This is a genomic window from Bacillus sp. MYb209, assembly GCF_002975175.1.
In the GTDB taxonomy this organism is placed as follows: Bacteria; Bacillota; Bacilli; order Bacillales; family Bacillaceae_G; genus Bacillus_A.
This window is the reverse complement of the sequence record NZ_PCNZ01000027.1, coordinates 1-56,434: the sequence shown is the minus strand read 5'-3', so window position 1 is coordinate 56,434 and position 56,434 is coordinate 1. Positions and strand designations below refer to the sequence as shown.

Sequence of the window (56,434 nt, the reverse complement as noted above, 5' to 3'; positions counted from 1 at the left end):
TAGTCGTACCCACTTGCGGCTATTCACAACACATCCCCCATTATTCTTATATTTCTAATTAAATTGTATCAATGACAATTTCAAAAAGCTAGCCATGTTAATGTATAAATTCTTTAAAGAGATTTATATTAAAAAAAGAGAACTTTGCTGAAAGGAGCTCCAACTTATGAAACGGATGCTGCTCGTTTTGATTTCTTCTTTTCTATTTATAGCACTAGTGGCATGTGCACAAGAAAAAGAAGCAAAATCCGAACTGGATTATGATCAAACAAAAAAAATGATTGTTGATATTTTAAAAACCGATCAAGGAAAAAAAGCGATTCAAGATGTATTAACTGATGAAAAAATGAAACAAGCACTCATACTAGATGAAACAGTAGTAAAGAAAACAATTGAAGATGCAATGGTATCTGAAAAAGGGCAACAATTCTGGGAAAAGCTCTTTAAAGACCCTGAATTCTCATCGAAATTTGCTAAAAGTATGGGAAAAGAACAAACAAACTTAATGAAAACTTTACTAAAAGATCCTGAATACCAATCAGGTGTTATAGAGATTATGAAAAATCCTGAAGTAGAGAAAATTATGTTACAAACAATGAAGAGTAAAGAATATCGTCAATATTTACAGCAAGTACTAACCGAAACTGCCGAAAGTCCACTCTTCCAAGCTAAGATGATTGACATCATTAGTAAAGGTGTACAAAAAGCCGAAAAAGGTGGGTCTGATAAGAAAGGCGCAGGTAGTGAAGGTGGTTCTCAAGATGGGAACAAAGAACAACAATAAAAATTATAGTAATGAGCGGACAATGTATATATTGTCCACTCATTACTACTTTATTTTTGTGTAACAGCTGTTTTATCAATAACTGTCTCAGCTATCGTACGATAAATAAGACCCGTTGTATGTGTATCTTCATATACCGACGGCGCAAAGTCCTCTTTATTCCAATCAGGTTGTTGAAGTGGAATTCGGCCAAGTATATCCGTTTGAAGTTCCGTAGCTAATTTATCTCCTCCACCTCTTCCAAACACATACTCTTTTTCACCAGTTGCTTTACTTTCAAAATACGCCATATTTTCAACAACGCCAAGAATACTATGCTCCGTACGTAAAGCCATGGCTCCAGCGCGCGCTGCTACAAATGCCGCTGTTGGATGCGGCGTTGTTACAATAATCTCTTTACAAGCCGGCAACATCGAATGTACATCTAGAGCAACATCACCCGTACCTGGTGGTAGATCCAATACTAAGTAATCTAAATCACCCCATTCTACTTCTGTGAAAAAGTGATTTAACATTTTCCCAAGCATCGGTCCTCTCCAAATAACAGGTGCGTTATCTTCTACAAAGAATCCCATTGAGATTACTTTCACGCCTAGACGCTCCACCGGTATTATCTTATCGCCTCTTACGATTGGACGTTTTTCTATACCCATCATATCCGGTACACTAAAACCGTAAATATCCGCATCAATGATACCAACCTTTTTTCCTAAACGAGCTAAAGCAATTGCAAGGTTAACAGAAACAGTCGATTTCCCTACTCCACCTTTTCCACTTGCCACTGCTAAAAATGTTGTATTTGAGTTCGGTGATAATAAGGATTCACTTTTCTCTTCCTCTTGCGGTGCTGCAAACTGAGCTAATTCCTCTTCTGTAAATTCTGCAAAACGAAGTCCAACTGTTGCTGCTCCAAGTTCTTTTACTAACTTTACAATTCCAGACTGCAACTGCATTTGTTCCGCTGTACCCGTCTTTACAATTGCAATTTTAACACTTACATGTTCCTTCTCAGGCTTGACTGTTACCTCTTTAATTGCATTTGTTTCTTTTAACGTTTTATGTATAAACGGATCTACAATCCCTTCCAATGCTTCCACTACCTGCTCTTTTGTTACCATAATTAGCCCAGCCCCCTGTATGAAAAATAACGTAATGTTAATTAAATTTTTCTCTCTTTATTTTTGAAATAAATGCGTTTACATTTCCAGTATAACATATTTTCGGAAAACTTCGTTAACGAGAGAAACTCGAAAAAATCCTCCTTATTCTGGAGGATTTCCTTTTTCCGTAAAATAACGTAATATACCACGATATATTGCAGCCGCTACTTTTTGTTGGTATTTCTCCGAATTTAACATATATCTTTCATTCACATTTGATAAAAAGCCTGCCTCAATTAAAGCACCTGGTGTTTTGGCATACTTCAATAAATACACGTGAGGAATTGTTTTAGCAGAACGATTCGTATTTTCTAAGCTTGTTCTCAATTCAGCTTGTATAAATTTCGCAGCCCGTTCATTTTCAATCGAAGAACGATAGTAGAACGTTTGTGCCCCCTTGGATCCGCTACTAGTTAGGGCATTTAAATGAATACTCGCAAAAAAGTCTACATCAGGCTTATTAATGATCTCAACACGCCTTTTTAAATCCTCTGCTTTACGTCTACTATATGACTTTGTATCTTTATTAGCTAAATCATAATCTCCTTCACGCGTTAAAATAACTAAAGCACCTTGTTCTTGTAAATAATCTTGTACCTTTTTTGTAATCTCAAGCGTAATATCTTTTTCTACAATATCCTTTCCACCAACAGCCCCTCCGTCTGGCCCACCATGCCCAGCATCTAGTACAATCACTTTCCCTGATAAGGGTAAATTCCAAGCTCGCCACGATTTTGTAATTTGAAATTCTTGTTTAACTAAAAAAAACAAAACAACCGCAGCGAGCGCAAAAGAGATAATTCGAATTCTCTTCATACCTTTCCTCCTCCAGCTAGTCCCTCTAATTACTTATATGGGACAAGAGGAAAGTTTATGCTTGTCTTAGTGTAGCTTTAATCGATATCTTCTTTCGCCTTTTTCATACCCTTCCTGCCACCACAAGCCGATAAACTGCTGGCAAGATTCAAAAAGCAATTCCTCGTCTTGCAACTTAATTTCACGTATAGTCATACTCGTTAAAAATTGAAATAACGTTTCAGTTAATTGTTGTTCTTCTTCTAAAGCCCTATATTTCACATCAAAGAATGATTCACCATGATAACCAAATTTACTGTATCTCGCTCCTAATAAATAAGATTCTATCCCTAATTCAATACAATAATCTTCATACTGACGATGAAGTTCTTGCATCTGAAAGGCATCACGAATATTTGAACGCAATGTTTTTAATGATAATTCTCGCAGCATCTTCCGCTCATATTTTAACTGCTTTTCTTTTTGTTTTTCTTGTAAGCTGACAATGACATTCATAGTACTTATAAACCTCCCTAATACGTATTAGTCTAAACTTCTAAAGAAGAAGCATACGCAGGACCGTAGCACTAAAATATTCCAAGCTACAAAAATTACAAAAGAAGAATTAAACATAAAAAAACCCCAACCAAAATGGTTGGGGTTTGAAGTTCGCAAAAATTAACGTTTTGAGAACTGAGGTGCACGACGTGCGCCTTTAAGACCGTATTTTTTACGCTCTTTCATACGTGCGTCACGAGTTAATAGACCTGCACGTTTTAATGTTAGACGGTATTCTGGATCAGCTTTTAATAAAGCGCGAGAAATACCGTGACGAATAGCACCAGCTTGACCAGTGTATCCACCACCATTTACGTTTACAAGTACATTGTAGTTACCTAAAGTTTCTGTTGCAACTAGAGGTTGTTTCACTACTTCACGTAATGCAGCAAATGGGATATAGTTTTCAAAATCACGACCGTTAATGATAACGCGTCCTTCGCCTGGAACTAGGCGTACGCGCGCTACTGAACTCTTACGACGTCCAGTGCCATAGTATTGAACCTGTGCCAAAGTAAGCCCTCCTTTAATTAATTATCCGCGAAGTTCGTAAACTTCTGGTTTTTGTGCTTGGTGTGGATGCTCTGCTCCAGCATACACGTTTAATTTCTTAGACACTTGACGTCCTAAACGTCCTTTTGGAAGCATGCCTTTAATTGCAAGCTCTAACATTTGTACAGGGTAGTTTGTACGCATTTCTAGAGCTGTTCTTTGCTTAAGCCCACCTGGGTGGTTAGTGTGACGGTAGTAAATTTTATCGTTTAATTTATTACCTGTTAAATGAATTTTCTCAGCGTTAATAATAATTACATGATCACCCGTGTCAACGTGTGGTGTAAATGTAGGTTTGTTTTTACCACGTAAAATGGATGCTACTTCAGTAGACAGGCGACCTAAAGTTTGACCTTCAGCATCAACCACATACCATTTACGCTCAACTTCGTTAGCTTTTGCCATAAAAGTCGTACGCATGTGTTTCCCTCCTCGTTATCTTTTCCATAGAAAAAATCTATTGTTTATCTTAAACACGATTTCCTTCCGGGGCTAATCGTGGTTTTAGAAACAATACCATATGTTATGATATACTTTTGAGTTTCTAATGTCAAGCAAATGTTACACCAGGATTAGTTGTTATAGTTTACCTGCCATAAGTAAAGTCCATGACCTGGAGCCATCTTTCCAGCAAACTGGCGATTTTGTTTCGCTAAAATCTCTGGAATGCTATCAGGATCAAGCTTTCCTTGGCCTACGCTAAGTAACGTGCCAACAATAATTCTGACCATATTATATAAAAATCCATTACCTACAAAGCGAAAAATTAATTCATCGTCTTGCTCAATTAATTCGATTTCATAAATTGTTCGCACTTTGTCTTTTTTGTCAGTTTTTGCCGAACAAAAAGAAGTAAAGTCATGCGTTCCAATAAAATAAGGAATCGCTTTTCTTATAGAGTTTATTTCGAGCGGATATGGATATTGATATACGTAATTTCTACGGAATACATCCGCAGTCTTTGATAATAATACACGATAGCGATATTCTTTTTTCTCGACACCGTAACGTGCATGAAATTCTTCTGTTTTCTTCTCTACCTGCCTGATAACAATATCATCCGGCAACATTGTATTTAAAGCATTACTCCATTGCCACTCTTCAAGAGACAAAGGTGTATCAAAGTGTATCACTTGTCCTTTGGCGTGAACGGTAGAATCCGTTCTGCCTGATGCCTGCACACGAACAAGTTCTCCTTTATGCAACTTCTGCAATGCTTTCTCTATTTCTTGTTGAACAGTACGATGCTGTGGTTGAATTTGGTAACCACAAAAATGAATGCCATCATATGCAACTGTACATTTTATTCTTTCCATTTCTCTACTCTCCATTACGACCGCACCCATGCCAAAATACAAGCTAAACAAAGTAAGCTTACAATTGTTACTGTATCACTTATTTTCCAGCGTAGTTGCCTAAATTTAGTACGTCCTTCGCCACTTTTATATCCACGAGCTTCCATCGCAATCGCTAAGTCCTCTGCACGCTTAAAAGCACTGATAAATAGTGGAACGAGTAGTGAGATAATAGCTTTCATCCTATCTTTTATCGGTCCCCCAGCAAAATCAATACCACGTGACGCCTGCGCTTTCATGATTTTACTCGTTTCATCCATTAATGTGGGGATAAATCGAAGAGAAATTGACATCATTAATGCGATTTCATGAACAGGAACTTTCATACGCTTCAACGGCTTTAATAACGTCTCTAAACCATCTGTAATCTCAATTGGTGTCGTTGTTAACGTTAATAATGTCGTCATTAAAATAATAACGAAAAATCGTATAGAAATGTAGATTCCTTGCTCTAATCCTTTTTCATGTATCGAAAACCAACCAAGCTGGAATAGTACTTCCCCTTCTTTATTTGTAAAAATATGCAGGAAAAATGTAAAAAGAAAAATCCATAAAATTGGTTTTAAGCCCGAAAGTACATAACGAATCGGCACTTTTGCAAAAAATAAAGCAATGAGTGCATATAAAAATAAAAATCCATATGAAATCGCATTATTTGCTAAGAAAACAACAAATACATATAAAAAGACAATCAACAGCTTCGTACGAGGATCAAGTTGATGAATGAGTGACTGACCTGGAATATATCTCCCAATAATCAACTGCTGCATGATTCATGACCACCTTTTCGTAACACCTGTACAACTTCATGAGTAAGATCCTCTAAAGATAAGGTAGCCTTCGAAATTGAAATACCAAACTTCTCTTCAATTGCACGTTTATACTTTAAAGACATTGGAAGATCCACACCGATTTGTTCTAATTCATCAGCATGTGAAAATACTTCCTCTGCTCTTCCTTGCAAAAAGACCGTTCCTTTATGCATGACCACTATTTGATCTGCATACTTAGCGGCATCCTCCATATTATGGGTAACAAGAATGACTGTAAGCCCCTGTTCCTTATGCAAATTGTAAAACATCTCCATGAGCTCGTGCTGTCCTTTCGGATCAAGCCCTGCTGTAGGTTCATCTAATACAAGCACTTCGGGTTCCATCGCAAGTACGCCTGCTATTGCAACACGCCTCATTTGCCCACCGCTTAATTCAAACGGAGAACGTGCTAATAACTCTATGTCCAATCCAACAAGCTGGATTGCATCTTTCGCCTTTTGTTTTGCCTCTTCTTCAGATACACCAAAATTAGTAGGTCCAAAACAAATGTCCTTTTCAACTGTTTCTTCAAATAGTTGATGTTCTGGAAACTGAAAGACAACCCCTACTTTTTTTCGTAGCGGCTTAAGTTTCTTCTCTTTTTTCCCTGCTGAAATTAAATATTCACCAATTTGAACCGTACCATTTGTCGGCTGCAATAAACCATTTAAATGTTGAATCATCGTCGACTTACCTGAACCAGTATGACCGATAATGGCATAATAGCCCCCACTTGGAAACGACACGTCTACATCATAAAGTGCGCGTCTTTCAAATGGAGTTTTATATTGATAACGATGTTCTACTTTTTGGAATGTAATCTCCAAAGTTCGTTCACCAAGCTTTCCATTGTAAGATGCGTATTTTGCAAGTGAATTTCATTTCTTTTTAATAATTCTGCTATTTTCAACGAAAAAGGTACATCTAATCCAATCTCTTGGAGCATATGAGAGGATTTGAAAATTTGCTCTGGAGTACCTTCCTCTAATATTTCTCCCTTGTTCAAAATAATAATACGGTCTGACTGTGCCGCTTCTTCTAAATCGTGCGTAATCGATAACACCGTAATACCCTTTTGATTAACAAGTTGTCTGACCGTTTCTACTACTTCACGTCTCCCCTGAGGGTCTAACATTGAAGTTGCTTCATCTAGTATTAAAATAGATGGCTGAAGTGCTAAAACACCTGCTATTGCGACTCGCTGCTTTTGTCCACCAGATAACGAATGGGGTTCTTCATTTAAAAAATCTTCCATACGGACAAGTTGCAGAGCTTGTTCTAGTCTTTCTATCATCTGCTCCCTTGGCATTCCGATGTTCTCTAGGCCGAATACAACGTCATCTTGTACTGTCGTTCCAACAAATTGATTATCTGGATTTTGAAATACCATCCCAATTTGCTTTCGAACATCCCATACTGTTTCCCCTGATAAAATCATTGTATCATTTAAAGTAATTGTCCCTGATTCCGGTAAAAATAAGCCATTCAATAATTTTGCAAGTGTAGACTTCCCTGAACCATTTTGTCCAATAACAGATACCCATTCTCCTTCATATAAGGAAAACGAAACATCTTTTAATGCATAAGAGGCTGCCCCAGGATATTGAAATGATATATTTTCTGTCCGAAGTTTCTCTTTTTTCAATACAAGGCACCCTTTCTTTCGCCAAGTTAGCCTATTTTTTTATACTTAAAAAAAAAGGGCCATGACCAGTTACTTGAAAAGAACTGTCCTGCCCTTTTAATCATCATTATACTAACTCGATAATTACCATTGGTGCTGCGTCTCCGCGACGTGGACCAATTTTTGCAATACGAGTGTATCCGCCTTGGCGCTCAGCATAGCGTGGAGCTACATCAGCGAATAATTTTTGAAGTGCATCTTGACCAGTCTCAGCGTTAGCAACTTCATTACGGATGAAAGCTGCTGCTTGACGACGAGCATGAAGATCTCCGCGTTTACCTAAAGTGATCATTTTTTCCACTACAGAACGAAGTTCTTTTGCACGAGTTTCTGTCGTTTGGATGCGCTCGTTGATAATTAAATCAGTAGCTAAATCACGTAACATAGCTTTACGTTGCGCACTTGTACGGCCTAATTTTCTGTATGCCATTCGTAGTTCCCTCCTTTGTTGATGGGTTTAAATCCTCAGTCGTCTTTACGTAAACCTAAACCTAATTCCTCAAGTTTATGTTTAACTTCTTCTAAGGATTTACGTCCTAAGTTACGAACTTTCATCATATCTTCTTCTGTTTTGTTCGCAAGCTCTTGTACAGTATTAATTCCTGCACGTTTTAGGCAATTATAAGAACGAACAGAAAGATCCAGTTCTTCAATAGTCATCTCTAGAACTTTTTCTTTTTGATCTTCTTCCTTCTCGACCATAATCTCAGCATTTTGTGCTTCGTCAGTTAAACCAACAAAGATATTTAAATGCTCAGTTAAGATTTTGGCACCTAAAGAGATAGCTTCTTTTGGCCCGATGCTTCCATCCGTCCATACATCAAGCGTAAGCTTATCATAATTAGCCACTTGTCCGACACGTGTCTTTTCCACTTGGTAAGTCACACGTGATACTGGAGTATAAATAGAATCAATAGGAATTACTCCTATTGGTTGATCTTCGCTTTTATTTGCATCAGCTGGCGTATACCCACGGCCACGCTTTGCAGTTAAACGCATGCGGAAATGCGCATTTTTTGCTAACGTCGCAATGTGTAAATCTGGATTTAAGATTTCAACATCACTATCGTGAGTAATATCAGCAGCTGTGACAATACCTTCGCCCTGTACATCGATTTCCAACGTCTTCTCTTCTTCAGAGTAGATTTTAAGAGCTAACTTTTTCAAGTTTAAGATCATCGTCGTAACGTCTTCTACTACGCCCTCAACTGTTGAAAATTCGTGTAAAACGCCATCGATTTGGATAGCAGTTACAGCGGCACCAGGGAGTGAGGATAAAAGAATACGACGTAAGGAGTTACCCAAAGTAGTACCATATCCACGCTCAAGCGGTTCAATCACGAATTTGCCATACTTAGCATCTTCGTTAAGTTCAACCGTTTCGATTTTCGGTTTTTCGATTTCAATCATTAACTAAACCCTCCTTCAAAACGTCGAAACCCCGGTTAAACAAAGGAAGAACCTCTGTTTAACCGAAAGTCCCCCTTAGGCAGTTCCCGATTGTGCACAACAAGCGATGTTTCTGTACGAAATTTCTCGATAATGCATCATATCCATTATAGACAAAAGGGAAAATTCTATACAGAAAAATTACACACGACGACGTTTTGGTGGACGACATCCATTATGAGGAACTGGAGTAACATCTCTAATTGCTGTTACTTCTAGACCTGCCGCTTGAAGAGCACGAATTGCAGCTTCACGACCAGCACCAGGACCTTTAACAGTAACCTCTAAAGTTTTTAAACCATGCTCCATTGCAACTTTAGAAGCAGCTTCAGCAGCCATTTGCGCAGCGAATGGAGTAGATTTACGAGATCCACGGAAACCAAGTGCACCAGCACTAGACCAAGAAAGTGCGTTACCGTGAGTATCTGTAAGTGTTACGATTGTGTTGTTGAAAGTAGAACGAATATGAGCTATACCAGCTTCAATATTCTTTTTCACACGTTTTTTACGAGTGTTTGTTTTACGTGCCATTGTTAGTTCAACCTCCTTTACTTATTATTTCTTTTTATTTGCTACTGTACGACGTGGACCTTTACGTGTACGAGCATTGTTTTTAGAGTTTTGACCACGAACTGGTAAACCACGACGGTGACGAAGACCACGGTAAGAACCGATCTCCATTAGACGTTTAATGTTAAGAGATACTTCACGACGAAGATCTCCCTCAACTTTAATACGATCGATGATATCACGGATACGTCCTAATTCATCTTCCGATAAATCACGAACTCGTGTTTCCGAAGAAATACCAGCTTCTGTAAGAATTTTTTCAGCAGTTGTGCGACCAATGCCGAATACGTAAGTTAAAGAAATAACAACGCGCTTGTCACGAGGAATATCTACACCTGCGATACGTGCCATTCTGAATGCACCTCCTTCTGATTAACCTTGTTTTTGTTTATGTTTAGGGTTTTCACAAATAACCATTACTTTTCCACGTCTACGAATAACTTTACATTTTTCGCAGATTGGTTTAACTGACGGTCTTACTTTCATGTCTCGAACCTCCTTAAAGATTACGGAGTGCTATATTATTTAAAACGGTACGTAATACGACCACGATTTAAATCGTACGGAGATAATTCTACCGTAACTTTGTCTCCTGGTAAAATACGAATGAAGTTCATACGGATTTTACCAGAAACGTGAGCCAATACGACATGCCCATTCTCTAATTCTACTTTGAACATAGCATTTGGCAACGTTTCAAGAACGGTACCTTCGACTTCAATTACATCATCTTTAGCCATTCAATAGTTCTCCCTTCTTCAAATCAGTAACATTTTACACTGCTCTGAAATCCCGGAGAGCCAGCTACTTATAAAGTGGTAAGGATTTCGTATCCTGCTTCTGTAAGAGCAATCGTGTGCTCAAAATGGGCACACCATTTACCATCTACCGTTACCACTGTCCAGTCATCAGATAGTGTTTTTACATATCGTCTTCCTTGATTCACCATCGGCTCAACACAGATGACCATTCCCGGCTTTAATCTAGGGCCTCTATTTGGTGGACCATAGTGCGGAATTTGAGGGTCCTCATGTAAGTCTTGCCCGATTCCGTGACCAACATACTCCCTAACGATCGAGAACCCATTCTCTTCAGCATGTGTTTGAACCGCATGCGAGATATTTGATAATCTTTCGCCTGGTTTTACTTGTTCTAGACCAAGATACAACGATTTTTCTGTGACATCAAGTAGCTTTTGAACAGATTCAGAAATGTTTCCAACTGGATACGTCCATGCAGAATCTCCATGGTACCCATTGTATTTCGCACCAATATCGATACTGATGATATCGCCCTCTTCGAGCTTACGCTTCCCTGGAATCCCGTGTACAAGCTCTTCATTTACAGAAGCACATATGCTCCCCGGAAATCCGTTGTATCCTTTAAAAGATGGCGTAGCACCATATTTTTGAATCGTCTTTTCCGCTATTTGATCGAGCTCTTTCGTTGTAATTCCTGGAGTAATATGTTGTTTCAACTCTTGATGAGTTAAAGCAACGATCCTGCCAGCTTCTCGCATGATTTCTATCTCGCGAGGAGTTTTGCAGATGATCATTACGCTAAGCCTCCGATGAGAACATCGATATCAGCAAATACTTTATTGATATCTTGCTCACCATTAATGCTTTGTAAGTAACCTAGCTCCTCGTAGAAATCAAGCAAAGGTTTTGTTTGCTTAATATTTACATCTAAACGATTTGCTACAGTTTCTTCATTGTCATCAGAGCGTTGATATAATTCGCCACCACATTTATCGCACACATCAGCTTTTGCTGGCGGATTGAATTCTAAGTGGTAAGTCGCACCGCATTCTTTACAAATGCGACGGCCTGTAAGGCGTGTTAATAACAACCCTGAATCCACATTAATGTTTAAAACATAGTCGATTTTTTTGCCAAGATCTTTCATAATCTCTTCAAGAGCTGATGCTTGTGCAACAGTTCGCGGGAAACCATCTAATAAGAAGCCTTTAATACAGTCTTCTTGACTTAAACGTTCACGAACAATTCCAATTGTAACTTCATCTGGAACAAGCGCACCTTTATCAATAAAAGATTTTGCTTGTAAACCAAGTTCAGTTTCAGCCTTCATAGCTGCACGGAACATATCTCCTGTTGAGATGTGAGGGATGTTATACTTGGCAACAATCTGTTCGGCTTGTGTACCTTTACCAGCACCAGGAAGCCCCATTAAAATCAAGTTCATCCTTGTTCCCCCTCAGTACATGAGCATGTAGGGAAGACACTTCTTCCCACTTACTCACTGCTTGATAAACCCTTTGTAATGGCGTTTTACCAATTGGCTTTCTAGCTGCTTCATTGTTTCTAAAGCAACGCCGACAACGATTAACATACTCGTTCCACCAATCTGTGCAGATGGAGGAAGATTTCCCAATTTCGTAAAGATAACTGGTAAGATTGCAATCGCTGCTAGGAAAATTGATCCTACAAAGGTCAAACGATACAAGATTTTTGTTAGATATTGTTCTGTATTCTTACCCGGACGAATACCTGGAACATATCCACCTTGCTTGTTTAGATTCTCTGACATTTGCTCTGGATTAACCTGAACAAATGCATAGAAATATGTGAAGGCTACAATGAGCGCAACATATATGATCATTCCCACTGGGTGAGAATAGTTAAAGTTTGCAATAATCCACTGCGACACATCATGTTTCGGGAAGAACTGTGCAATAGTTGGAGGCGTAATTAAGAATGAAACAGCAAAAATGACTGGAATAACACCCGCACTATTTACCTTAAGTGGTAAATGAGTGTTTTGTGCTCCAGCATGATTCCCATTCCCTCCTGTTACACGCTTCGCGTATTGAATTGGGATCTTTCTAACAGCCTGTTGAATGAAAATAACACCAACAATAACTGCTAGCACAGCTAGTAAGATCAATGCAACTTTAACGATACTCATGAACAATTGATCTCCGATATTTTGAAACTGTTGTTGATACACTTGAGATATAACACTTGGGATCGCTGCGGCAATACCACCAAAGATAAGAATGGAAATACCATTGCCTACACCTTTAGCTGTAATCTGTTCACCTAACCACATTAAAAATGCAGTACCAGCAGTCAGTACCGTAGCAATGTATAAATAAGTGCTCCAACCTGGATTCAAAATTAATTGCCCACCTACCATACCGTTAAAACCGATTGACATACCAAACCCCTGAATAAACGCAAGAACAATTGTAAAGTAACGCGTGAATTGCGTTAGTTTACGACGGCCCATTTCGCCTTGCTTCGACCATTCCGAAAATTTAGGAACAACATCCATCTGCAATAATTGCACGATGATGGATGCTGTAATATACGGCATGATTCCCATCGCAAAGATGGAGAAGTTTTTCAAGGCGCCACCGCCAAATGTATTTAGGATACCTAAGGCATTTAATTGATCTTGTGCTTTCAGTACGTCTCCATTTGTAAATGGCACTGGGATAAAAGTGCCAATCCTGAATACGACTAACATCGCTAAAGTGAATAATATTTTACGTCTTATCTCAGCAACGCGCATAAAGTTGGAGATTGTACGAAACATTAGATCACCTCAACTGATCCGCCAGCTGCTTCAATTGCTTCTTTAGCACTTGAAGAGAACTTGTGCGCTTTAACAGTTAATTTTTTCTCTACTGCTCCGCTTGCAAGAATTTTAACACCGTCGTTTAATTTGCTGATAACGCCAGTTTCCAGCAATAATTCAGGTGTTACTTCTGTACCATCTTCAAAACGATTTAACGTTGATAAGTTTACAATAGTAAACTCTTTACGGTTAATGTTTGTGAAGCCGCGTTTTGGTAAACGACGGAATAGTGGAGTTTGACCACCTTCGAAGCCAAGACGAACACCGCCGCCAGAACGTGCGTTTTGTCCTTTATGACCTCTACCAGCAGTTTTACCGTTACCAGAACCGATACCACGACCGACACGGTTACGTACTTTACGAGAACCTTCTGCAGGTTTTAATTCATGAAGTTTCATTCCCAGGCACCTCCTTATATTAATGAGTTATCCTTAAGCTTCTTTTACAGTTATAAGGTGAGAAACTTTGTTGATCATACCAAGAATAGCAGGAGTTTCTTCCTTAACTACAGTTGAATTCAACTTTTTAAGACCTAAAGCTTCTACCGTCGCACGTTGATCTTGTGGACGACCAATTACACTACGAGTGAGGGTAATTTCTAACTTTTTCGCCATTTGTTTTCCCTCCTTAACCTAGTAGCTCTTCTACAGATTTACCGCGTAATTTTGCAACATCTTCAGCGCGCTTAAGTTCGCTTAATCCGTTCACAGTAGCGCGAATCATGTTGATTGGTGTGTTAGAACCAAGAGATTTTGAAAGAATATCTTGTACACCAGCTAATTCTAGTACCGCACGAACAGGTCCACCAGCAATAACACCAGTACCCTCAGCAGCAGGTTTTAAGAATACTTCACCAGCTCCAAAATGACCGTTGATTGTGTGTGGAATTGTTGTACCAACTAATGGTACTGCGATTAGGTTTTTCTTAGCGTCTTCGATAGCTTTACGAATTGCGTCTGGTACCTCTTGTGCTTTACCAGTACCGAATCCAACATGACCGTTTTTATCGCCAACTACAACTAGTGCAGCAAAGCGGAAACGACGACCACCCTTAACAACTTTCGCGACACGATTTATCGTAACTACACGTTCTTCAAGTTCTAATTTACTTGGGTCAATGCGTTGCATCAATTTTCCCTCCTTTGACCATTAAAATTGTAATCCAGCCTCACGAGCAGCTTCAGCTAGAGCTTTAACACGGCCATGGTATAAGTAACCACCGCGATCAAATACTACTTCTTTAACGCCTTTCTCTACAGCACGCTTAGCAACTGATTCTCCAACTTTCGTAGCAGCTTCAGTATTACTAGTACCGTTAAGAGCAAGGTCTTTATCAAGAGTAGATGCACTTACTAATGTTACACCATTTACATCATCAATAACTTGAGCGTAAATATGTTGGTTAGAACGGTACACGTTTAAACGTGGACGTTCTGCAGTACCAGTAAGTTTAGCACGTACACGTGCATGTCTTTTCTTACGAGTCGCATTTTTAGCAGCTTTAGTGATCATTCTTGTCACTCCTTTCTTTCACCTAACGGGTTTACTTAGCAGTTTTACCTTCTTTACGACGAACAACTTCGCCTTCGTAACGAATACCTTTACCTTTATATGGTTCAGGAGCACGTACAGCACGGATGTTAGCAGCAAATTCGCCAACACGTTGCTTGTCGATACCTTTAATTACGATTTTAGTTGGTACAGGTACTTCAACTTCAAGTCCTGCTTCTGGAGTCATTTCTACTGGATGAGAATAACCTACGCTTAAAACAAGTTTATCACCTTGTTTTTGAGCACGGTAACCAACACCGACTAATTCAAGTCCGCGTACGAAACCTGTAGTTACACCTTCAACCATGTTTCCGATTAAAGCACGAGTTGTACCGTGTAATGCACGGTGTTCCTTCTGTTCAGATGGACGCTCAACTGTTAGTGTATTTTCTTCAATTTTGATAGACATATCAGTTTTGAAAGTACGAGTTAATTCACCTTTAGGGCCTTTTACTGTTACAGTATTGTCTTCTGCAACTGTAATAGTAACACCTGCAGGGATTTCAAGAATCTTTTTACCAATACGAGACATGTGGTCACACCTCCGTTCGTTTTAAATATATATTACCAAACGTATGCTACTACTTCTCCACCAGTTTGTAATTGACGAGCGTCTTTGTCTGTCATTACTCCCTTAGATGTAGAAACAAGAGCGATACCTAATCCGTTAAGTACACGTGGTACTTCATCAGCTTTTGCGTAAACGCGTAAGCCAGGTTTACTGATACGTTTCAATCCAGTGATTACACGTTCATTGTTTGCACCATATTTCAGGAAAATACGAAGGATACCTTGTTTGTTATCCCCGATGTATTCTACATCACGAATGAAGCCTTCACGTTTTAAAAGTTCAGCGATCTCTTTTTTGATTTTAGAAGCAGGAACCTCTAATTTCTCATGACGTACCATGTTCGCATTACGGATGCGAGTAAGCATGTCTGCAATTGGATCTGTCATCACCATGTGTTTTACCTCCTTCCCATTTGTGGGTTTTACCAACTAGCTTTTTTAACACCAGGAATTTGACCTTTATATGCAAGTTCACGGAAACAAATACGGCAAAGCTTAAATTTGCGGTATACAGAATGCGGACGACCGCAGCGTTCGCAACGTGTATACTCTTGTACTTTAAACTTAGGAGTACGTTTTTGTTTCGCGATCATAGATTTTTTAGCCACGTTTTCGCCTCCTCTACTTAGCGTTGGCTTCCATTATTTTTGGAATGGCATACCGAATTGTGTTAAAAGTTCGCGAGCTTCTTCATCAGTTTTCGCTGTAGTAACGATTACGATGTCCATACCGCGGACTTTACTTACTTTATCATAATCAATCTCAGGGAAAATTAGTTGCTCTTTAACACCTAATGTGTAGTTTCCACGACCATCGAATGATTTCTTAGAAACACCACGGAAATCACGTACACGTGGTAAAGAAACTGATACTAATTTGTCGAAGAACTCATACATTTGTTGTCCGCGTAAAGTGACTTTCGCACCGATTGGCATACCTTCACGAAGACGGAAACCAGCGATTGATTTTTTAGCGCGAGTTACAACAGGTTTTTGACCTGCGATTTGCGTTAATTCTTCTACTGCATTGTCTAAAGCTTTTGAGTTAGATACCGCGTCACCAACACCAGTGTTGATTACGATCTTTTCGATTTTCGGTACTTCCATCACAGATTTATAGTTAAACTTGCTCATTAGAGCAGGAGTAATTTCCTTTTGGAACTTCTCTTTAAGGCGATTCAATGAAGTGACCTCCTTTCTTAAGAAAATTATTTATCTAATAATTCACCAGATTTTTTTGCAATACGCACTTTTTTACCATCTTCTACTTTGAAGCCTACGCGAGTAGGTTCGCCTGTTTTCGGATCTAATACCATAACATTAGAAACGTGAATAGGTGCTTCTTTCGTAATAATTCCACCTTGTGGATTTAATTGAGATGGCTTAGAGTGTTTTTTAACGATGTTAACACCCTCAACGATAACACGGTTTTGCTTTGGGAAAGCCACAAGGATAACACCTTGTTTTCCTTTGTCTTTACCAGTGATTACCTGAACTTTATCACCTTTTTTTACATGCATCTTAATTCTGCACCTCCTTAGCAAGGCAATACCTTAAATTATAGAACTTCTGGAGCTAAAGAAACGATCTTCATGAAGTTGCTATCACGTAATTCACGAGCTACTGGTCCGAAGATACGAGTACCACGTGGGCTCTTATCGTCTTTGATGATAACCGCTGCGTTTTCATCAAATTTAATGTAAGAACCGTCCGGACGACGAGCTCCGCTCTTCGTACGTACCACTACTGCCTTAACAACGTCACCTTTTTTAACAACGCCACCTGGTGTTGCTTGTTTTACCGTAGCAACGATAATATCACCAATATTAGCATATTTACGACCAGAGCCGCCTAATACTTTAATTGTTAAAAGTTCACGTGCACCAGAGTTGTCAGCAACTTTCAAACGAGATTCTTGTTGGATCATGTTATGAAACCTCCCTTCGGACTAAAAATTCCGATTCGTCTATTTAGATAACAACCGCTTCTTCAACGATTTCAACTAAACGGAAACGCTTAGTAGCAGAAAGCGGGCGAGTTTCCATGATTTTAACGATATCGCCAAGTTTTGCTTGGTTTTGCTCATCATGGGCTTTGTACTTTTTAGAATACTTAACACGTTTTCCGTACAAGGAATGAGTTTTGTAAGTTTCAACTAAAACTGTAATCGTTTTGTCCATTTTATCAGACACAACACGACCAGTATAAACTTTGCGTTGGTTACGTTCGCTCACTATGCAAACCTCCCCTCAATTTATCGATTAATTCCGATCTCTCTTTCACAAACTACAGTTTTCATACGAGCAATCGCTTTACGCACTTCACGGATGCGAGTTGGATTCTCTAATTGTCCTGTAGCAAGTTGGAAGCGAAGATTGAACAATTCTTCCTTTAAAGCTTTAACTTTTGTTTCGATTTCGGCAGTGGTTAATTCACGAATATCATTAGTTTTCATTAGATTCACCACCATTTTCTTCACGTTTTACGAATTTACATTTCACAGGTAACTTGTGAGCTGCAAGACGTAATGCTTCGCGTGCTACCTCTTCAGATACACCCGCAATTTCAAACATAATTTTCCCAGGTTTTACTACTGCTACCCAGCCTTCTGGTGCCCCTTTACCGGAACCCATACGTACTTCTAGAGGTTTTGCAGTGTAAGGTTTAGAAGGGAAAATTTTAATCCATACTTTACCGCCACGTTTCATGTAACGAGTCATTGCACGACGAGCAGCTTCGATTTGACGGTTTGTAATCCATGAAGCAGCTTGTGCTTGTAAACCGAATTCACCAAAAGCAATTTCAGTTCCACCTTTTGCACGACCACGCATTTTACCACGATGCTCTCTACGATATTTTACGCGTTTTGGCATTAACATATTATTTTCCTCCTTCCTCAGAAGCTTTCTTTTTTGTAGGAAGGACTTCTCCACGGTAGATCCATACTTTTACGCCTAATTTACCGTATGTTGTATCAGCTTCAACTGCTGCATAGTCAATATCAGCGCGAAGTGTATGAAGTGGAACAGTTCCTTCACTGTAAGATTCTGCACGAGCGATATCAGCTCCGCCAAGACGACCAGAAACCTGTGTTTTAATACCTTTTGCTCCTGCACGCATAGCACGTTGAATAACTTGCTTTTGTGCACGACGGAATGATACACGGTTTTCTAATTGACGAGCGATGTTTTCGCCTACTAATTTAGCGTTAAGATCAGCTCTCTTAACTTCTAAAATGTTGATGTGTACACGCTTGCCTGTTAATTGGTTAAGAGCTTTACGAAGTGCTTCAACTTCAGTACCACCTTTACCAATAACCATACCAGGTTTCGCAGTGTGAATTGTAACATTTACACGATTTGCTGCACGTTCGATTTCTACTTTAGCAACAGCAGAATCTTTTAAGCGTACAGTAATGTACTCACGGATTTTGATGTCTTCATGTAATAACGTAGCATAATCTTTCTCAGCGAACCAACGAGATTCCCAGTCGCGGATAATACCGACACGAAGACCAATTGGATTAACCTTCTGACCCATCGATTATCCCTCCTTCTTTTCTGATACCACAACTGTGATGTGGCTTGTGCGTTTGTTAATTTGGCTTGCACGACCCATTGCACGTGGACGGAAACGTTTCAACGTTGGACCTTCGTCAACGAAGACTTTTTCAACAACTAGGTTGTTAATATCCATCTCATAATTGTGCTCTGCATTTGCGATTGCAGATTTTAAAACTTTTTCTACAACTGGAGAAGCAGTTTTTGGTGTGTGGTTAAGGATAGCAATCGCTTCACCCACTTGCTTACCTCGGATTAAGTCTACTACTAAACGAACCTTACGAGGAGCAATACGAACTGTTCTCACTACTGCTTTAGCTTGCATTGAAGTGCCTCCTCTCATTATCTTCTAGTTTTCTTATCGTCAGCAAGGTGACCTTTATACGTACGAGTTGGTGCGAATTCACCTAACTTATGGCCAACCATATCCTCAGTGATGTACACAGGTACGTGTTTACGACCATCATATACAGCAATTGTATGTCCGATGAACTGAGGGAAGATAGTTGAACGGCGAGACCAAGTTTTAACAACTTGTTTTTGCTCAGATGCAACTAATTTTTCCATTTTGTTCATTAAGTGATCATCGACAAATGGTCCTTTTTTTAAGCTACGAGCCATTTTGGTGCCTCCCTTCGTGATTGGCGTACGGTTCTTGAAATGAACCGTACTACAATCCCATTATTTTTTACGACGACGAACGATAAATTTATCAGACGCTTTGTTTTTCTTACGAGTCTTGAATCCGAGAGTTGGTTTACCCCATGGAGACATTGGAGACTTACGTCCGATTGGAGAGCGTCCTTCACCACCACCGTGTGGGTGATCAACCGGGTTCATTACAGAACCACGAACTGTTGGGCGCTTACCTAACCAGCGAGAGCGACCTGCTTTACCGATTTTGATAAGTTCGTGTTGTTCGTTACCAACTTGACCGATTGAAGCGCGACAAGCAGATAATACAAGACGTACTTCACCAGAAGTTAAACGTACAAGTACGTATTTTCCTTCTTTACCAAGTACTTGAGCAGATGTACCAGCAGAACGAACTAATTGTCCTCCACGACCAGGCTTAAGCTCGATGTTATGAACAACAGTACCTACTGGAATGTTGATTAATGGTAATGCGTTACCGATTTTAATGTCAGCTTCAGGGCCAGACATAACTTCCATACCTACTTCTAAAGTTTTAGGAGCAAGAATGTAACGTTTTTCACCGTCAACGTAGTTAATTAATGCGATATTCGCAGAGCGGTTTGGATCATATTCGATCGTAGCAACGCGTCCTGGAATTCCATCTTTGTTACGCTTAAAGTCGATGATACGGTATTGACGCTTATGTCCGCCACCTTGATGACGTACAGTAATTTTACCTTGGTTATTACGACCAGCCTTTTTGCTTAAAGGAGCAAGTAAAGACTTTTCCGGTCTGTCAGTCGTGATTTCAGCGAAATCATTCGTAGTCATGTTACGACGACCGTTAGTAGTTGGATTATACTTTTTAATTCCCATCTCAATTTCCCTCCTTCTTTAGTAAGAATTAAACGCCTTGGAAGATTTCGATTTCTTTGCTGTCAGCAGTTAGCTTAACGATTGCTTTACGACGACGGCTAGTAAAACCAGCGTGACGACCAACGCGTTTTGCTTTCGGCTTGTAGTTCATGATATTTACTTTGTCTACATTAACACCAAAGATCGCTTCTATAGCGTCTTTAACCTCTGTTTTATTAGATTTAACGTCCACGTCGAACGTGTATTTTTTTTCAGCCATCATTTCCATAGAACGTTCAGTGATAACTGGGCGCTTAATGATATCACGAGGATCTCTCATTATGCAAGCACCTCCTCTACTTTTTCCACTGCCGCTTTTGTCATGATTAGCTTATCATGATGAAGCACATCTAGCACGTTTACGCCATCAGCAGTGATTACTGTTACTCCAGGGATATTGCGAGCAGATAACTCTACAGATTCGTTTGCATCAGCAGTTACGATAAGAGCTTTCTTCTCAACAGTTAATCCTTTAAGTACTGCTACCATGTCTTTTGTTTTTGGTGCATTTAACACTAGGTCCTCAAGAACTACAATGTTGTTCTCAACTACTTTAGTAGCTAATGCAGATTTGATTGCTAAACGACGAACTTTCTTAGGAAGTTTGTACGCATAGCTTCTTGGTGTAGGTCCGAATACCGTACCACCACCACGCCATTGAGGAGAGCGGATAGAACCTTGACGAGCACGTCCAGTTCCTTTTTGACGCCATGGTTTACGACCACCACCGCGAACTTCAGAGCGAGTTTTTACTTTGTGTGTACCTTGACGTAAAGATGCACGTTGCATCATTACAGCTTCGAAAAGTACAGCTTCATTTGGTTCGATACCGAAAATAGCTTCAGCTAATTCGATTTCACCAACCTGTGAACCAGTTTGGTTATATACAGTAACTTTTGGCATTGGAATTCCTCCTTCCTATTGTGAATTATTTGCTAACCTTCACAGCGCCTTGAACAACTACAAGAGATTTCTTAGCACCTGGAACGTTACCTTTTACTAGTAATAAGTTGCGCTCAGTGTCAACTTGAACGATTTCTAAGTTTTGGATAGTAACTTGGTCTCCACCCATACGTCCAGCAAGTTTTTTGCCTTTGAATACACGGTTCGGAGCAACTGGCCCCATTGAACCTGGACGACGGTGATAGCGAGAACCATGAGACATAGGTCCGCGAGATTGTCCGTGGCGTTTAATAACACCTTGGAAACCTTTACCTTTAGAAATTCCTGTTACGTCAACGATTTCACCTGCAGCGAAAACTTCAACTTTTACCTCTTGACCAACCTCTAATCCGTCCACGTCTGCATCGCGGATTTCGCGAATGAAGCGCTTAGGAGTTGTAGATGCTTTAGCAGTGTGGCCTTGTTCAGGTTTGTTAGTTAACTTTTCACGTTTATCTTCAAATCCTAACTGAATTGCGTTGTAGCCATCAGTTTCAGTTGTTTTCTTTTGAAGAACAACGTTTGGATTAGCAGCGATTACCGTTACTGGGATTAACTCACCATTCTCAGCAAATACTTGAGTCATACCGATCTTTCTTCCTAAGATTCCTTTGGTCATGAGTTACACCTCCTACATTTTTAAGTTATATAAATTATAGTTTGATTTCGATATCTACACCAGATGGTAAATCTAAACGCATTAATGAATCTACTGTTTGCGGAGTAGGACTCACGATGTCGATTAGACGTTTGTGCGTGCGCATTTCGAATTGTTCACGAGAATCTTTGTACTTATGAACAGCACGAAGAATTGTGTAAATAGTCTTCTCAGTTGGTAATGGGATTGGACCAGAAACTGTTGCCCCAGAACGCTTAGCTGTTTCTACAATTTTCTCAGCTGATTGATCAAGAATACGGTGATCATAAGCTTTTAAACGGATACGAATTTTTTCTTTTGCCATTATTTTCCCTCCTTCGTTCGCCTATTTCTAAAATAGACCTTCTCCATGGAAATTTCCCCACACCATGCCATGGCAAAGCGGCCGGGTGTGTCAGCAACCTTCCACTTCATCGCAGTCAAAGACCAACATTGTCTATTATACAATGTTATTCGTCTAGATGCAAGCATCTTTTTGTTTGCATCTGCTTTTCTCTACTTTTGCTATTATACATGGCACTTTAAAGAATATCAAGTTTTCATCTACTCTTATTTAACTTACAGTTTTTGGGTGTTATTTTCGTTTTATATACTATAGAAGAAACTCATTCAAAAATAGAAAATGCATCTCTTTCTTCTATATAAATAAGCAATAAAAAAACTCAAGGGAGAATCCCTTGAGTTTTTAATAATCTAATTAAAGACTACTCAGCAACGATTGTAGCAACTACACCGTAACCTACTGTACGTCCACCTTCACGAATAGAGAATTTAGTTCCCTCTTCGATAGCGATTGGAGCGATAAGTTCGATAGTCATTTCGATGTTGTCACCAGGCATTACCATTTCAGTACCTTCTGGTAATTGGATGATACCAGTTACGTCAGTTGTACGGAAGTAGAACTGAGGACGGTAGTTAGCGAAGAATGGAGTATGACGTCCACCTTCTTCTTTAGATAATACGAAAACTTCAGCTTTGAATTTAGCGTGTGCTTTTACAGAGCCAGTTTTAGCAAGAACTTGTCCACGTTGGATATCTTCACGAGCAACCCCACGAAGTAGAGCACCGATGTTGTCTCCAGCTTGTGCTTGGTCAAGAAGCTTACGGAACATTTCTACACCAGTTACAGTTGTCGTAGCATTCTCTTCAGCAAGACCGATGATTTCTACTACGTCACCAACTTTAACGATACCGCGCTCAACACGACCAGTTGCAACTGTACCACGACCTGTGATAGAGAATACATCCTCGATAGGCATTAAGAATGGTTTGTCAGTTTCACGTTCTGGAGTTGGGATGTAAGCATCAACTTCAGTCATTAATTCGATGATTTTTTCTTCCCACTCAGCTTCTCCTTGAAGAGCTTTAAGAGCAGAACCTTTAATTACAGGAATATCGTCGCCTGGGAATCCGTATTCAGATAATAGGTCACGAACTTCCATTTCTACTAATTCTAATAATTCTTCGTCATCTACCATGTCGCATTTGTTTAAGAATACAACGATGTAAGGAACACCTACTTGACGAGAAAGAAGGATGTGCTCACGTGTTTGAGGCATTGGACCATCAGCAGCAGATACTACTAAGATACCGCCGTCCATTTGAGCAGCACCAGTGATCATGTTTTTAACATAGTCAGCATGACCTGGGCAGTCAACGTGTGCATAGTGACGAGTTTCAGTTTCGTACTCAACGTGTGCAGTTGAGATTGTGATTCCGCGCTCTCTTTCTTCTGGAGCAGCGTCGATTTGATCGTATCCGCGTGCTTCAGCACCACCAGCTTTTGCAAGAACTGTAGTGATCGCAGCAGTTAATGTAGTTTTACCATGGTCAACGTGGCCGATTGTACCGATGTTAACATGGGGTTTAGAACGTTCGAATTTAGCTTTAGCCATTCTAAATTCCTCCTTAGTTTATATAGGTTATTTTATATTTAGACTAGAAAGTGAAACTTAAGTCTCACTTTCTAAGCTTACATAAGTAGTTATACTTGAACAATCGATAAAAATCAATTATTCACCTTTATTTTTTTTAATAATTTCTTCAGAAACAGACTTCGGTACTTCTTCATAATGATCAAATGTCATTGAGAATGTTCCGCGTCCTTGAGTGTTAGAACGTAATGCCGTTGCATAACCGAACATTTCAGAAAGTGGAACCATAGCGCGAACAACTTGTGCGTTACCGCGAGCTTCCATACCTTCTACACGTCCACGACGAGATGTTACGTCGCCCATAATGTCACCCATGTACTCTTCAGGAATTACAACTTCAACTTTCATCATTGGCTCAAGAATTACTGGGCTACATTTAGAAACCGCAGCTTTAAGCGCCATAGATGCAGCGATTTTGAACGCCATCTCAGATGAATCGACATCATGGTAAGAGCCGTCAACTAACGCAGCTTTGATGTCGACTAGTGGATAACCAGCTAGTACACCATTTTTAAGTGAGTCTTCAAGACCCGCTCCAACAGCTGGGATGTATTCACGTGGAACTACACCACCGACGATTTTGTTTTGGAATTCAAAACCTTTACCTTCTTCATTAGGTTCAAACTCAATCCAAACGTGACCGAATTGTCCACGACCACCAGATTGACGAGCGAACTTACCTTCAACTTTCGCAGCAGCGCGGAAAGTCTCACGGTATGCTACCTGAGGAGCACCAACGTTTGCTTCCACTTTGAATTCACGGCGCATACGGTCAACGATGATATCAAGGTGAAGTTCACCCATACCAGCGATGATTGTTTGGCCAGTTTCTTGGTCAGTGTGAGCACGGAATGTTGGATCTTCTTCAGAAAGCTTAGATAATGCTGTACCCATTTTATCTTGGTCAGCTTTAGATTTTGGTTCGATAGCTACAGAGATAACTGGCTCTGGGAATTCCATAGACTCAAGGATAACAAGACTCTTCTCGTCACAAAGAGTATCACCAGTAGTAGTATCTTTTAAACCTACAGCAGCAGCGATATCACCAGCGTAAACTGTTGAAATCTCTTCACGGCTGTTAGCGTGCATTTGTAGGATACGACCTACACGCTCACGCTTACCTTTAGTTGAGTTTTTCACGTATGATCCAGAGTTTAACACACCAGAATATACACGGAAGAACGTTAACTTACCAACATAAGGGTCAGTCATGATTTTGAATGCTAGAGCTGCGAATGGTTCTTCATCGCTAGACTTACGCTCAATAGCTTCATCTGTATCCGGAAGAGTACCTTTAATAGCAGGTACATCTAATGGAGATGGTAGGTAGTCAATAACTGCGTCTAACAGAATTTGAACACCTTTATTTTTGAATGCAGAACCACAGATTACTGGGAAGAATTCAACAGAAGTTGTAGCCTTACGGATACCAGCTTTAAGCTCTTCTACAGTGATTTCTTCACCTTCTAGGTACTTCATCATCATTTCTTCATCAAGCTCAGCTACCGCTTCAATAAGTTTTCCGCGGTATTCTTCAGCTAATTCTTTATGCTCTTCAGGAATTTCAACACGCTCGATGTCTGTTCCTAAATCGTTACTGTACATGTAAGCACACTCTTCAACAAGGTCAATGATACCATTGAACTCGTCTTCAGCACCGATTGGTAACTGAATTGGATGTGCGTTTGCTTGTAAACGATCGTGGATTGTCCCTACAGAGTATAAGAAATCTGCACCGATCTTATCCATTTTGTTAACGAATACGATACGAGGAACGCCATAAGTAGTAGCCTGACGCCAAACAGTTTCTGTTTGTGGTTCTACACCAGATTGTGCATCAAGTACTGCTACTGCGCCATCAAGTACGCGTAAAGAACGTTCTACTTCTACTGTGAAATCTACGTGTCCTGGAGTGTCAATGATGTTTACACGGTGACCCTTCCATTGTGCTGTAGTTGCAGCAGAAGTAATTGTGATACCACGTTCTTGCTCTTGCTCCATCCAGTCCATCTGAGATGCACCTTCATGAGTTTCACCGATTTTATGAATACGTCCTGTGTAATACAGAATACGCTCAGTTGCTGTTGTTTTACCAGCATCGATGTGAGCCATGATACCAATATTACGAGTGTTTTCTAAAGAGAACTCTCTTGTCATTTGGTGTCTTGCTCCTTCCATATATGGATTGGATTATTTTATTTTAAGTAGCAAAAAAGCCACTTTATATTGTTACATATGCCAGTGTCCAGTACCCTCATTATGTAAAACGAGCGCCCAACGAAAGGGAGAGGCATTCTCCCTCTCCACACTTCCATAAGCGACAAATAAAGCGGTTTATGCTTACATTTATTTTACGTTGAATCCTACCAACGGTAATGAGCAAATGCTTTGTTAGCTTCTGCCATTTTATGAGTGTCTTCACGTTTCTTAACAGATGCACCAGCGTTGTTAGCTGCATCTAAGATTTCGTAAGCTAGACGCTCTTCCATAGTTTTTTCACCACGAAGACGAGCATAGTTTACTAACCAGCGAAGACCTAAAGTTGTACGGCGTTCTGGACGAACCTCAACTGGAACTTGGTAGTTAGCACCACCAACACGACGAGCGCGTACTTCAAGAACAGGCATGATGTTCTTAAGAGCTTGCTCGAATACTTCCATTGGTTCTTTATCTGAACGTTCACGAACGATATCGAAAGCGTTATAAAGAATTGTTTGAGATTTACCTTTTTTACCGTCAACCATCATTTTGTTGATTAGGCGTGTTACAAGCTTAGAATTGTACATTGGATCTGGTAACACGTCACGTTTCGCAACAGGTCCTTTACGAGGCATATTGAGTTCCTCCTTTCATTATAAGTTTATTATTTTTTAGCAGGTTTTGGTCGCTTAGTACCATATTTAGAACGTCCTTGCATACGTTTGTCAACACCAGCTGTATCAAGCGCACCACGAACGATGTGGTAACGTACCCCTGGTAAATCCTTTACTCGACCACCGCGAATTAATACTACGCTATGCTCTTGTAGGTTATGACCGATACCTGGGATGTAAGCTGTAACTTCAATACCATTTGTTAAACGTACACGAGCGTATTTACGTAACGCTGAGTTAGGTTTCTTCGGAGTCATTGTACCAACACGAGTACATACACCACGTTTTTGAGGTGCAGAGATATCAGTTGATTTTTTCTTTAAAGAATTAAAACCTTTGTTTAACGCAGGTGATTTAGACTTCCATACTTTATCAGTACGACCATTTCTCACTAATTGGTTAATAGTAGGCATTTGATTATCCTCCCTTCGCATGTTTGTATGACCACATATCCAGGTGGTTCATTATTAGTTGAAAACAAAGTTTTTGCAAGGAAGAGCAAATGCTCTCTCCTCACAAAAACAGTTTTAACTTATTATTCCTATTGCTGAAGCTCCCACTTGAATCCCCGAAACTTTTCCAAGTTTACGAACTGATTCAACTTTGGTTATGGGTATGTTATGTTGCAAGGCAGTACGAATGATAACATGGGTTAACCGCACATCAGCATCTTCTGCAATAACAACTTCTTTAACTATACCATTTTTGATTGCTTCCAATGTTCGTTTATGACCAACGACTACATTTTCAGCATTTGACACTTTTTGATAAGACATATAAATATCCTCCAAAGCATCGTTAAGGAGCAACCTTGATTATAGTAACATTTTGACTCATACAATGTCAACTAGGATTAGCTGTTTTTATACAAAATTTACGACGGAAAATTTTACTGTTCCACATAAACTTCATCGTTTTCTACATTCATGTTATCTTGTGTTGTTTTTACAAGATCCACTTTGCGATAACGATTCATACCTGTTCCAGCAGGAACAAGCTTACCGATAATAACATTTTCTTTCAATCCTAGAAGTTCATCGCGTTTACCCTTAATTGCTGCATCTGTTAGAACACGAGTTGTTTCTTGGAACGATGCTGCAGATAAGAACGAATCAGTTTCAAGTGAAGCTTTAGTAATACCAAGTAGAACCGGTCTAGCTGTTGCTGGTTGTTTACCTTTCAGTAACACCTTCGCGTTCGCATCAGTAAACTGATGGATATCTAGTAATGTTCCTGGTAATACATCTGTTTCACCCGCGTCACTTACACGAACTTTACGTAGCATTTGACGTACCATTACTTCTACGTGTTTGTCACCAATTTCTACCCCTTGCATACGGTATACTTTTTGAACTTCACGTAATAAGTATTCTTGAACGGCTGTAATGTCCGTTACTTTTAGTAATTCTTTCGGATCAATAGAACCTTCTGTTAACTCTTTACCGTGGCTAATTGGCTGTCCTAGAGTTACTTTCAGACGAGCACCGTAAGGAATAGCATACGTACGAGCTTCAACTTCACCCTGTACAACTACTTCTTGGCGATCTTTAACATCGTTGATCGCTGCGATAACACCGTCGATTTCACTGATAACTGCCTGACCTTTCGGATTACGAGCTTCGAAGATCTCTTGGATACGAGGTAAACCTTGTGTGATATCATCTCCGGCAACCCCGCCCGTATGGAACGTACGCATCGTTAACTGTGTACCTGGCTCACCGATAGATTGAGCTGCGATAATACCTACCGCCTCTCCTACTTCTACGTCTGTGCCAGTTGCTAAGTTACGACCGTAACACTTCTTACATACACCGTGGCGAGTATTACACGTAAACGCTGAACGAATGTTTACAGTTTCAACACCCGACTTTTCAACGATATGAGCAATATCTTCAGTAATTAATTGATTTTCAACAACTAATACTTCACCTGTTTCAGGATGTTTTACAGTTTTTCTTGCAAAACGTCCAACAAGACGATCATATAGTGACTCAATAACCTCATTACCCTCTTTAATCGCACCAATTAGTAAACCACGATCTGTTCCACAATCATCTTGACGAACAATTACATCTTGTGCAACGTCTACAAGACGACGTGTTAAGTAACCAGAATCGGCAGTTTTAAGTGCTGTATCGGCAAGACCTTTACGCGCACCATGCGTAGAGATGAAGTACTCAAGTACTGTTAAACCTTCACGGAAACTTGATTTGATCGGAAGCTCAATGATACGACCAGATGGATTGGCCATCAGACCACGCATACCAGCAAGCTGAGTAAAGTTCGATGCGTTACCACGGGCACCGGAATCACTCATCATGAAGATTGGGTTGCGTTTATTCAAGGATTTCATCAGTTTTCCTTGGATAACATCTTTTGCATTACTCCAAATAGAGATAACGCGATCGTAACGTTCTTCTTCCGTGATTAAACCACGACGGAATTGTTTAATTACATTATCTACTTTTGCTTGTGCTTCATGGAGAATTTCATCTTTTTCACCTAATACAAGAATGTCTGATACCCCAACTGTAATACCAGCTTTTGTAGAGTATTTAAATCCTAAGTTTTTCATACGGTCAAGCATGCGAGATGTTTCTGTAATTTGGAAACGTTTGAATACTTCCGCAATAATGTTACCAAGGATTTTCTTGCTAAATGGTGCCACTTCTTCGCGACTAGCAATAATTTCTTTAATGTTCGCACCTTTTTCAACGAAATATTCCGCTGGTGTTTCTTTTTCAAGGTTTGAGTTTGTTGGTTCATTAATATAAGGGAACGACTCTGGTAAGATTTCGTTAAATATTAATTTACCAACTGTTGTTAATAGAAGCTTACTCTTTTGCTCTTCAGTAAACGTTACATTATTTACCGAACTCGCTGCAACTGCAACACGCGTGTGCAGATGTACATATCCATTTTGGTATGCAAGTATTGCTTCGTTTGCATCTTTGAAGACCATACCTTCACCGATTGCACCCTCGCGCTCAAGTGTTAAGTAATAGTTACCTAATACCATATCCTGAGATGGAGTAACAACTGGTTTTCCGTCTTTTGGATTCAAGATGTTTTGTGCCGCCAACATAAGAATACGAGCTTCTGCTTGTGCTTCTGATGATAACGGAACGTGAACCGCCATTTGGTCACCGTCAAAGTCCGCGTTGTATGCTGTACATACAAGTGGGTGAAGACGGATTGCACGACCTTCTACTAATGTAGGTTCAAACGCCTGGATACCAAGACGGTGAAGTGTTGGTGCGCGGTTTAGAAGTACTGGATGCTCTTTGATCACAGATTCTAAAACGTCCCAAACTTCAGGGTGTACACGCTCGATTTTACGTTTAGCACTCTTAATGTTGTGTGCTAATCCTTTTCCAACTAACTCTTTCATAACGAAAGGTTTAAACAATTCAAGCGCCATTTCTTTCGGCAATCCACATTGATACATCTTTAAGTTCGGTCCTACAACGATTACAGAACGGCCAGAGTAGTCAACACGTTTACCTAATAAGTTTTGACGGAAACGTCCTTGTTTACCTTTAAGCATGTGAGATAGTGATTTTAATGGACGGTTACCTGGTCCAGTAACTGGACGGCCACGGCGACCATTATCGATTAATGCGTCTACAGCTTCTTGTAACATACGTTTTTCGTTTTGAACGATGATGCTTGGTGCACCTAAGTCCAATAGACGTTTTAAACGGTTGTTACGGTTAATTACACGACGATATAAGTCGTTTAAGTCAGAAGTAGCAAAACGTCCACCATCTAACTGTACCATCGGGCGTAGTTCTGGTGGGATAACTGGAAGAACTTCTAAGATCATCCAAGATGGGTGATTTCCAGAGTTACGGAATGCTTCTAATACTTCTAGACGTTTAATAGCACGAGTACGGCGTTGTCCTTGCGCTGTTTTTAATTCTTCTTTTAAGAAGTCTACTTCTTTATCTAAATCGATGTCTTGCAGTAGCTTTTTAATCGCTTCTGCACCCATAGCAGCTTGGAATGTGCTGCCATATCGATCACGATATGCACGGTATTCTTTTTCAGAAAGTAATTGCTTCTTATCAAGTGGTGTATCTCCACTTTCTGTTACAACATAAGAAGCGAAATAAATTACTTCTTCAAGCGCGCGAGGGGACATGTCTAAGACAAGTCCCATGCGGCTCGGGATACCTTTGAAATACCAAATATGAGATACAGGAGCAGCTAATTCGATATGACCCATACGTTCACGACGAACTTTTGCACGCGTTACTTCAACGCCACATCGATCACAAACTACACCTTTATAACGTACACGTTTATATTTTCCGCAATGACATTCCCAGTCCTTTTGTGGTCCGAAAATACGCTCACAGAACAAGCCATCTTTTTCAGGCTTTAACGTACGATAGTTAATTGTTTCTGGTTTCTTAACTTCACCGTATGACCAAGAACGAATCTTGTCAGGTGAAGCAAGTCCAATCTTCATATATTCAAAGTTATTTACATCTATCAAGGGGCCTACCTCCCTTTTAGTCTACAGGTTATCCCAATTATTCCTTAGTTGTCTCAACTTCAACATTCAATTTATCTGCTGATTGATGATCATCGTCATCTTCCGTATCACGCATTTCAATTTCTGTATCGTTGATAGACATCATTTTAACGTCCATACCTAAACTTTGCAGTTCTTTAATCAATACTTTGAATGATTCAGGAACGCCTGGTTCTGGAACATTTTCACCTTTAACAATTGCTTCATACGTCTTAACACGTCCAATAACATCATCAGACTTCACTGTTAAGATTTCTTGAAGAGTATAAGCAGCACCATAAGCCTCAAGTGCCCAAACCTCCATCTCACCGAAACGCTGTCCACCGAACTGAGCTTTACCTCCAAGAGGTTGCTGCGTTACAAGTGAGTATGGTCCAGTAGAACGAGCATGAAGTTTATCGTCAACCATGTGCGCAAGTTTGATCATATACATGACACCAACAGATACGCGGTTATCGAATGGCTCACCAGTACGTCCGTCATACAGGATTGTTTTCGCGTCATTTGCCATACCAGCTTCTTCAATCGTGCCCCAAACATCTTCCTCACGAGCACCATCGAATACTGGTGTTGCAATGTGAATACCAAGGTATCTTGCTGCCATACCAAGATGAAGCTCTAATACCTGACCGATATTCATACGAGATGGTACCCCTAATGGGTTTAACATGATATCGATTGGCGTACCATCTGGTAAGTAAGGCATATCTTCTTCTGGTAAAATACGAGAGATAACACCTTTGTTACCATGACGTCCGGCCATCTTGTCACCTTCAGAAATTTTACGTTTTTGAACGATATATGCACGTACAAGTTGATTCACGCCTGGTGGCAATTCATCGCCATCTTCACGGTTGAATACTTTTACGTCTAAGATAATACCGCCACCACCGTGTGGTACACGTAGTGATGTATCACGTACTTCACGTGCTTTCTCTCCAAAGATAGCGTGTAATAGACGTTCTTCAGCTGTTAATTCTGTTACACCTTTAGGTGTTACTTTACCAACAAGTAAATCTCCATCTTTTACTTCTGCACCAACGCGAATGATACCGCGCTCGTCAAGGTTGCGTAATGCATCTTCCCCAACGTTTGGAATGTCACGTGTAATTTCTTCTGGTCCAAGCTTCGTATCACGAGCTTCTGACTCATATTCTTCAATATGAATAGAAGTGTACACATCATCTTTTACAAGGCGCTCACTCATAATGATCGCATCCTCGTAGTTATAACCGTCCCAAGTCATGAAGCCAACAAGCACGTTACGTCCAAGTGCTAGTTCACCTAATTCCATAGAAGGACCATCCGCAAGGATTTCACCTTTTACAACTTCATTTCCAACACTTACGATTGGACGTTGGTTGTAGCAAGTTCCTTGGTTAGAACGAATGAATTTTTGCATTTTGTAGCGATCTAAGTCGCCTTTTACTGTTTGACCGTCAACTTCTACATAGCGACGTACCCAAACTTCACGTGCTTCTACGCGTTCAACAACACCAGGGTGTTTACAGATTACTGCAGCACCTGAGTCTTTTGCTGATACGTACTCCATACCTGTACCTACAATCGGTGATTCCGGATTCATTAACGGAACCGCCTGACGTTGCATGTTCGCTCCCATAAGTGCGCGGTTAGAGTCATCGTTTTCTAAGAACGGAATACAAGCTGTCGCTGCCGACACTACTTGTTTTGGAGATACATCCATGTAGTCGATGCGTTCTTTATTTGTGACAATGTTTTCACCACGGAAACGAGCTACGATATCTTCATCAAGGAATTCCCCTTCTTCAGATAATTTCATATTCGCTTGGGCTACAACATAGTTATCTTCTTCATCTGCTGTTAAATAATCAACATGCCCTGTTACAAGACCAGTTTCTGGGTCAACACGACGGTATGGCGTTTCAATGAAACCAAACTCATTTACTTTCGCAAACGAAGATAATGAGTTGATCAAACCGATGTTTGGTCCCTCTGGTGTTTCGATTGGACACATACGACCATAGTGAGAGTAGTGAACGTCACGTACTTCAAAGCCTGCGCGCTCACGCGTTAAACCACCGGGTCCTAACGCAGATAGTCTTCGTTTGTGAGTTAACTCTGCTAATGGGTTTGTTTGATCCATGAACTGAGATAACTGAGAACTTCCGAAGAACTCTTTAATAGATGCAATAACCGGGCGAATGTTAATTAACGCTTGTGGTGTAATTGCATTTGTATCTTGAATCGACATTCTCTCACGAACAACACGTTCCATACGAGAAAGACCGATACGAAATTGGTTTTGTAGTAACTCTCCTACAGAACGCAGACGACGATTTCCTAAGTGGTCAATATCATCTGTATCCCCTACTTTATATAGCAAGTTAAAGAAGTAGCTAATAGAAGCAAGAATATCACCTGGTGTGATGTGTTTTATATCACGAGTAATATTTGCATTCCCAATTACGTTTATAGATCGTTCGCCTTCTGATTCTGGAGCATAAATCTTAATAGATTGCAGCTCAACATCGCCTGCTACCACTCCACCCATTGGTTTCGCTGTTTTGAATCCAATGTTTTTCTCTAAGTAAGGTAGAATGCGATCCAGTGTACGACGATCTAAGACTGTTCCTTCTGCCGCTAAAATTTCACCAGTTTCTGGATCCACCAGTGTTTCAGCTAAACGTTGGTTAAACAATCTGTTTTTAATGTGTAGCTTTTTGTTGATCTTATAGCGACCTACATTTGCTAAATCGTAGCGCTTCGGATCAAAGAAACGAGACACAAGTAAGCTCTTTGCATTTTCTACTGTTGGTGGTTCACCAGGGCGTAGACGCTCATAAATTTCAAGCAATGCTTTCTCTGTGCTATCTGTGTTGTCTTTTTCTAACGTATTGCTTAAGTATTCGTTATCACCTAAAAGCTCGGTGATTTCTTGATCAGAGCCAAACCCTAATGCGCGTAACAAAACAGTTACAGGAAGTTTACGCGTACGGTCAATACGCACATATACAACATCCTTAGCATCTGTTTCATACTCTAACCAAGCTCCGCGGTTTGGAATTACAGTAGCAGTAAAACCACGTTTTCCGTTTTTATCCACTTTGCCACTATAGTATACGCTTGGAGAGCGAACTAACTGGGAAACGATAACACGTTCTGCACCGTTAATTACGAATGTTCCAGTCTCTGTCATGAGTGGGAAATCTCCCATGAACACATCTTGTTCTTTTACTTCACCAGTTTCCTTGTTGATTAGACGCACTTTTACACGAAGTGGTGCTGCATACGTCACATCACGCTCTTTGCATTCTTCTACAGAGTATTTAGGTTCACCTAAGCTGTAGTCGATAAATTCAAGCGATAGATTTCCCGTAAAGTCTTCGATCGGAGAAATGTCTTGGAACATTTCTCGCAAACCCTCATCAAGAAACCACTGATAAGAAGAGGTTTGAATTTCGATAAGATTTGGTAACTCTAATACTTCACTAATACGGGCATAACTTCTTCGTTGGCGGTGGCGTCCGTATTGAACTAGTTGACCTGTCAACTGCTTCACCCCTCAAATCATGAGTATTATAAACACACAAAAAAATTTGTGCAAAATCACAAATAAATACAACTACTGCTATTAGCGTAGTTTTTTCTCTTAAAGATAGATACGTTGAGTCTTTCTACCTGCTCAAAAAAGAAAAATGGCTTCTATAAGAAAACCATCATTCTGTTTCATAATCTGCTGATTTTACTATCTTTTCCAAGAGAAGCAAAAATATACATCTTTCTCAACGCAGAAAATCATATATTGGCATTGTATAATGTTAACATAGCCAAAAATAACCGTCAACGCTTTTTTGATTTTATGATATAATATCCTTTTTTCTTTTCTACAACTTCAACTTCAGAAAATACTTCTTCTAGTTTTTTCAGCGCAGATGGCGCACCTTGTTTCTTTTGAATAACAATCCACAGTTCTCCACCTGAAACTAAATACTCCATAGCCTTTTCTAAAATCTCATGCACGATATCTTTACCAGCACGAATTGGAGGATTAGATAGAATAGCAGCATACTTGCCATCTACATTTTCATAGACACTACTTTGCAAAATACGTATATTTTCAATTCTGTTATTAGCGGCATTTTCTTTTGCAAGTCCCAAGGCCCTTTCATTCACATCCACCATGTGAATTTCACGATCTTGAAACTCTTTCGCTAACGACAAACCGATTGGACCGTACCCACATCCTACGTCTAACACATTACCTTTAACATCTGGCATTTGAAACGCTTCAATTAAAAGACGAGAACCAAAGTCCACTTCGTTTTTCGAGAACACCCCATGGTCAGATAAAAAAGTAAATTGAGATTCACGAAGTGTAAATTCCCATCGTTTACGATCACTTTTACTAGAAGGGTCGTTAGAAAAATAATGGTCTGCCATATGGCCACCTCTTTTCTTTACAGTTAAAAAAAAAGCTCGCATGAGAGCGAGCTTTTTTTAAAGCACCAAAAGTTAATTACTTAACTTCTACAGCAGCGCCAACTTCTTCAAGTTTAGCTTTCATTTCTTCAGCTTCCTCTTTAGTAACGCCTTCTTTGATTGCTTTTGGAGTGTTGTCAACTAATTCTTTAGCTTCTTTTAAGCCAAGACCAGTGATTTCACGTACAGCTTTGATAACTTTGATTTTTTGAGCGCCAGCACTTGCAAGTACTACGTCAAATTCAGTTTGCTCAGCAGCAGCTTCACCAGCGCCACCAGCTACAGCTACAGGAGCAGCAGCAGTTACGCCGAATTCTTCCTCGATAGCTTTTACTAAGTCGTTAAGTTCTAATACAGTCATAGATTTAACTGCTTCAATGATTTGTTCTTTAGTCATTGTAAATATCCTCCCTTAAATAGGTTTGTATTGTTTTATAGATAACAAGTAATTATCTTTTAAAAAATTAAGCGCCTTGCTCTTCCTTTTGATCTGCAACTGCTTTAGTAGCAAGTGCAAGGTTACGGATTGGAGCTTGAAGAACGCTAAGAAGCATAGAAAGTAAGCCTTCACGTGATGGAAGAGTAGCGATAGCTTTAACCTCATCAAGTGTTACAAGTTTACCTTCGATTACGCCCGCTTTAATTTCTAAAGCTTCATGATTTTTAGCGAAGTCGTTTAATACTTTCGCAGGAGCAACTACATCCTCATTACTGAACGCGATTGCGTTTGGTCCTGTTAAGAATTCGTTTAACTCAGCCATTTCAGCAGATTCTGCAGCACGACGAGTTAAAGAGTTTTTGTAAACTTTGAACTCAACGCCAGCTTCACGTAAGTTTTTACGTAATTCTGTTGCTTCAGAAACTGTTAAACCACGGTAGTCAACAACGATTGTAGATTTACTCGCACGAAGTTTTTCAGCGATTTCAGTTACAACTTGTTGTTTAGTTTCGATTACTTTGCTCATGTTATTACACCTCCTGTAGATTATATAGAAGATGTACCGAAAGTGCACTAAAAACCTCCATGCCCAACTTGTAGACATGGAGGCATATAGTCACAGAAAAAAGATTCCGCTTCGTATATTAACACCTAGGTAGGGAATTAAGTCGAATCGACTCCTACTGTCTACGGTACACTATTTAAATTCACAACATAAATGATTATATTAAAACTTCTTTATGAAGTCAACTTCCAATTTTTACGCAAGTGTAGAAACGTCTACGCGTACGCCAGGTCCCATTGTAGAAGCAACAGTTGCGTTCTTCATGTAAGTACCTTTTGCAGCAGCTGGCTTAGCTTTTTGTAGCGTGTCAGCAATTGTCTTGAAGTTTTCTACTAATTTAGCATCTTCGAAAGATACTTTACCAATTGGAACGTGGATGTTACCAGCTTTATCAACGCGGTATTCAACTTTACCAGCTTTGATTTCGTTAACAGCTTTAGTTACATCGAAAGTAACTGTTCCAGTTTTAGGGTTTGGCATTAAACCTTTAGGTCCTAATACACGACCAAGTTTACCAACTTCACCCATCATGTCAGGAGTTGCTACTACTACATCGAAACCGAACCAACCTTGTTGGATTTTACCGATGTAATCAGCATCGCCTACGAAGTCAGCGCCAGCAGCTTCAGCTTCTTTTGCTTTTTCGCCTTTAGCGAATACTAATACACGTTGTACTTTACCAGTACCGTGTGGAAGAACAACTGCACCACGAATTTGTTGGTCAGCTTTCTTAGGGTCAACACCTAAACGGAATGCAGCTTCTACAGTTGCATCAAATTTAGCTGTGTTTGTTTTCTTTACTAATTCTACTGCTTCTGTTGCAGAGTAAGCAGATGCACGATCAACAAGCTTTGCAGCTTCTACGTACTTTTTACCTCTTTTAGCCATTTTTGTTTCCTCCTTGAATGTGGTTTTAGCGGAATAACCTCCCACGTTTACGCCTTCATTTCGGGAACCCCCGAGGATGTGCGCCCATCCATTTATTTAAAAACGATAATCATTTACGATAATAAAGGTTGCGAATTGGAATTCCAGACCCGCAACCTTTTTAAAAAAAACAAATCGAATTAGTCTTCGATAACGATGCCCATACTGCGCGCAGTACCTTCAACCATACGCATTGCAGCTTCTACACTAGCAGCGTTTAGGTCAGGCATTTTAGTTTCAGCGATTTCGCGTACTTTATCACGCTTAACAGTTGCCACTTTATTACGGTTTGGTTCACCAGAACCAGACTCAATACCAGCTACTTTCTTAAGAAGAACAGCAGCAGGAGGAGTTTTAGTAATGAAAGTGAATGAACGGTCCTCAAATACCGTAATTTCAACAGGGATGATAAGACCAGCTTGATCAGCTGTACGAGCGTTAAACTCTTTACAGAAGCCCATGATGTTAACACCTGCTTGTCCTAATGCTGGACCAACCGGCGGAGCTGGATTAGCTTTACCTGCAGGAATCTGAAGTTTTACCATTTTAATTACCTTTTTAGCCACGAGACACACCTCCTTAAGTCCGTGATGTGGTCAATTGGGCAGTGATTTGCCCTCCCACTTCATATTTTATCATAATGATAAAATCTTTTTCAAAAAACGTCTCCGTTACCGAAGACGTACTGACTTAAAAGATATTATCACTTTTTACAATTCATTTCAAGTTTCATTTTATAATTTTTCAATTTGATGGAAATCAAGTTCAACCGGAGTCTCGCGACCAAACATGTCTACAAGCACGCTAACTTTTTTCTTTTCCACATCAATTTCTTCAATCGCACCTGTATAATCCGCGAATGGCCCTTCATTTACACGCACTGTTTCATGAAGTTCAAATTCGAAATCAACCACTTCATTGTCCATTCCCATATGCTTCATGATGGTAACAACTTCCTCTTCTAATAGAGGCGATGGTTTAGATCCTGAACCAGAAGAACCGACAAAACCTGTTACACCTGGCGTATTACGAACAACATACCAAGAGTCGTCAGTCATGATTAGTTCTACTAATACGTAACCTGGGAACACTTTTCTTTTCGTTATTTTTTCTTTACCATTTTTCATTTCTACTTCTACTTCTTCCGGGACAACAACACGGAAAATTTTATCTTGCATACCCATTGATTCTACACGTTTCTCTAGGTTTGCCTTTACTTTATTTTCATATCCAGAATAAGTATGGACAACATACCAACTTTTTTCCATTCATTTAGGACGAGCGTCCTTCCCTCCCTGACGTACATTTTTTTGCGCAAATGAAAAAACCCGTTCACCGGGCTTTTACACAGTTCTTATAAATAACATTATATCATGGATAAGTGCTTCTTATTCAAGAATTAACCAAGAATTAACCGAATTAAAGAAGAAATGCCCATATCAACTACTGCGAAGAAAATCGCAAAGAACACAACTGTCGCGATAACAGTCGTTGTTGAGCGGAGTAATTCATCTTTTTTAGGCCAACTTACTTTTTTCATTTCGCGACCTACATCGCCGAAAAAGTTCGTTAAACGCATCTACGGGACCTCCAGTGTATTATTTATTTTGTTTCTTTGTGAACTGTATGCTTATTGCATGTTTTACAAAACTTCTTTATCTCAAGTCGCTCTACTGAGCTCGTATCTTTCATCGTAGAGTAGTTTCGATTTTTACACTCTTCACATGAGAGTACAACTTTTTTCCTCATTAGTTACACCAACCTTGTAACATTATGTCCCTAAAAATGTATCATACAACAAAAGATAATGTCAATGTCATGACTTTCACTCTCTTCGCAAAAAGAAAACAGGTGAATTATTTTACACCTGCGGCACTTGCTATGAATTTAAAGTTGTACTCTCTCTCATCTCCATATATCTTTCTAATTTCCTTTTCACACGCTGCAATGCGTTATCAATGGATTTCACATGCCTGTTTAACTGTTCTGAAATTTCTTGATAGGAACGACCATCTAAGTATAAAGAGAGTACTTTTCTTTCTAAATCGCTTAATAATTCAGATATTTTTGATTCTATGTCTGTATATTCTTCCTTACTTATAATCATCTCTTCTGGATCAGTTACTTTCGCTTCCGAAATAACATCTAATAGTGTTCGATCAGATTCCTCATCGTAAATTGGCTTGTCTAAAGACACATACGAATTTAACGGAATATGCTTTTGCCTTGTTGCTGTTTTAATAGCGGTAATAATTTGTCGAGTGATACACAGCTCAGCAAATGCTTTGAACGAAGACAGCTTGTCCCCTTTATAATCACGAATGGCTTTAAACAATCCAATCATACCTTCTTGAACAATATCTTCTCGATCGGCACCCACTAAGAAATAAGATCTTGATTTCGCGCGAACAAAGTTCTTATATTTGTGAATTAAATATTCTAGAGCGTCAGTATTACCTTTTCGAACTAACTCAACGATTGCCTCATCCTCTAAATCACGAAATGTAACGTCGCCTATACTTACGAAGCCTGCTTCCACCTTGATCCCTCCGACCGCTATATATTTAGCAATATTATACAGTAAAAAGATAAAGAGCGTCAATGCTTCAACGCTCTCCTCTCCTTAATTTTTCTAATTTTTCTGTAATATCTTCGCTAAATATCTTTCGCATGGCGGGTTGCTTTTCTTTCGTATCTTTTGTACACCTTCTTACTTGTTGTTCCATCGCTTGCACTTCTAACTCTAATTCACGTGCAGATTTTCGAAGTGCACCTTGCGCAAATATAATCCATTGCTCCGTATAATCCGAAGTTGCAACGTATATTTGTGTATTTATATTTCTAAGCTCAATCGCAAGTTGTTCTATCTTTTCATCTGCAGTTTGATTCTTTCTCGTGAATATTACTTCCACCCGCGATTGTTTCATCTTTTTTTCAATACCATAGACTGTATAGGCATCAAAGACAATCATTACCTTTGTGCCTGTATAGCCTTGATAATCCGCCATCTTATCAATAAGCGCGTCTCTTGATGATTGTAAATCTACATCCCGCAGTTTCTTCAAGTCTCCCCAAGCTCCGATAATGTTGTAACCGTCAACGATTAAAATATCGTCCATTTTTTATTTACCAATTTCGTGACGTTTACGATATACCTCATACATTAACAAACTTGCGGCTACTGAAGCATTTAAGGATGTAACTTTACCGACCATCGGTAAAGTAATTAGGAAATCACACTTTTCACCAATAATACGACTCATACCTTTTCCTTCACTACCAATTACTAGACCGATTGGCATATTACCATCTAAATTACGGTAATCTGTTTTCCCTTTGGCATCTGTACCAGCAATCCAAAGTCCACGTTCTTTTAATTCATCAATTGTACGCGATAAATTTGTTACACGTGCAACAGGAATATATTCAATTGCCCCAGTCGACGCTTTCGCAACTGACGCTGTAAGTCCCACCGCTCTTCTTTTTGGAATAATAACCCCATGAGCCCCTGTTGCATCCGCAGTACGCATAATAGAACCTAAGTTATGCGGGTCTTCAATTTCATCTAAAATTAAGAAGAACGGGTCTTCATTACGTTTTTCTGCTAATTTAAACAAATCCTCTAACTCAGCATATTGATATGCAGCTACTTGAGCAATTACACCTTGATGATTTCCCTCAACCAATTGATCTAATTTCTTCTTTGGTGCGTGTTGCAAAATAACCTTATTCTCTTTTGCTAATGCTAGTACAATCTGCACTTGTCCTTTGGCAGCACCTTCCGCTACCAAAATTTTATTAATATCTCGCCCCGCTCTTAAAGCTTCAATTACAGGGTTACGTCCGATAATATATTCACTACTCATGATGATGTGCTCCCTTCCTTTTCTTCCAAAACGTCAATCGCCTTATATACAATCTCGTCCAATCTTTCACGATTATTCAACAAGTGATGATAACCGATTAGCGCTTCAAAGGCTGTACTGTGTCGATATGTTTGTACATCTGTATTTTTCGGAACAGTACCCGAATTCGCATTACGCCCTCTTCTTAATACCGCCTCTTCTTCTTCTGTCAAAAATGCCGTCTCTAATAAATGATAAACAACTTTCGCCTGTGCTTTTGCCGAAACAAAGCTCGTCCCTAAGCGATGTAATTGATTAGGGCGAACTTTCCCTTTTTGAAGGAGGTGATAGCGGATATATTGTTCATATACCGCATCACCCATATACGCTAACGCTAAGCTGTTCAATTGCTTTGCATCAATCATTCTTATCCTCTTTTCCATCTTGTACCTTGAGCGGTATCTTCTAAAATAATATTACGTCCTTTTAAATCATCGCGAATTTGATCAGATAATGCGAAGTCACGATTTTGACGAGCTTCAATACGCTTTTGGATTAGTACTTCAATTTCTTCATCAAGCAACTCTTCTTGTGCTAATTCTAATCCTAAAATACTAAATAATGTTTCAAGTTGTTTTACATACGCTTCAATTACAACTTTAGAAGTATGTTCTTCTAACAAATATTGATTTGCGTGATTTGCTACGTTATATAATTCAGTAATCGCATTGGCCGTATTGAAATCATCATCCATCGCTTCTTCGAATGCAACCTGGAACTTTTCCATTTCAGCTAACCATTTTTCATTATGGTCCGTTAAATCCGTACTACTTTCCATACGATGCTTTAAGTTACCGTAAGCTGTTTTAATTCTTTCTAGTCCATTATTAGTACTTTGCAATAAATCTTCGCTAAAGTTAATTGGGTGACGGTAATGTACCGATAGCATAAAGAACCTGATTAACTGTGGATCATATTGTTTAATGATATCATGAACTAAAATGAAGTTTCCAAGCGACTTAGACATCTTCTCGTTATTAATATTAATATATCCATTATGCATCCAATAACGTGCAAATGTTTTTCCTGTCAACGCCTCAGACTGCGCAATTTCATTTTCATGATGAGGAAATGCTAAATCTTGACCACCAGCATGAATATCAATTGTATCCCCTAAATATTTACGCGCCATTGCTGAGCATTCAATATGCCACCCTGGGCGTCCTTTCCCCCAAGGGCTTTCCCAGAAGATTTCCCCTTCTTTCGCAGCTTTCCATAAAGCAAAGTCAAGAGGGTCTTGTTTCTTTTCTCCTACTTCAATACGTGCACCGTGACGTAATTCTGCAATCGGTTGATGTGATAATTTACCGTAACCTTCGAATTCTTTCGTTTTAAAGTACACATCACCTTCTGATTCATATGCATACCCTTTATTCACAAGTTCTTGAATAAATTCAATAATGATATCCATATTTTCCGTTACACGTGGATGAACCGTTGCATGTTTGCAACCTAGTGCCGTTACATCTTCAAAGTAAGCTTCAACAAAACGATCTGCAATTATTGGTACATCTTCACCTAATTCGTTTGCCGCCTTAATTAATTTATCATCCACGTCAGTAAAGTTAGATACATACTGCACATCGTATCCTTTATATTCTAAGTAACGGCGTACTGTATCAAATACCATAGGTGGTCTTGCATTCCCAATGTGAATGTAGTTATACACTGTAGGTCCGCACACATACATCTTTACCTTATTTTCTTCTAATGGCATAAACTCTTCTTTTTGACGCGTTAACGTATTATAAATGTGAATAGTCATTTTTATCTTTCCTTTCTACCTTTACTTCGAGTTGCTTTCTCAATTTATCAAGTTCTGCTTCCATAACCTTTAATTTATCAAAAATCGGATCCGGAAGATCAGAATGATTTAATTCTTGACCAATCTTTACTCCATTTTGAATAACGACTCGGCCAGGTATACCTACAACTGTAGAATGCGCAGGAACTTCCTTTAACACGACAGATCCTGCTCCAATTTTAGAATTCTCTCCAATAGTAATAGAACCTAGTACTTTAGCACCTGTTGCAATTAATACATTATCCTGAATTGTAGGGTGCCTCTTTCCTTTTTCTTTACCTGTACCACCTAATGTGACACCTTGATAAATTGTTACGTTTTCGCCAATTTCACACGTTTCTCCAATTACAACCCCCATTCCATGATCAATGAAAAAACGACGACCAATAGTTGCTCCTGGATGAATCTCAATGCCAGTAAAAAAACGACTCACTTGTGAAACAAAGCGTGCAAGAAAGAAAAAATTCCTTTTATAAAAAGCATGTGCAATTCGATGGGCCCAAACTGCATGTAATCCAGAGTAAGTTAAAATGACTTCGAAATAACTTCGTGCCGCTGGATCCTGTTCAAAAACGACTTCAATATCTTCCCGAAGCCTCTTAAACATCGATATTCCCTCCCTTTATGGGCTGCCTTTTTCGAGTGAACTAACCCCCACTTCCCCCTAAATCTTTATACAAGGGGATAAAACTTATACTCACACCCATTTACATGGTATAAAAAAAAGACGTCTCTGTCATATAGACAGAGACGCCTTTTAAGCGCGGTTCCACTCTGTTTAGGCTAAAGAAGCCTCAAACTCATCCATGATAACGGTTTACACCGCTTCTGTTTACTTTGCGCCCTAAGACGTTCCGCGAAATACTTCGCTGTTCAACAGAAGACTCGAAGGGGCATTTCAAAAATCCGCTTATAAACCACTTCCAGCCTAAGGGTGGTTCTCTCTGTAAAAAGCCTGATTTTCTACTTCTCCTTCTCGTCGCTTTTCCTTATTAGATTTTAGGTATACTTATTATATTGCTAAACCTAGAAAATGTTAACCAATTACTTTTTGAATACGATTTAAAACTTTTTCTTTTCCAAGAAGAGCAATAGCGTTAGGAAGCTCTGGACCATGTGTTTGTCCAGTAGTAGCAACACGGATTGGCATAAATAGGTTTTTACCTTTATGTCCTGTTTCCTTTTGAACTGCTTTAATAGCCGCCTTAACTGCCGCTGGCTCCATTACTTCTAAAGCTTCTAATTGATCGGCAAATGTACGAAGTACTTCAGGTACTTGTTCACCTTTCAATACTTCTTGTCCCTCTTCTTCATGATCAACATGATCTTTAAAGAACATTTCAGAAAGCTCTACAATTTCAGCTCCAAAGCTCATTTGGTCATGATATAAAGCAATTACATCACGAACCCACGCTTGTTCTTGTTCGCTTAAGTTTTCACCTACGCGACCCGCTTTCACTAAATGCGGTAAGCTTAGTTCAACAACCGTATCTAAATCTTGTTTTTTCATATATTGGTTGTTCATCCATTTTAGTTTTTGAGAATCAAATAATGCAGGTGATTTTGATAAACGAGCTGCATCAAACATTTTGATAAACTCATCTTGAGAGAAGATTTCTTCTTCACCTACTGGTGACCAACCTAGTAATGCAATAAAGTTAAAGATTGCTTCTGGAAGATATCCAAGCTCTTTATATTGCTCAATAAATTGAATAATAGATTCGTCACGCTTACTTAGCTTTTTACGGCTTTCGTTTACAATTAAAGTCATATGACCGAATTGCGGGATATCCCAACCGAAAGCTTCATAAATCATCATTTGTTTTGGCGTGTTTGAAATATGATCATCACCACGAAGCACGTGTGTAATCTCCATCAAGTGATCATCTACCGCTACCGCAAAGTTATAAGTTGGAATTCCGTCTTTTTTCACGATAACGAAATCACCAAAATCATTTGAATGGAATGCAACTTCATCTTTTACGATATCTTTAAACGTGTAGTCGCTATCAGCCGGCACGCGGAAGCGAATACTTGGAATACGGCCTTCAGCCTCAAATCCTTTAATTTGCTCCTCAGTTAAATCACGGTGGTTTCCTGCATAACGCGGTGTTTCACCACGAGCGATTTGACCTTCACGCTCTGCCTCTAGCTCTTCTTCTGTCATATAACATTTGTAAGCTAAATCACGCTCTAATAAATCTTCATATAATTTTTTATAAATATCTAAACGCTCTGTTTGACGATATGGTCCAAATTCACCACCAACATCAACACCTTCATCCCAGTCCATACCGAGCCATTTCAAGTATTTTAATTGGCTTTCTTCTCCACCAGCAACATTACGTTTCACATCAGTATCTTCAATACGAATAATAAACTTACCATCTTGATGACGAGCAAATAAATAATTAAATAATGCCGTACGCGCATTTCCGATATGTAAGTGTCCTGTTGGACTTGGCGCATAGCGCACTCTCACTTGCTTTTCCATAATTGGTACACCTTCCAATCTTAATGTCAACACATTCTACAATTGTACACCAAAAAAACGTGATTATCCATCTTACGAATTAAAAACCACTATTTTTTCTGTAATAAAACAACCGCTTGAGAAGCGATCCCTTCTTCTCTACCTGTAAATCCTAATTTTTCTGTTGTTGTTGCCTTTACATTAATATTATCAATAGACGTTTCTAATAGTTCACTAATGCGTTTACGCATGCTTTCAATATGCGGTGCCATTTTTGGCTTTTGGGCAATAATTGTACAATCTAGGTTCCCTAGCTCATAACCTTGTTTACGCACAAATTCCCAAACCTTTTGTAACAATACAGCTGAATCTGCATCTTTAAAGGCAGGATCTGTATCAGGAAAATGTTTTCCAATATCTCCTGCTGCAATTGCTCCTAGACATGCGTCAGCAATCGTATGTAACAATACATCTGCATCCGAGTGACCGATTAATCCTTTTTCATGAGGAATTGTAATTCCGCCGATAATTAACGGTCTACCTTCCGCAAATTCATGTACATCAAAACCTTGTCCAATTCGAAACATTCTTTACATCCTCCTCAATCTAAACTACTTTATGAATTCTATATTATATTGCTATCTCTATAAAGAAAAGCTCGGCAACTGCCGAGCTTTTCTTTACTATAATACCATCACTTCTATTTCTTCTGAACATGAAGAAAACTTTCAGCAATTAGTAAATCCTCTGGAGTCGTCACTTTAATATTATAGTAACTCCCCTCTACTACGCCTACTTGCTTCCCTACACGTTCTACGAGACTTGCATCATCTGTGCCAAGAAAACAACTTTGCTTTGCACTTCTATGAGCTTCTAATAAAAGAGGAACAGAAAATCCTTGCGGTGTTTGAACCGCTTTAAGCTGAGAACGTTCTACCGTTTCAACAACAACACCCTGTTCTACTTTCTTAATGGTATCCTTCACTGGCACCGCACAAATGGAAGCACCATATTTCTCTGCTACAGTTAATACATCTTGCATCATCTTATTCGTTACGAACGGGCGCGCACCATCGTGTACGAGAACATACTCCACTCCGCTCACATACTGAAGCGCATTATACACACTATCTTGTCTTTCAGCCCCGCCTTGAATAAATTGCACCTGCTTTTCAACCGGGTACTTCTGCATTAACTCCTCAAAATAAGGGCGTTCCTCTTCGTTAATTGCCATGATAATACGTTTACATGCTTTATCTTTTTCAAAAGCACGTAATGTATGCACAATGATAGGTACTCCATTTATAAGTAAGAACAACTTGTTTTTGCCAGCACCCATCCGTTTCCCTTGACCCGCTGCCGGAATAATTAACGTATACATATTAATAATCCTCTACTTATAATGCTTTTTCTAATAATTTACGTTTTGCGAAAATCATACGACCAGCCGATGTTTGCAGCACACTTGTAACTAGTACATTAAGTTGCGAACCGACATATTCTCTACCGTCTTCTACTACAATCATCGTGCCATCATCTAAATATGCCACACCCTGATTTTGTTCTTTACCATCTTTCACAACATAAACACTTAATTCTTCGCCAGGGAGTACGACTGGTTTAATTGCATTTGCTAAATCGTTAATGTTTAATACTGTTACTCCTTGTAATTCAGAAACTTTGTTTAAGTTGAAATCATTTGTTACAACAGTTCCACCAGTGTTTTTCGCTAACTTTACAAGCTTGCTATCCACCTCTTGGATATCCTCGAAATCGCCTTCATAAATTTCTACCGGAATTGGCATCTCTTTTTGAATACGATTTAAAATGTCTAATCCTCTGCGACCACGATTACGCTTTAAAGCATCAGAAGAATCGGCAATATGCTGAAGCTCTTCTAATACGAATTGTGGAATCACAATTGTTCCTTCTAAAAACTTCGTTTGGCAAATATCCGCAATACGTCCATCAATAATTACACTTGTATCAAGAATTTTCCAATGAGTTGTAGATTTTTCTACCTCTTCGTTCTCGCTATTGTTTTTCTTCTTACCTCCGCGCTGGGGTAATGTAAATAATCCTAGCAATTCATTTCTCTTTTTAAATCCTACTTGGAATCCTAAATAACCAAGTAAAAGAGTAAAGAACACTTGTAATACTGTACTAATGACTGGAATCGTGAATTCACGAATTGGTATCAAAATTAAATATGCAACAATAAGACCAGAGATCAACCCTAATGTACCAAATAAAACATCCGCTACCGGTGCCTTTACAAGGGCTTCTTCGATATGTTTAATAAGTTGAACAATATAATCCACAAGCCAAAATGTTGTTAAAAATAAAATAATTGCACCAATAATTGCACGAACGTACGATCCCTCCAGCAAAGGAACAGCACCAACGTCCAATACATTAATAACTTTTGGGATTAGAAAAATCCCTAACGCTCCCCCGATCACTAAAAAGAAGAGCTGTACGATTCTTTTTAACATCCAACCACCTCCTACTCATTATTAACCATTGTTTTGCTAATCAAAACGCCGAATGCAAAAGCGGACGTGTTTTTTTGTAAATAGTTTTATTTACCAATATACCATATCATATAACAAAAATGTTCTAGTGTCGTTATATTATGGAATCAATGTAATATTCTTAATTGTGTCTACTCATATAGAGATGCTCTTGAATTCTTTTTAGGCCCTCTCGTATTTTCTTCGCCCTAACTTCCCCAATTCCTTCCACATCATCCAATTCATTAATAGTTGCACGACAAACACCTTGTAGTGTTTTAAATCGATTAATTAAATTTTCAATGATAAGTGGTGGAACACGAGAAATTTTGCTTGCGATTCGGTATCCCCTCGGTGTCACGCTTTCTTCTAAGCTCGTTTGCCCTGGATAGCCAAGCAATTTAACTAAATCGCTATCCTCTAAAAGCTGTGTATTTGCAAGATCTTGTAACTTTTTCAAAATTTGATGGTGATCCTGCGTTTTTTCTTGATAATAATCCTTAATTAATAACGCTGCCTCTGCTTCTAAGTCGGCTAGTAATTCTGTAAGTTGTAAACGAATTAACCTCCCTTCCGTTCCTAACTCATGAATGTAGCTCAATATTTCATTTTTAATACGCAGTACCATTTCAACACTATGTAAAACGTGAACTACCTCGGACATTGTAACGACCTCTTCAAATTCTAGAATGCCCAAATTCGTAATCCCATCATTCCATACAGCTTTATATTTTTCTAACGTTTGAATGGCTTGGTTTGCCTTTGTTAAAATTACACCTATATCTTTTAGTGTATAACGTAAGTTCCCTTGATATAGTGTGATTACGTTACGTCTTTGTGAAATAGCCACAACAAGGCTAGCCGTCTGCTTTGCTACACGCTCTGCCGTTCGGTGACGCATACCTGTTTCAATAGAATCAATGGATGGATCTGGAACTAATTGTGCATTTGCAATTAAAATTTTGCTCCCAGTTTCATTTAAAATAAGTGCCCCATCCATTTTTGCTAATTCATATAAACTAGCCGGTGAGAATGCACAATTAATGTGAAATCCTCCATCAACAATACTTTTAATCTGCTCATTATACCCAAGAACAATTAGCCCTCCAGTTTGCGCACGAAGTACGTTATCTATCCCTTCGCGTAGTGGTGTTCCTGGGGCAACGAGCTGTAGAATGTTAATCATACTTTTGACACGTTGCTTGTTTTCCTCCATAGCCTAGCCTCCTAATGTCAAACGAAGCGCTTCTCCTAAATTAGAAACACCTACCACCTCAATCCCATCTGGAATTGTCCATCCCCCCAAATTTTTTCTAGGAATAATAGCACGTTGAAATCCTAATTTCGCTGCTTCTTGTACACGTTGTTCAATTCTTGATACTCTTCTTATTTCTCCAGTTAGGCCTACTTCTCCTATTACCGCATCGGTTGGTGCAGTAGCTTTATCTCTGAAACTTGAAGCAATACTTAAGGCGACAGCTAAATCGATTGCTGGCTCATCTAATTTCAAGCCACCCGCAACTTTTAAATATGCGTCTTGATTTTGCAACAATAAACCTGTTCTTTTTTCTAGCACTGCCATAATAAGTGAAACGCGGTTATGATCAATTCCCGTCGCCATTCTTCGAGGATTTCCAAAACTAGTAGGGGAGATTAATGCTTGTATTTCTACTAAAACCGGTCTTGTTCCTTCCATTGAAGCAACCACTGTGGATCCTGCAACTCCAACTGGACGTTCCTCAAGGAAAATTTCAGAAGGATTTAGTACTTCTGCAAGACCTAGTTCCTTCATTTCAAAGATACCCATTTCATTTGTGGAACCAAAACGGTTCTTCACAGCTCGCAAAATACGATATGTATGGTGACGATCTCCTTCAAAGTAAAGAACTGCATCAACCATATGTTCTAGCATACGTGGTCCTGCAATTGCCCCTTCTTTTGTCACATGTCCCACGATAAAAATGGGAATCCCTTTCGTCTTTGCAAGTTTCATTAATTCCGCTGTACATTCACGTACTTGCGATACACTTCCTGGGGCTGACGTCACTTCAGGTAAATGTATCGTCTGAATGGAGTCAATAACAACAAAAGCTGGATTCATCTCTTCAATGTGCGCTGCAATTCGCTGTAAATCAGTCTCTGCTACAACAAATAGATTACTACCCTTTACATCCAAACGATCTGCACGAAGTTTAATCTGCTTTGCTGACTCCTCACCTGATATGTATAGTACATCATATGAAGAATCTGCTAATTGCGATGAAATTTGTAATAACAATGTTGATTTCCCAATCCCGGGGTCTCCACCAATAAGTACTAAAGATCCATCTACAATCCCGCCACCAAGTACACGGTTAAACTCTTGAAATTTCGTTTCAATACGCGCCTCAGACTTTGTTTCTACCTCTGTTAAGCGTCTTGGTTTTGTTACTTCTGATTGAATTGCATTGGCATAATTAAGGCGTCTTGATGATACAACTGGTTCCATCTCTTCAACAAGCGTATTCCATTGACCACATCCAGGACATTTCCCCATATATTTTGGCGACTGATAACCACATTCTTGACATGTAAATTTTGTTTTCTTTTTAGCCATATCTTTTATAGTTCACTTCACTTTCATCTACAAACGTTTATCCTTCTCGTACAAGAAAGAGGGCTATCGCGTAGCCCTCTTTGTTTGTCTATACTTATTTTACCTTTTCCGCACTATGAATGACAAATGATTCTCCTTCTACATCAAAGATAACTTTTTGCCCTTTCTCAATAGCACCTTTTAACAGTTCTTCTGATAGTCTATCTTCTACATGTTTTTGAATTGCTCTACGAAGCGGACGAGCACCGTACTCTCGATCAAATCCTTTATCAGCAATTGCTGAAATTGCTCCTTCTGTTAAGTGCAATTCAATCTCTTGTTCTTTTAAGCGATTCACTAACTGATTCACCATAAGAGTTACAATTTCTTGAATATGTTTTTTCTCAAGCATATGGAACACGATAATTTCATCAATACGGTTTAAGAATTCTGGACGAAATGCTTTTTTCAATTCATCCATTACTTTACCTTTCATATCTGAATAATCGCGGCTCTCATCTTGTACGTTAAATCCAAGATGTTTATTACGTTTTAATGCGTCTGCACCAACATTAGACGTCATAATAACAATTGTATTACGGAAATCAACTGTACGTCCTTTAGAATCTGTTAAACGGCCATCTTCTAATACTTGTAGTAAAATATTAAACACATCAGGATGAGCTTTCTCTACTTCATCTAATAAGACAACTGAATATGGCTTACGACGAACTTTCTCTGTTAATTGTCCACCTTCTTCATATCCAACATATCCTGGAGGAGATCCAACTAAACGAGAAGTAGAATGCTTCTCCATGTACTCAGACATATCGATGCGGATCATTGCATCCTCATCACCGAACATAGATTCCGCTAATGCCCTCGCTAGTTCTGTTTTACCTACACCAGTCGGTCCTAGGAAAATAAATGAGCCAATTGGACGTTTCGGATCTTTTAATCCCGCTCTCGCACGACGAACAGCTTTTGCCACAGCTACAACTGCTTCATCCTGCCCAATTAAACGATCATGTAAAATTGATTCCAAGTTTAATAATTTATCTGTCTCTGTTTGTGCAAGTTTAGAAACTGGAATACGTGTCCATGTGGAAACGACATTTGCAATATCTTCTACTGTTACTTCTGAGTTTTCTTGTCCTTGTTTCTCTTTCCACTGACGCTTTGTATCTTCTAACTTTTCACGTAAACGTTGTTCCATATCACGTAAGGAAGCAGCCTTTTCAAATTCTTGGCTTTGTACAGCTGCATCTTTTTCTTTTCTAATTTCCTCAAGCTTCACTTCAAGCTCTTTTAAGTTTGGCGGTGTTGTATAAGAACGTAAGCGCACTTTTGATGCAGCCTCATCAATTAAATCGATTGCTTTATCAGGTAAAAAACGGTCTGTAATGTAACGATCTGAAAGTTTTACAGCCGCATCGATTGCATCATCTGTAATAGATACACGGTGATGCGCCTCATAACGGTCACGTAGACCTTTTAAAATTTGAACTGATTCTTCTAAGTTTGGTTCATCAACATGAATTGGCTGGAAACGTCTTTCTAATGCCGCATCCTTTTCAATATATTTACGATATTCGTCTAAAGTTGTTGCACCAATACATTGTAATTCACCACGTGCTAAAGATGGTTTTAAAATATTCGATGCATCAATTGCACCTTCCGCTCCTCCTGCACCAATTAACGTATGAAGCTCATCAATAAATAGAATGATATTACCAGCTTGGCGAATCTCATCCATCACTTTCTTTAAACGATCCTCAAATTCACCACGATATTTTGTTCCAGCAACAACTGTACCCATATCTAATGTCATAACACGCTTATCTCTTAAAGTTTCAGGAACTTCATTATTTACAATTTGCTGTGCTAATCCTTCCGCAATTGCTGTCTTACCTACACCAGGTTCTCCAATTAATACTGGATTGTTTTTTGTTCTACGGCTTAACACTTCAATTACACGTTGAATTTCTTTACTACGTCCAATAACAGGATCTAAACGATTTTCACGTGCAACAACTGTTAAATCACGTGCTAGGCTGTCAAGTGTAGGTGTATTCGCATTTGTTGATGAACCACCTTGGTGACCTGAACTAGCTTCATTACTTCCAAGGAGTTGTAACACTTGTTGTCTTGCTTTATTTAGACTTACACCTAAATTATTTAAAACACGTGCTGCTACACCTTCACCTTCACGGATTAAACCAAGTAAAATATGTTCTGTTCCAACGTAGGAATGGCCCAATTTACGAGCTTCGTCCATAGACAACTCAATAACTTTTTTAGCACGAGGTGTGTAGTGTACTGTTTGAGAAGCTTCGGTTCCACGTCCAATTAGTGCTTCTACCTCTTTTTGAACTTTCTCTGGACTTAATCCAAGAGCAACTAACGCTTTTGCTGCAATCCCTTCACCTTCGCGTACAAGCCCAAGTAAAATATGTTCTGTTCCAATATTATTATGCCCAATGCGAATTGCTTCCTCTTGAGATAAAGCTAATACTTTCTGTGCTCGTTCTGTAAATCTTCCAAACATCATAGAAATCGCCTCCTACTTGCGCTTAATTTTGTTCAATTCGTAATCGCTCACGGATTAAGGTTGCTCTTCGATAATCTCTTTCTTCTGGTCCTAGAGGTCCTCCTGCATATTGTTGCAAAATGCCTGGCTGAGTAAGAACCATTAACTCAGTTAATATATTTCTCGATATACCTTGTATATATCCTAAGTCAATACCAAGTCGTAGATCTGATAAGCAAGTGGCTGCCTCCGCAGATTGAATTAAACGACTGTTAGCTAGTATTCCGTAAGAACGATATACTTTATCTTCAAGCTCAATACTTGAATTTTGTACAATTAATTCTCTAGCCATTTTTTCTTGTTGCATAATTTGTTGAATAACACTCTTTAAATCTGCAATAATATCTTCTTCTGATTTCCCTAGTGTCATTTGATTTGACACTTGAAATATATTACCTAACGCTTCGCTACCTTCACCGTATATTCCTCTTACTACTAACCCTAATTTTTGAATTACTTGTATAATACGGTTAATTCTTTTCGTTAAAACCAGTCCCGGCAAATGAATCATTACCGAAGCCCTTAATCCTGTACCGACGTTAGTGGGACAACTCGTAATATATCCAAGCGATTCATCAAAAGCATATTCAACCTGTTCCTCAATCCAATTATCTATTTGATTGGCACTTTGAAGCGCCTCTGATAACTGCAAACCTGAAAATAGGCACTGAATCCTAACATGATCCTCTTCATTAAGCATGATATTAATATGTTCACTTTCTGATAGTAGGCATGCTCCGTATTCTGTTCCTGCAAGATTCGGACTAATTAAATGCTTCTCAACTAAAACTCTCCTTTGAAGAGGAGTTAATTCATTCATTTTTAACAGTTCAAACTCTCCAAAAGGTTCTATCGGTTTATTTACAAACTTCTTCTTAAATAATTCATGAATCTGTTTAGCTTCTTCCTCGTTTTGCATAGTAGAGAATTGATATTTTTTTAAATTACGAGCCAAACGAATTCGACTACTTAAAACAATATCAGAATCAGGGCCATCCCCCTTCATCCATGGACTAATCGCTTCATTCATAATTCGGTCCAGTGACATAGAACTATTCCCCCTCTCTATGCTCACTACGCAGATTTTCAAGGGCTCGAATTTTATCTCGTGCTTTAGCTGCTTTCTCAAATTCCTCTTTCTGTACATATTGCTTCAGATTGAGTTTTAGTTCATCTAATTCTTTCTTTAAGTGGATATTTCCTTCTATTCGTTCCGGAATCTTTCCACAATGATCTGTATGTCCACCGTGGAGACGTTTTAATAACGGTTTTAAATGCTCCTTAAATGTATCGTAACAAGAAGCACATCCAAAGCGTCCCACTTTTGTAAATTGTTCATATGTCATCTTGCAATTCGGACACCTTGATATATTTGTATTTAAAAATGCATCTTGCCCTTCTTCAAACATTGCTGGTTCACCATGTAATAATCCGGCTAATAGGTCATGGAATGAAAAATTAGACTGTGATGATTGAAAGAAAGACGTATAGCCACTTTGTTCTGCACATTGCTCGCAAAGATGAACTTCCGCCTTTTTTTCGTTGATTACTTTTGTATAATGTAAAGTTGCTGGTCTCATATTACAGTTTTGACAAGTCATCGCTATCCCCACCTTTACAACAGGAACGATCTATCTCATGCTACTTTTCATACATTACTAGATTGTTCGCTTTCCTTAATCCATTTCATAAAAGCACATGTCATCTTTCAAAATCCCTACAATAATAAACTGCACTACCTTAGTTATCATTCTTTACAAAAGTTATATTTATTTATATTTCAGTGTTCTTAACATTGCGCATAATATTCGAGCCCTAAGTTCATCTCGAGAAGGAACATCCATTACCAATACAGAACGATCTAGTACGCTTAACATAAGTTTAGCTTCACGATTTGTTATAATACCCTCTTCTATTAAACGTATAATCATACTTTCTGCATTTCCTTGTGCAACGCTATGATCAATCATATGAAGCATTTGATCAATAATGTCTATATCATCATGCAGTTTGACTTTTATAATGCGAATGTAACCTCCTCCACCTCGTTTACTTTCTACTACAAATCCTCTTTCTAGTGTAAAACGGGTATTGATTACATAGTTGATTTGAGACGGCACACAATCGAATCGATCCGCCACCTCATTCCTCTTGATTTCAATCACATTATTATTGCTTAAGTCAATAACTTGCTTTAGATATTTCTCAATGATATCAGATATATTTCTCATTTATCCGCCACCTTTATTGACTTTGACTATCTTTGACTTTAATTATATACGTATTAAAAAAATTTGCAACTCTTTTGCTTATTCACTATCCTAGCCACATTTTCCAATGTTTAATCATGCGAACTATTCTTTAAGCAGGGATTTTTAAATTAACATAAATTCTAAAAGAAAACACGAAAAAACACGAATCATTTGATTCGTGTTTTAGTTGCCTGGCAACGTCCTACTCTCACAGGGACAAGGTCCCAACTACCATCGGCGCTAGAGAGCTTAACTTCCGTGTTCGGTATGGGAACGGGTGTGACCTCTCTGCCATCATTACCAGACTATATTCATTTAAGACAAGAATTATTGTAACTCATTCACTTTTAAAGGTCAATAAGTTTTTTATATTCTTTCAAAACTAGATAACATTTGCTTCATATTATATGGTTAAGTCCTCGATCTATTA

72 protein-coding genes, 1 rRNA gene and 2 other annotated features (1 of these 75 cut by a window edge) are annotated in these 56,434 nt (G+C 39.1%); of the genes, 1 reads left to right on the top strand and 72 read right to left on the bottom strand.

The window, feature by feature from the left end; translation table 11 throughout:
- Nucleotides 1-27 carry the start of a KinB signaling pathway activation protein KbaA gene (gene kbaA, locus CQZ94_RS25365; protein ID WP_105587642.1) on the bottom strand. The gene continues 585 nt to the left of window position 1, outside the view, so 27 of the gene's 612 nt are visible here — the first part of the coding sequence; the start codon lies at nt 25-27; the stop codon falls past the left edge of the window.
- A 139-nt stretch (nt 28-166) separates the two neighbouring features.
- Between kbaA and gerD the strand changes: the two genes are divergently transcribed.
- Entirely contained in the window at nt 167-784 is a 618-nt protein-coding gene (gene gerD / locus CQZ94_RS25360) for a spore germination protein GerD (RefSeq protein ID WP_105587641.1), read from the top strand.
- Between the two features lie 50 nt (nt 785-834).
- On the opposite strand, the gene CQZ94_RS25355 is transcribed toward gerD, so the two are convergent.
- From CQZ94_RS25355 to rrf, 71 genes are all read right to left on the bottom strand, one after another.
- Entirely contained in the window at nt 835-1,902 is a 1,068-nt protein-coding gene (locus tag CQZ94_RS25355) for an Mrp/NBP35 family ATP-binding protein (protein WP_105587639.1), read from the bottom strand.
- A gap of 144 nt (nt 1,903-2,046) precedes the next feature.
- On the bottom strand, nt 2,047-2,760 hold the full coding sequence (gene cwlD / locus CQZ94_RS25350) for an N-acetylmuramoyl-L-alanine amidase CwlD (protein WP_105587637.1): 714 nt from the start codon (nt 2,758-2,760) through the stop codon (nt 2,047-2,049).
- A 66-nt stretch (nt 2,761-2,826) separates the two neighbouring features.
- Nucleotides 2,827-3,255 (bottom strand): DUF2521 family protein, encoded by a 429-nt coding sequence (locus CQZ94_RS25345; RefSeq protein ID WP_002113330.1) that lies wholly within the window; start codon nt 3,253-3,255, stop codon nt 2,827-2,829.
- Nucleotides 3,256-3,417: 162 nt separating this feature from the next.
- A complete protein-coding gene (gene rpsI / locus CQZ94_RS25340) occupies nt 3,418-3,810 on the bottom strand; it encodes a 30S ribosomal protein S9 (RefSeq protein ID WP_002009728.1) in 393 nt (130 codons plus the stop codon).
- Nucleotides 3,811-3,831: 21 nt separating this feature from the next.
- A complete protein-coding gene (rplM, locus tag CQZ94_RS25335) occupies nt 3,832-4,269 on the bottom strand; it encodes a 50S ribosomal protein L13 (RefSeq protein WP_001260795.1) in 438 nt (145 codons plus the stop codon).
- Nucleotides 4,270-4,421: 152 nt separating this feature from the next.
- Nucleotides 4,422-5,165: a tRNA pseudouridine(38-40) synthase TruA gene (gene truA / locus CQZ94_RS25330; RefSeq protein WP_105587644.1), complete on the bottom strand. Its 744-nt coding sequence runs from the start codon at nt 5,163-5,165 to the stop codon at nt 4,422-4,424.
- A gap of 14 nt (nt 5,166-5,179) precedes the next feature.
- Entirely contained in the window at nt 5,180-5,974 is a 795-nt protein-coding gene (locus CQZ94_RS25325; protein ID WP_105587636.1) for an energy-coupling factor transporter transmembrane component T family protein, read from the bottom strand.
- Nucleotides 5,962-6,843 (bottom strand): energy-coupling factor ABC transporter ATP-binding protein, encoded by an 882-nt coding sequence (locus CQZ94_RS25320; RefSeq protein ID WP_105587634.1) that lies wholly within the window; start codon nt 6,841-6,843, stop codon nt 5,962-5,964. Before CQZ94_RS25320 ends, CQZ94_RS25325 begins: the two co-directional genes overlap by 13 nt.
- The gene (locus tag CQZ94_RS25315; protein WP_105587633.1) at nt 6,819-7,661 is read right to left on the bottom strand and encodes an energy-coupling factor ABC transporter ATP-binding protein; all 843 of its coding nucleotides are present in this window, start codon (nt 7,659-7,661) and stop codon (nt 6,819-6,821) included. Before CQZ94_RS25315 ends, CQZ94_RS25320 begins: the two co-directional genes overlap by 25 nt.
- Before the next feature lie 106 nt (nt 7,662-7,767).
- A complete protein-coding gene (gene rplQ, locus CQZ94_RS25310; RefSeq protein ID WP_000331490.1) occupies nt 7,768-8,130 on the bottom strand; it encodes a 50S ribosomal protein L17 in 363 nt (120 codons plus the stop codon).
- A 35-nt stretch (nt 8,131-8,165) separates the two neighbouring features.
- Complete coding sequence (locus CQZ94_RS25305) at nt 8,166-9,110, bottom strand: DNA-directed RNA polymerase subunit alpha (protein ID WP_002009743.1); 945 nt, start codon at nt 9,108-9,110, stop codon at nt 8,166-8,168.
- A 180-nt stretch (nt 9,111-9,290) separates the two neighbouring features.
- Nucleotides 9,291-9,680, bottom strand: a complete 390-nt coding sequence (gene rpsK / locus CQZ94_RS25300; RefSeq protein ID WP_002009745.1) for a 30S ribosomal protein S11 — start codon at nt 9,678-9,680, stop codon at nt 9,291-9,293.
- A 24-nt stretch (nt 9,681-9,704) separates the two neighbouring features.
- Nucleotides 9,705-10,070, bottom strand: a complete 366-nt coding sequence (gene rpsM / locus CQZ94_RS25295; RefSeq protein ID WP_002009746.1) for a 30S ribosomal protein S13 — start codon at nt 10,068-10,070, stop codon at nt 9,705-9,707.
- Nucleotides 10,071-10,091: 21 nt separating this feature from the next.
- Nucleotides 10,092-10,205 carry a 50S ribosomal protein L36 gene (gene rpmJ, locus CQZ94_RS25290; RefSeq protein ID WP_000868344.1) on the bottom strand — a complete coding sequence of 38 codons (114 nt, stop codon included), beginning with the start codon at nt 10,203-10,205 and terminating at the stop codon, nt 10,092-10,094.
- Between the two features lie 35 nt (nt 10,206-10,240).
- Complete coding sequence (gene infA / locus CQZ94_RS25285; RefSeq protein ID WP_001029884.1) at nt 10,241-10,459, bottom strand: translation initiation factor IF-1; 219 nt, start codon at nt 10,457-10,459, stop codon at nt 10,241-10,243.
- Between the two features lie 68 nt (nt 10,460-10,527).
- On the bottom strand, nt 10,528-11,274 hold the full coding sequence (gene map / locus CQZ94_RS25280; protein WP_000582534.1) for a type I methionyl aminopeptidase: 747 nt from the start codon (nt 11,272-11,274) through the stop codon (nt 10,528-10,530).
- Nucleotides 11,274-11,924 (bottom strand): adenylate kinase, encoded by a 651-nt coding sequence (locus tag CQZ94_RS25275; RefSeq protein WP_002063428.1) that lies wholly within the window; start codon nt 11,922-11,924, stop codon nt 11,274-11,276. The genes map and CQZ94_RS25275 overlap by 1 nt, the downstream gene beginning before the upstream one ends.
- Nucleotides 11,925-11,978: 54 nt before the next feature.
- Nucleotides 11,979-13,280, bottom strand: a complete 1,302-nt coding sequence (gene secY, locus CQZ94_RS25270) for a preprotein translocase subunit SecY (RefSeq protein ID WP_002124688.1) — start codon at nt 13,278-13,280, stop codon at nt 11,979-11,981.
- On the bottom strand, nt 13,280-13,720 hold the full coding sequence (rplO, locus tag CQZ94_RS25265; RefSeq protein WP_002009754.1) for a 50S ribosomal protein L15: 441 nt from the start codon (nt 13,718-13,720) through the stop codon (nt 13,280-13,282). The genes secY and rplO overlap by 1 nt, the downstream gene beginning before the upstream one ends.
- Nucleotides 13,721-13,753: 33 nt before the next feature.
- Nucleotides 13,754-13,936: a 50S ribosomal protein L30 gene (rpmD, locus tag CQZ94_RS25260; protein WP_001085231.1), complete on the bottom strand. Its 183-nt coding sequence runs from the start codon at nt 13,934-13,936 to the stop codon at nt 13,754-13,756.
- 13 nt (nt 13,937-13,949) lie between these two features.
- Entirely contained in the window at nt 13,950-14,450 is a 501-nt protein-coding gene (gene rpsE, locus CQZ94_RS25255; protein ID WP_002009759.1) for a 30S ribosomal protein S5, read from the bottom strand.
- A gap of 21 nt (nt 14,451-14,471) precedes the next feature.
- The gene (gene rplR / locus CQZ94_RS25250; protein WP_002009761.1) at nt 14,472-14,834 is read right to left on the bottom strand and encodes a 50S ribosomal protein L18; all 363 of its coding nucleotides are present in this window, start codon (nt 14,832-14,834) and stop codon (nt 14,472-14,474) included.
- Between the two features lie 31 nt (nt 14,835-14,865).
- A complete protein-coding gene (gene rplF / locus CQZ94_RS25245) occupies nt 14,866-15,405 on the bottom strand; it encodes a 50S ribosomal protein L6 (protein WP_002009762.1) in 540 nt (179 codons plus the stop codon).
- A 32-nt stretch (nt 15,406-15,437) separates the two neighbouring features.
- A complete protein-coding gene (gene rpsH, locus CQZ94_RS25240; protein ID WP_002009764.1) occupies nt 15,438-15,836 on the bottom strand; it encodes a 30S ribosomal protein S8 in 399 nt (132 codons plus the stop codon).
- A gap of 29 nt (nt 15,837-15,865) precedes the next feature.
- Nucleotides 15,866-16,051 carry a 30S ribosomal protein S14 gene (gene rpsN / locus CQZ94_RS25235; RefSeq protein ID WP_001085700.1) on the bottom strand — a complete coding sequence of 62 codons (186 nt, stop codon included), beginning with the start codon at nt 16,049-16,051 and terminating at the stop codon, nt 15,866-15,868.
- Nucleotides 16,052-16,084: 33 nt separating this feature from the next.
- Entirely contained in the window at nt 16,085-16,624 is a 540-nt protein-coding gene (rplE, locus tag CQZ94_RS25230) for a 50S ribosomal protein L5 (protein WP_002091528.1), read from the bottom strand.
- A gap of 26 nt (nt 16,625-16,650) precedes the next feature.
- Nucleotides 16,651-16,962 (bottom strand): 50S ribosomal protein L24, encoded by a 312-nt coding sequence (rplX, locus tag CQZ94_RS25225; protein WP_000558201.1) that lies wholly within the window; start codon nt 16,960-16,962, stop codon nt 16,651-16,653.
- A 38-nt stretch (nt 16,963-17,000) separates the two neighbouring features.
- The gene (rplN, locus tag CQZ94_RS25220; protein WP_000615912.1) at nt 17,001-17,369 is read right to left on the bottom strand and encodes a 50S ribosomal protein L14; all 369 of its coding nucleotides are present in this window, start codon (nt 17,367-17,369) and stop codon (nt 17,001-17,003) included.
- Between the two features lie 43 nt (nt 17,370-17,412).
- A complete protein-coding gene (gene rpsQ, locus CQZ94_RS25215) occupies nt 17,413-17,676 on the bottom strand; it encodes a 30S ribosomal protein S17 (protein WP_002091526.1) in 264 nt (87 codons plus the stop codon).
- A gap of 20 nt (nt 17,677-17,696) precedes the next feature.
- Nucleotides 17,697-17,897, bottom strand: coding sequence for a 50S ribosomal protein L29 (rpmC, locus tag CQZ94_RS25210; RefSeq protein ID WP_002091523.1), 201 nt, complete (start codon nt 17,895-17,897; stop codon nt 17,697-17,699).
- Nucleotides 17,887-18,321 (bottom strand): 50S ribosomal protein L16, encoded by a 435-nt coding sequence (gene rplP / locus CQZ94_RS25205; protein ID WP_000928969.1) that lies wholly within the window; start codon nt 18,319-18,321, stop codon nt 17,887-17,889. The genes rpmC and rplP overlap by 11 nt, the downstream gene beginning before the upstream one ends.
- Before the next feature lies 1 nt (nt 18,322).
- Complete coding sequence (gene rpsC, locus CQZ94_RS25200) at nt 18,323-18,982, bottom strand: 30S ribosomal protein S3 (protein WP_002009771.1); 660 nt, start codon at nt 18,980-18,982, stop codon at nt 18,323-18,325.
- 3 nt (nt 18,983-18,985) lie between these two features.
- The gene (rplV, locus tag CQZ94_RS25195) at nt 18,986-19,327 is read right to left on the bottom strand and encodes a 50S ribosomal protein L22 (RefSeq protein WP_002009773.1); all 342 of its coding nucleotides are present in this window, start codon (nt 19,325-19,327) and stop codon (nt 18,986-18,988) included.
- A gap of 17 nt (nt 19,328-19,344) precedes the next feature.
- On the bottom strand, nt 19,345-19,623 hold the full coding sequence (rpsS, locus tag CQZ94_RS25190; RefSeq protein WP_000124452.1) for a 30S ribosomal protein S19: 279 nt from the start codon (nt 19,621-19,623) through the stop codon (nt 19,345-19,347).
- A gap of 60 nt (nt 19,624-19,683) precedes the next feature.
- The gene (gene rplB, locus CQZ94_RS25185; protein WP_000511584.1) at nt 19,684-20,514 is read right to left on the bottom strand and encodes a 50S ribosomal protein L2; all 831 of its coding nucleotides are present in this window, start codon (nt 20,512-20,514) and stop codon (nt 19,684-19,686) included.
- 28 nt (nt 20,515-20,542) lie between these two features.
- A complete protein-coding gene (rplW, locus tag CQZ94_RS25180) occupies nt 20,543-20,833 on the bottom strand; it encodes a 50S ribosomal protein L23 (RefSeq protein ID WP_001205557.1) in 291 nt (96 codons plus the stop codon).
- Nucleotides 20,833-21,456, bottom strand: a complete 624-nt coding sequence (gene rplD / locus CQZ94_RS25175) for a 50S ribosomal protein L4 (RefSeq protein WP_001127261.1) — start codon at nt 21,454-21,456, stop codon at nt 20,833-20,835. The genes rplW and rplD overlap by 1 nt, the downstream gene beginning before the upstream one ends.
- A 25-nt stretch (nt 21,457-21,481) precedes the next feature.
- Nucleotides 21,482-22,114: a 50S ribosomal protein L3 gene (rplC, locus tag CQZ94_RS25170; protein ID WP_000160209.1), complete on the bottom strand. Its 633-nt coding sequence runs from the start codon at nt 22,112-22,114 to the stop codon at nt 21,482-21,484.
- Between the two features lie 34 nt (nt 22,115-22,148).
- Nucleotides 22,149-22,457 carry a 30S ribosomal protein S10 gene (gene rpsJ, locus CQZ94_RS25165; protein ID WP_001040595.1) on the bottom strand — a complete coding sequence of 103 codons (309 nt, stop codon included), beginning with the start codon at nt 22,455-22,457 and terminating at the stop codon, nt 22,149-22,151.
- Between the two features lie 400 nt (nt 22,458-22,857).
- Nucleotides 22,858-24,048, bottom strand: a complete 1,191-nt coding sequence (gene tuf, locus CQZ94_RS25160; RefSeq protein ID WP_002009778.1) for an elongation factor Tu — start codon at nt 24,046-24,048, stop codon at nt 22,858-22,860.
- A gap of 117 nt (nt 24,049-24,165) precedes the next feature.
- Nucleotides 24,166-26,244: an elongation factor G gene (gene fusA, locus CQZ94_RS25155; RefSeq protein ID WP_002169326.1), complete on the bottom strand. Its 2,079-nt coding sequence runs from the start codon at nt 26,242-26,244 to the stop codon at nt 24,166-24,168.
- A gap of 206 nt (nt 26,245-26,450) precedes the next feature.
- A complete protein-coding gene (rpsG, locus tag CQZ94_RS25150; protein WP_001137492.1) occupies nt 26,451-26,921 on the bottom strand; it encodes a 30S ribosomal protein S7 in 471 nt (156 codons plus the stop codon).
- 29 nt (nt 26,922-26,950) lie between these two features.
- The gene (rpsL, locus tag CQZ94_RS25145) at nt 26,951-27,373 is read right to left on the bottom strand and encodes a 30S ribosomal protein S12 (protein WP_001142341.1); all 423 of its coding nucleotides are present in this window, start codon (nt 27,371-27,373) and stop codon (nt 26,951-26,953) included.
- Between the two features lie 114 nt (nt 27,374-27,487).
- Nucleotides 27,488-27,736 (bottom strand): 50S ribosomal protein L7ae-like protein, encoded by a 249-nt coding sequence (locus CQZ94_RS25140; protein ID WP_000121833.1) that lies wholly within the window; start codon nt 27,734-27,736, stop codon nt 27,488-27,490.
- Nucleotides 27,737-27,849: 113 nt separating this feature from the next.
- Nucleotides 27,850-31,461 carry a DNA-directed RNA polymerase subunit beta' gene (gene rpoC, locus CQZ94_RS25135; RefSeq protein ID WP_105587631.1) on the bottom strand — a complete coding sequence of 1,204 codons (3,612 nt, stop codon included), beginning with the start codon at nt 31,459-31,461 and terminating at the stop codon, nt 27,850-27,852.
- Nucleotides 31,462-31,498: 37 nt separating this feature from the next.
- A complete protein-coding gene (rpoB, locus tag CQZ94_RS25130) occupies nt 31,499-35,032 on the bottom strand; it encodes a DNA-directed RNA polymerase subunit beta (RefSeq protein WP_105587630.1) in 3,534 nt (1,177 codons plus the stop codon).
- Nucleotides 35,033-35,322: 290 nt separating this feature from the next.
- Entirely contained in the window at nt 35,323-35,922 is a 600-nt protein-coding gene (locus CQZ94_RS25125; RefSeq protein WP_105587628.1) for a class I SAM-dependent methyltransferase, read from the bottom strand.
- Between the two features lie 76 nt (nt 35,923-35,998).
- On the bottom strand, nt 35,999-36,358 hold the full coding sequence (gene rplL / locus CQZ94_RS25120) for a 50S ribosomal protein L7/L12 (protein WP_002009788.1): 360 nt from the start codon (nt 36,356-36,358) through the stop codon (nt 35,999-36,001).
- A 67-nt stretch (nt 36,359-36,425) separates the two neighbouring features.
- Complete coding sequence (gene rplJ, locus CQZ94_RS25115; RefSeq protein WP_002009790.1) at nt 36,426-36,926, bottom strand: 50S ribosomal protein L10; 501 nt, start codon at nt 36,924-36,926, stop codon at nt 36,426-36,428.
- A 39-nt stretch (nt 36,927-36,965) separates the two neighbouring features.
- Nucleotides 36,966-37,111, bottom strand: a sequence feature (ribosomal protein L10 leader region).
- A 49-nt stretch (nt 37,112-37,160) separates the two neighbouring features.
- Entirely contained in the window at nt 37,161-37,853 is a 693-nt protein-coding gene (rplA, locus tag CQZ94_RS25110; protein WP_105587627.1) for a 50S ribosomal protein L1, read from the bottom strand.
- Between the two features lie 179 nt (nt 37,854-38,032).
- The gene (gene rplK, locus CQZ94_RS25105) at nt 38,033-38,458 is read right to left on the bottom strand and encodes a 50S ribosomal protein L11 (protein ID WP_001085872.1); all 426 of its coding nucleotides are present in this window, start codon (nt 38,456-38,458) and stop codon (nt 38,033-38,035) included.
- Between the two features lie 168 nt (nt 38,459-38,626).
- The gene (gene nusG, locus CQZ94_RS25100; RefSeq protein WP_002009795.1) at nt 38,627-39,160 is read right to left on the bottom strand and encodes a transcription termination/antitermination protein NusG; all 534 of its coding nucleotides are present in this window, start codon (nt 39,158-39,160) and stop codon (nt 38,627-38,629) included.
- A gap of 131 nt (nt 39,161-39,291) precedes the next feature.
- Complete coding sequence (secE, locus tag CQZ94_RS25095) at nt 39,292-39,471, bottom strand: preprotein translocase subunit SecE (RefSeq protein ID WP_002009797.1); 180 nt, start codon at nt 39,469-39,471, stop codon at nt 39,292-39,294.
- A 23-nt stretch (nt 39,472-39,494) separates the two neighbouring features.
- Nucleotides 39,495-39,641, bottom strand: a complete 147-nt coding sequence (gene rpmG, locus CQZ94_RS25090; protein ID WP_012260172.1) for a 50S ribosomal protein L33 — start codon at nt 39,639-39,641, stop codon at nt 39,495-39,497.
- A 130-nt stretch (nt 39,642-39,771) separates the two neighbouring features.
- Nucleotides 39,772-40,431 (bottom strand): RNA polymerase factor sigma-70, encoded by a 660-nt coding sequence (locus tag CQZ94_RS25085; RefSeq protein WP_105587626.1) that lies wholly within the window; start codon nt 40,429-40,431, stop codon nt 39,772-39,774.
- 67 nt (nt 40,432-40,498) lie between these two features.
- Complete coding sequence (locus CQZ94_RS25080) at nt 40,499-41,011, bottom strand: NYN domain-containing protein (protein WP_105587624.1); 513 nt, start codon at nt 41,009-41,011, stop codon at nt 40,499-40,501.
- A gap of 3 nt (nt 41,012-41,014) precedes the next feature.
- The gene (rlmB, locus tag CQZ94_RS25075; protein ID WP_002091503.1) at nt 41,015-41,758 is read right to left on the bottom strand and encodes a 23S rRNA (guanosine(2251)-2'-O)-methyltransferase RlmB; all 744 of its coding nucleotides are present in this window, start codon (nt 41,756-41,758) and stop codon (nt 41,015-41,017) included.
- Nucleotides 41,755-42,162, bottom strand: a complete 408-nt coding sequence (locus CQZ94_RS25070) for a Mini-ribonuclease 3 (RefSeq protein WP_002063411.1) — start codon at nt 42,160-42,162, stop codon at nt 41,755-41,757. The genes rlmB and CQZ94_RS25070 overlap by 4 nt, the downstream gene beginning before the upstream one ends.
- 2 nt (nt 42,163-42,164) lie before the next feature.
- Nucleotides 42,165-43,562: a cysteine--tRNA ligase gene (gene cysS / locus CQZ94_RS25065; protein ID WP_105587622.1), complete on the bottom strand. Its 1,398-nt coding sequence runs from the start codon at nt 43,560-43,562 to the stop codon at nt 42,165-42,167.
- Nucleotides 43,543-44,208, bottom strand: coding sequence for a serine O-acetyltransferase (gene cysE, locus CQZ94_RS25060; protein WP_105587621.1), 666 nt, complete (start codon nt 44,206-44,208; stop codon nt 43,543-43,545). The genes cysS and cysE overlap by 20 nt, the downstream gene beginning before the upstream one ends.
- Before the next feature lie 136 nt (nt 44,209-44,344).
- Nucleotides 44,345-44,590: a binding site (T-box leader), on the bottom strand.
- A gap of 47 nt (nt 44,591-44,637) precedes the next feature.
- Nucleotides 44,638-46,095 (bottom strand): glutamate--tRNA ligase, encoded by a 1,458-nt coding sequence (gltX, locus tag CQZ94_RS25055; protein ID WP_105587619.1) that lies wholly within the window; start codon nt 46,093-46,095, stop codon nt 44,638-44,640.
- An 89-nt stretch (nt 46,096-46,184) separates the two neighbouring features.
- The gene (gene ispF / locus CQZ94_RS25050) at nt 46,185-46,661 is read right to left on the bottom strand and encodes a 2-C-methyl-D-erythritol 2,4-cyclodiphosphate synthase (RefSeq protein ID WP_098123469.1); all 477 of its coding nucleotides are present in this window, start codon (nt 46,659-46,661) and stop codon (nt 46,185-46,187) included.
- Nucleotides 46,662-46,774: 113 nt separating this feature from the next.
- Nucleotides 46,775-47,455 carry a 2-C-methyl-D-erythritol 4-phosphate cytidylyltransferase gene (ispD, locus tag CQZ94_RS25045; RefSeq protein WP_002204581.1) on the bottom strand — a complete coding sequence of 227 codons (681 nt, stop codon included), beginning with the start codon at nt 47,453-47,455 and terminating at the stop codon, nt 46,775-46,777.
- A gap of 16 nt (nt 47,456-47,471) precedes the next feature.
- Entirely contained in the window at nt 47,472-48,569 is a 1,098-nt protein-coding gene (locus CQZ94_RS25040) for a PIN/TRAM domain-containing protein (RefSeq protein WP_105587617.1), read from the bottom strand.
- A 160-nt stretch (nt 48,570-48,729) separates the two neighbouring features.
- Nucleotides 48,730-49,803: a DNA integrity scanning diadenylate cyclase DisA gene (gene disA, locus CQZ94_RS25035; protein ID WP_070140523.1), complete on the bottom strand. Its 1,074-nt coding sequence runs from the start codon at nt 49,801-49,803 to the stop codon at nt 48,730-48,732.
- Between the two features lie 3 nt (nt 49,804-49,806).
- Nucleotides 49,807-51,183 (bottom strand): DNA repair protein RadA, encoded by a 1,377-nt coding sequence (radA, locus tag CQZ94_RS25030; protein WP_105587616.1) that lies wholly within the window; start codon nt 51,181-51,183, stop codon nt 49,807-49,809.
- Nucleotides 51,184-51,277: 94 nt separating this feature from the next.
- On the bottom strand, nt 51,278-53,713 hold the full coding sequence (gene clpC / locus CQZ94_RS25025) for an ATP-dependent protease ATP-binding subunit ClpC (RefSeq protein ID WP_105587614.1): 2,436 nt from the start codon (nt 53,711-53,713) through the stop codon (nt 51,278-51,280).
- Between the two features lie 22 nt (nt 53,714-53,735).
- Nucleotides 53,736-54,800 carry a protein-arginine kinase McsB gene (mcsB, locus tag CQZ94_RS25020; RefSeq protein WP_105587613.1) on the bottom strand — a complete coding sequence of 355 codons (1,065 nt, stop codon included), beginning with the start codon at nt 54,798-54,800 and terminating at the stop codon, nt 53,736-53,738.
- Nucleotides 54,801-54,804: 4 nt separating this feature from the next.
- Nucleotides 54,805-55,353 (bottom strand): protein-arginine kinase activator protein McsA, encoded by a 549-nt coding sequence (gene mcsA / locus CQZ94_RS25015; protein WP_105587611.1) that lies wholly within the window; start codon nt 55,351-55,353, stop codon nt 54,805-54,807.
- A gap of 168 nt (nt 55,354-55,521) precedes the next feature.
- On the bottom strand, nt 55,522-55,983 hold the full coding sequence (gene ctsR / locus CQZ94_RS25010) for a transcriptional regulator CtsR (protein ID WP_105587609.1): 462 nt from the start codon (nt 55,981-55,983) through the stop codon (nt 55,522-55,524).
- 210 nt (nt 55,984-56,193) lie between these two features.
- A 5S ribosomal RNA gene (rrf, locus tag CQZ94_RS25005) occupies nt 56,194-56,309 on the bottom strand.
- Nucleotides 56,310-56,434: the final 125 nt, after the last annotated feature.

Coding starts and splice junctions, on each gene's coding strand:
- rplL (WP_002009788.1), bottom strand. CDS start 36,358: ATGACTAAAGAACAAATCATTGAAGCAGTTAAATCTATGACTGTATTA.
- rpsE (WP_002009759.1), bottom strand. CDS start 14,450: ATGCAACGCATTGACCCAAGTAAATTAGAACTTGAAGAACGTGTAGTT.
- rplR (WP_002009761.1), bottom strand. CDS start 14,834: ATGATCACTAAAGCTGCTAAAAATGCGACTCGTAAGAAAAGACATGCA.
- radA (WP_105587616.1), bottom strand. CDS start 51,183: ATGGCTAAAAAGAAAACAAAATTTACATGTCAAGAATGTGGTTATCAG.
- rpsH (WP_002009764.1), bottom strand. CDS start 15,836: ATGGTGATGACAGATCCAATTGCAGACATGCTTACTCGCATCCGTAAT.
- rplJ (WP_002009790.1), bottom strand. CDS start 36,926: ATGAGCAAAGTAATCGAAACTAAACAACAAGTTGTAACTGAAATCGCT.
- CQZ94_RS25140 (WP_000121833.1), bottom strand. CDS start 27,736: ATGTCTTATCAAAAAGTGTCAAATGCTGAAAATGTAGTCGTTGGTCAT.
- rpsM (WP_002009746.1), bottom strand. CDS start 10,070: ATGGCACGTATCGCAGGTGTAGATATTCCTCGTGACAAGCGCGTTGTT.
- CQZ94_RS25080 (WP_105587624.1), bottom strand. CDS start 41,011: ATGGACGATATTTTAATCGTTGACGGTTACAACATTATCGGAGCTTGG.
- CQZ94_RS25305 (WP_002009743.1), bottom strand. CDS start 9,110: ATGATTGAAATCGAAAAACCGAAAATCGAAACGGTTGAACTTAACGAA.
- cwlD (WP_105587637.1), bottom strand. CDS start 2,760: ATGAAGAGAATTCGAATTATCTCTTTTGCGCTCGCTGCGGTTGTTTTG.
- CQZ94_RS25355 (WP_105587639.1), bottom strand. CDS start 1,902: ATGGTAACAAAAGAGCAGGTAGTGGAAGCATTGGAAGGGATTGTAGAT.
- ctsR (WP_105587609.1), bottom strand. CDS start 55,983: ATGAGAAATATATCTGATATCATTGAGAAATATCTAAAGCAAGTTATT.
- cysS (WP_105587622.1), bottom strand. CDS start 43,562: ATGACTATTCACATTTATAATACGTTAACGCGTCAAAAAGAAGAGTTT.
- rplW (WP_001205557.1), bottom strand. CDS start 20,833: ATGAGAGATCCTCGTGATATCATTAAGCGCCCAGTTATCACTGAACGT.
- rplV (WP_002009773.1), bottom strand. CDS start 19,327: ATGCAAGCTAAAGCAGTAGTGAGAACAGTTCGTATTGCTCCTCGTAAG.
- rpsK (WP_002009745.1), bottom strand. CDS start 9,680: ATGGCACGTAAAACAAACACTCGTAAAAAACGTGTGAAAAAGAATATT.
- rplB (WP_000511584.1), bottom strand. CDS start 20,514: ATGGGAATTAAAAAGTATAATCCAACTACTAACGGTCGTCGTAACATG.
- fusA (WP_002169326.1), bottom strand. CDS start 26,244: ATGACAAGAGAGTTCTCTTTAGAAAACACTCGTAATATTGGTATCATG.
- secY (WP_002124688.1), bottom strand. CDS start 13,280: ATGTTTCGTACAATCTCCAACTTTATGCGCGTTGCTGAGATAAGACGT.
- gerD (WP_105587641.1), top strand. CDS start 167: ATGAAACGGATGCTGCTCGTTTTGATTTCTTCTTTTCTATTTATAGCA.
- tuf (WP_002009778.1), bottom strand. CDS start 24,048: ATGGCTAAAGCTAAATTCGAACGTTCTAAACCCCATGTTAACATCGGT.
- rplN (WP_000615912.1), bottom strand. CDS start 17,369: ATGATCCAACAAGAATCTCGTTTGAAAGTTGCTGACAACTCTGGTGCA.
- rpsJ (WP_001040595.1), bottom strand. CDS start 22,457: ATGGCAAAAGAAAAAATTCGTATCCGTTTAAAAGCTTATGATCACCGT.
- rplX (WP_000558201.1), bottom strand. CDS start 16,962: ATGCATGTAAAAAAAGGTGATAAAGTTCAGGTAATCACTGGTAAAGAC.
- secE (WP_002009797.1), bottom strand. CDS start 39,471: ATGCGTTTAACGAACTTTTTCGGCGATGTAGGTCGCGAAATGAAAAAA.
- rpsG (WP_001137492.1), bottom strand. CDS start 26,921: ATGCCTCGTAAAGGACCTGTTGCGAAACGTGACGTGTTACCAGATCCA.
- ispF (WP_098123469.1), bottom strand. CDS start 46,661: ATGTTTCGAATTGGACAAGGTTTTGATGTACATGAATTTGCGGAAGGT.
- CQZ94_RS25325 (WP_105587636.1), bottom strand. CDS start 5,974: ATGCAGCAGTTGATTATTGGGAGATATATTCCAGGTCAGTCACTCATT.
- map (WP_000582534.1), bottom strand. CDS start 11,274: ATGATCATCTGCAAAACTCCTCGCGAGATAGAAATCATGCGAGAAGCT.
- rpmD (WP_001085231.1), bottom strand. CDS start 13,936: ATGGCGAAAAAGTTAGAAATTACCCTCACTCGTAGTGTAATTGGTCGT.
- rpmC (WP_002091523.1), bottom strand. CDS start 17,897: ATGAAAACTAATGATATTCGTGAATTAACCACTGCCGAAATCGAAACA.
- rplC (WP_000160209.1), bottom strand. CDS start 22,114: ATGACCAAAGGAATCTTAGGAAGAAAGATCGGTATGACTCAAGTATTT.
- rplF (WP_002009762.1), bottom strand. CDS start 15,405: ATGTCTCGTATTGGTAAAAAGATTCTTGAAATCCCTGCAGGTGTTACT.
- cysE (WP_105587621.1), bottom strand. CDS start 44,208: ATGTTTAAGAGGCTTCGGGAAGATATTGAAGTCGTTTTTGAACAGGAT.
- nusG (WP_002009795.1), bottom strand. CDS start 39,160: ATGGAAAAAAGTTGGTATGTTGTCCATACTTATTCTGGATATGAAAAT.
- rplA (WP_105587627.1), bottom strand. CDS start 37,853: ATGGCTAAAAGAGGTAAAAAGTACGTAGAAGCTGCAAAGCTTGTTGAT.
- rplQ (WP_000331490.1), bottom strand. CDS start 8,130: ATGGCATACAGAAAATTAGGCCGTACAAGTGCGCAACGTAAAGCTATG.
- rplP (WP_000928969.1), bottom strand. CDS start 18,321: ATGTTAATGCCAAAACGCGTAAAATATCGTAGAGAGCATCGTGGTAAA.
- infA (WP_001029884.1), bottom strand. CDS start 10,459: ATGGCTAAAGATGATGTAATTGAAGTCGAAGGTACCGTTCTTGAAACG.
- CQZ94_RS25345 (WP_002113330.1), bottom strand. CDS start 3,255: ATGAATGTCATTGTCAGCTTACAAGAAAAACAAAAAGAAAAGCAGTTA.
- mcsB (WP_105587613.1), bottom strand. CDS start 54,800: ATGTCACTGGACCGAATTATGAATGAAGCGATTAGTCCATGGATGAAG.
- ispD (WP_002204581.1), bottom strand. CDS start 47,455: ATGTATACGTTAATTATTCCGGCAGCGGGTCAAGGGAAACGGATGGGT.
- rpsC (WP_002009771.1), bottom strand. CDS start 18,982: ATGGGTCAGAAGGTTAATCCAATTGGTCTTCGTGTCGGTATTATCCGC.
- rpmG (WP_012260172.1), bottom strand. CDS start 39,641: ATGAGGAAAAAAGTTGTACTCTCATGTGAAGAGTGTAAAAATCGAAAC.
- CQZ94_RS25070 (WP_002063411.1), bottom strand. CDS start 42,162: ATGATTGATGCAAAGCAATTGAACAGCTTAGCGTTAGCGTATATGGGT.
- CQZ94_RS25275 (WP_002063428.1), bottom strand. CDS start 11,924: ATGAACTTGATTTTAATGGGGCTTCCTGGTGCTGGTAAAGGTACACAA.
- rpsS (WP_000124452.1), bottom strand. CDS start 19,623: ATGGCTCGTAGCTTAAAAAAAGGACCATTTGTCGATGATCACTTAATG.
- mcsA (WP_105587611.1), bottom strand. CDS start 55,353: ATGACTTGTCAAAACTGTAATATGAGACCAGCAACTTTACATTATACA.
- rpmJ (WP_000868344.1), bottom strand. CDS start 10,205: ATGAAAGTAAGACCGTCAGTTAAACCAATCTGCGAAAAATGTAAAGTT.
- clpC (WP_105587614.1), bottom strand. CDS start 53,713: ATGATGTTTGGAAGATTTACAGAACGAGCACAGAAAGTATTAGCTTTA.
- rpsL (WP_001142341.1), bottom strand. CDS start 27,373: ATGCCTACTATTAACCAATTAGTGAGAAATGGTCGTACTGATAAAGTA.
- CQZ94_RS25040 (WP_105587617.1), bottom strand. CDS start 48,569: ATGTTAAAAAGAATCGTACAGCTCTTCTTTTTAGTGATCGGGGGAGCG.
- CQZ94_RS25125 (WP_105587628.1), bottom strand. CDS start 35,922: ATGGCAGACCATTATTTTTCTAACGACCCTTCTAGTAAAAGTGATCGT.
- truA (WP_105587644.1), bottom strand. CDS start 5,165: ATGGAAAGAATAAAATGTACAGTTGCATATGATGGCATTCATTTTTGT.
- rplM (WP_001260795.1), bottom strand. CDS start 4,269: ATGCGTACGACTTTTATGGCAAAAGCTAACGAAGTTGAGCGTAAATGG.
- rlmB (WP_002091503.1), bottom strand. CDS start 41,758: ATGAGTAGTGAATATATTATCGGACGTAACCCTGTAATTGAAGCTTTA.
- gltX (WP_105587619.1), bottom strand. CDS start 46,095: ATGGAAAAGCAAGTGAGAGTGCGCTATGCGCCAAGTCCAACAGGACAC.
- rplD (WP_001127261.1), bottom strand. CDS start 21,456: ATGCCAAAAGTTACTGTATATAACCAAACTGGTTCACAGGTTGGTGAA.
- disA (WP_070140523.1), bottom strand. CDS start 49,803: ATGGAGGAAAACAAGCAACGTGTCAAAAGTATGATTAACATTCTACAG.
- rplO (WP_002009754.1), bottom strand. CDS start 13,720: ATGAAACTTCATGAATTAAAACCTGCAGAAGGTTCTCGTAAAGTACGT.